The organism is Arthrobacter sp. Ha26, from assembly GCF_059091705.1.
This window is the reverse complement of the sequence record NZ_JBNHGX010000010.1, coordinates 1-42,689: the sequence shown is the minus strand read 5'-3', so window position 1 is coordinate 42,689 and position 42,689 is coordinate 1. Positions and strand designations below refer to the sequence as shown.

At 61.5% G+C, this 42,689-nt stretch carries 31 protein-coding genes and 1 pseudogene; 12 read left to right on the top strand and 20 right to left on the bottom strand.

The features are described 5' to 3' along the window. Positions 1-108 precede the first annotated feature (108 nt). Positions 109-1,407: a CitMHS family transporter gene (locus tag AC5RVY_RS18650; RefSeq protein WP_493956183.1), complete on the bottom strand. Its 1,299-nt coding sequence runs from the start codon at positions 1,405-1,407 to the stop codon at positions 109-111. A gap of 229 nt (positions 1,408-1,636) precedes the next feature. Here AC5RVY_RS18650 and AC5RVY_RS18645 point away from each other — a divergent pair, with 229 nt between their 5' ends. Beyond that, positions 1,637-2,062: a universal stress protein gene (locus tag AC5RVY_RS18645; RefSeq protein WP_493956182.1), complete on the top strand. Its 426-nt coding sequence runs from the start codon at positions 1,637-1,639 to the stop codon at positions 2,060-2,062. Positions 2,063-2,439: 377 nt separating this feature from the next. Here AC5RVY_RS18645 and AC5RVY_RS18640 read toward each other — a convergent pair whose 3' ends face one another. After that, positions 2,440-3,228 (bottom strand): FadR/GntR family transcriptional regulator, encoded by a 789-nt coding sequence (locus AC5RVY_RS18640; protein ID WP_493956181.1) that lies wholly within the window; start codon positions 3,226-3,228, stop codon positions 2,440-2,442. Continuing rightward, positions 3,218-3,694, bottom strand: coding sequence for a ribonuclease E activity regulator RraA (rraA, locus tag AC5RVY_RS18635; RefSeq protein WP_493956180.1), 477 nt, complete (start codon positions 3,692-3,694; stop codon positions 3,218-3,220). Before rraA ends, AC5RVY_RS18640 begins: the two co-directional genes overlap by 11 nt. Before the next feature lie 118 nt (positions 3,695-3,812). Here rraA and AC5RVY_RS18630 point away from each other — a divergent pair, with 118 nt between their 5' ends. Next, entirely contained in the window at positions 3,813-4,034 is a 222-nt protein-coding gene (locus tag AC5RVY_RS18630; RefSeq protein WP_493956179.1) for a hypothetical protein, read from the top strand. 835 nt (positions 4,035-4,869) lie between these two features. Here the strand turns inward: AC5RVY_RS18630 and AC5RVY_RS18625 are convergent. Next, complete coding sequence (locus tag AC5RVY_RS18625) at positions 4,870-5,616, bottom strand: FadR/GntR family transcriptional regulator (protein WP_493956178.1); 747 nt, start codon at positions 5,614-5,616, stop codon at positions 4,870-4,872. Between the two features lie 202 nt (positions 5,617-5,818). On the opposite strand from AC5RVY_RS18625, the gene AC5RVY_RS18620 reads away from it, so the two are divergent. Genes AC5RVY_RS18620 through AC5RVY_RS18600 form a run of 5 tightly spaced genes read left to right on the top strand, consistent with a single transcriptional unit; the run spans position 5,819 to position 10,545 of the window. Continuing rightward, the gene (locus tag AC5RVY_RS18620; RefSeq protein WP_493956177.1) at positions 5,819-7,576 is read left to right on the top strand and encodes a dihydroxyacetone kinase family protein; all 1,758 of its coding nucleotides are present in this window, start codon (positions 5,819-5,821) and stop codon (positions 7,574-7,576) included. Continuing rightward, positions 7,573-8,043: a ribose-5-phosphate isomerase gene (locus tag AC5RVY_RS18615; protein ID WP_493956176.1), complete on the top strand. Its 471-nt coding sequence runs from the start codon at positions 7,573-7,575 to the stop codon at positions 8,041-8,043. Before AC5RVY_RS18620 ends, AC5RVY_RS18615 begins: the two co-directional genes overlap by 4 nt. Further along, positions 8,027-8,848 carry a triose-phosphate isomerase family protein gene (locus AC5RVY_RS18610; protein ID WP_493956175.1) on the top strand — a complete coding sequence of 274 codons (822 nt, stop codon included), beginning with the start codon at positions 8,027-8,029 and terminating at the stop codon, positions 8,846-8,848. Before AC5RVY_RS18615 ends, AC5RVY_RS18610 begins: the two co-directional genes overlap by 17 nt. A gap of 4 nt (positions 8,849-8,852) precedes the next feature. Continuing rightward, complete coding sequence (locus tag AC5RVY_RS18605; RefSeq protein WP_493956174.1) at positions 8,853-9,683, top strand: sugar phosphate isomerase/epimerase family protein; 831 nt, start codon at positions 8,853-8,855, stop codon at positions 9,681-9,683. Between the two features lies 1 nt (position 9,684). Further along, entirely contained in the window at positions 9,685-10,545 is an 861-nt protein-coding gene (locus AC5RVY_RS18600) for a phosphogluconate dehydrogenase C-terminal domain-containing protein (RefSeq protein WP_493956173.1), read from the top strand. 149 nt (positions 10,546-10,694) lie between these two features. Here AC5RVY_RS18600 and AC5RVY_RS18595 read toward each other — a convergent pair whose 3' ends face one another. From AC5RVY_RS18595 to AC5RVY_RS18545, 11 genes are all read right to left on the bottom strand, one after another. After that, positions 10,695-11,450: an SDR family NAD(P)-dependent oxidoreductase gene (locus tag AC5RVY_RS18595; protein WP_493956172.1), complete on the bottom strand. Its 756-nt coding sequence runs from the start codon at positions 11,448-11,450 to the stop codon at positions 10,695-10,697. A gap of 27 nt (positions 11,451-11,477) precedes the next feature. Beyond that, positions 11,478-13,220 (bottom strand): D-apionate lactonase family protein, encoded by a 1,743-nt coding sequence (locus AC5RVY_RS18590; protein ID WP_493956171.1) that lies wholly within the window; start codon positions 13,218-13,220, stop codon positions 11,478-11,480. A 313-nt stretch (positions 13,221-13,533) separates the two neighbouring features. Continuing rightward, entirely contained in the window at positions 13,534-15,279 is a 1,746-nt protein-coding gene (locus AC5RVY_RS18585; protein ID WP_493956170.1) for a DUF5605 domain-containing protein, read from the bottom strand. A 124-nt stretch (positions 15,280-15,403) separates the two neighbouring features. Next, positions 15,404-16,837 carry an MFS transporter gene (locus AC5RVY_RS18580; protein ID WP_493956169.1) on the bottom strand — a complete coding sequence of 478 codons (1,434 nt, stop codon included), beginning with the start codon at positions 16,835-16,837 and terminating at the stop codon, positions 15,404-15,406. A gap of 108 nt (positions 16,838-16,945) precedes the next feature. Continuing rightward, positions 16,946-19,411, bottom strand: a complete 2,466-nt coding sequence (locus tag AC5RVY_RS18575; protein ID WP_493956168.1) for a glycoside hydrolase family 2 TIM barrel-domain containing protein — start codon at positions 19,409-19,411, stop codon at positions 16,946-16,948. Between the two features lie 90 nt (positions 19,412-19,501). After that, positions 19,502-21,028: a glycoside hydrolase family 43 protein gene (locus tag AC5RVY_RS18570; protein WP_493956167.1), complete on the bottom strand. Its 1,527-nt coding sequence runs from the start codon at positions 21,026-21,028 to the stop codon at positions 19,502-19,504. A gap of 115 nt (positions 21,029-21,143) precedes the next feature. Beyond that, a complete protein-coding gene (locus AC5RVY_RS18565; protein WP_493956166.1) occupies positions 21,144-23,993 on the bottom strand; it encodes a family 78 glycoside hydrolase catalytic domain in 2,850 nt (949 codons plus the stop codon). A gap of 91 nt (positions 23,994-24,084) precedes the next feature. After that, a complete protein-coding gene (locus tag AC5RVY_RS18560; protein WP_493948621.1) occupies positions 24,085-24,942 on the bottom strand; it encodes an ATP-binding cassette domain-containing protein in 858 nt (285 codons plus the stop codon). A gap of 2 nt (positions 24,943-24,944) precedes the next feature. Continuing rightward, positions 24,945-26,747, bottom strand: coding sequence for a dipeptide/oligopeptide/nickel ABC transporter permease/ATP-binding protein (locus AC5RVY_RS18555; protein WP_493956165.1), 1,803 nt, complete (start codon positions 26,745-26,747; stop codon positions 24,945-24,947). Beyond that, positions 26,744-27,685: an ABC transporter permease gene (locus AC5RVY_RS18550; RefSeq protein WP_493956164.1), complete on the bottom strand. Its 942-nt coding sequence runs from the start codon at positions 27,683-27,685 to the stop codon at positions 26,744-26,746. The genes AC5RVY_RS18555 and AC5RVY_RS18550 overlap by 4 nt, the downstream gene beginning before the upstream one ends. A 21-nt stretch (positions 27,686-27,706) precedes the next feature. After that, positions 27,707-29,035: an ABC transporter substrate-binding protein gene (locus AC5RVY_RS18545; protein WP_493956163.1), complete on the bottom strand. Its 1,329-nt coding sequence runs from the start codon at positions 29,033-29,035 to the stop codon at positions 27,707-27,709. Positions 29,036-29,490: 455 nt separating this feature from the next. On the opposite strand from AC5RVY_RS18545, the gene AC5RVY_RS18540 reads away from it, so the two are divergent. The 3 genes and pseudogenes from AC5RVY_RS18540 to AC5RVY_RS18530 all read left to right on the top strand — a co-directional run bounded on the left by AC5RVY_RS18540 (position 29,491) and on the right by AC5RVY_RS18530 (position 31,187). Continuing rightward, a complete protein-coding gene (locus AC5RVY_RS18540) occupies positions 29,491-30,582 on the top strand; it encodes a LacI family DNA-binding transcriptional regulator (protein ID WP_493956162.1) in 1,092 nt (363 codons plus the stop codon). A gap of 65 nt (positions 30,583-30,647) precedes the next feature. Continuing rightward, positions 30,648-30,848 (top strand): annotated as a pseudogene (locus tag AC5RVY_RS18535) (LacI family DNA-binding transcriptional regulator); the annotation flags it as partial. Positions 30,849-30,977: 129 nt separating this feature from the next. Beyond that, positions 30,978-31,187, top strand: a complete 210-nt coding sequence (locus AC5RVY_RS18530) for a hypothetical protein (RefSeq protein ID WP_493956184.1) — start codon at positions 30,978-30,980, stop codon at positions 31,185-31,187. A 147-nt stretch (positions 31,188-31,334) separates the two neighbouring features. On the opposite strand, the gene AC5RVY_RS18525 is transcribed toward AC5RVY_RS18530, so the two are convergent. Continuing rightward, the gene (locus AC5RVY_RS18525) at positions 31,335-32,366 is read right to left on the bottom strand and encodes a LacI family DNA-binding transcriptional regulator (protein ID WP_493956161.1); all 1,032 of its coding nucleotides are present in this window, start codon (positions 32,364-32,366) and stop codon (positions 31,335-31,337) included. Positions 32,367-32,495: 129 nt separating this feature from the next. After that, a complete protein-coding gene (locus AC5RVY_RS18520) occupies positions 32,496-34,349 on the bottom strand; it encodes a PKD domain-containing protein (protein WP_493956160.1) in 1,854 nt (617 codons plus the stop codon). 445 nt (positions 34,350-34,794) lie between these two features. On the opposite strand from AC5RVY_RS18520, the gene AC5RVY_RS18515 reads away from it, so the two are divergent. Then, the gene (locus tag AC5RVY_RS18515; RefSeq protein ID WP_493956159.1) at positions 34,795-37,206 is read left to right on the top strand and encodes a glycoside hydrolase family 3 N-terminal domain-containing protein; all 2,412 of its coding nucleotides are present in this window, start codon (positions 34,795-34,797) and stop codon (positions 37,204-37,206) included. A 116-nt stretch (positions 37,207-37,322) separates the two neighbouring features. Further along, positions 37,323-38,351, top strand: coding sequence for a family 43 glycosylhydrolase (locus tag AC5RVY_RS18510; RefSeq protein ID WP_493956158.1), 1,029 nt, complete (start codon positions 37,323-37,325; stop codon positions 38,349-38,351). A 553-nt stretch (positions 38,352-38,904) separates the two neighbouring features. Here the strand turns inward: AC5RVY_RS18510 and AC5RVY_RS18505 are convergent. The 3 genes from AC5RVY_RS18505 to AC5RVY_RS18495 all read right to left on the bottom strand — a co-directional run bounded on the left by AC5RVY_RS18505 (position 38,905) and on the right by AC5RVY_RS18495 (position 42,448). Further along, positions 38,905-39,585: a response regulator gene (locus tag AC5RVY_RS18505; protein WP_493956157.1), complete on the bottom strand. Its 681-nt coding sequence runs from the start codon at positions 39,583-39,585 to the stop codon at positions 38,905-38,907. Next, positions 39,578-40,987, bottom strand: a complete 1,410-nt coding sequence (locus AC5RVY_RS18500) for a sensor histidine kinase (protein WP_493956156.1) — start codon at positions 40,985-40,987, stop codon at positions 39,578-39,580. The genes AC5RVY_RS18505 and AC5RVY_RS18500 overlap by 8 nt, the downstream gene beginning before the upstream one ends. Before the next feature lie 313 nt (positions 40,988-41,300). Continuing rightward, a protein-coding gene (locus AC5RVY_RS18495; RefSeq protein ID WP_493956155.1) for an IS3 family transposase occupies positions 41,301-42,448 on the bottom strand; the annotation gives its coding sequence in 2 pieces (ribosomal slippage) (positions 41,301-42,169 and positions 42,169-42,448; 1,149 coding nt in all). Positions 42,449-42,689 lie beyond the last annotated feature (241 nt).

Here is a 42,689-nt window from a genome sequence, read left to right as displayed (position 1 = left end):
ATGCCGTCACCGTTCAGGACGGCCAGCTGGTACTGCTTGGATTCAGTCACGGGTTTTTCCTTTTCTTGATATCCAGGTCTCTTTGACGGACCAGGAGACTAGGGGCGGTCAGAGACCGAGGTTGATTGCTCCGGTGAGGAGCTGGAAGGCGATGAAGGCAAGAGAACCCAGGATGATCCAGAGGATGGAGAACCGCTGGAATTCACCCAGCTCCTTCTTGAGTAGGCCCAGGAGGACCCACAGTGGTGCCGAGGCCGGGCCGATCATGTGCGAAATCTGTCCCACTACGCCTGCTCGTGCGATCTCGTTGGCGTGGATGCCGTACTGGGCCGCGGATTCGGACAGGACGGGGAGGATGCCGAAGAAGAAGGCGTCGTTGGACATAAAGAAGCCGAGGGGAATCGCGATGATGGCGGTGAACAGCGGGAGCAGCCCGCCCATGGAAGTCGGAACGACACTCAACAGCGAATCGGCCATGGCCTGGACCATTCCGGAATCCGAGAGGATGCCCGTGAAGACACCTGCGGCGAGGACAAGCATCACGACGGGAACAGCACTGGCGGCGTGGCGCTTGATGAGCTCCCCCTGGGTGTGGAGCTTGGGGTAGTTGAGAACCAGGGCGACCACGAAGGCGCCAATGAAGAGAACCACCAGTGGTGCAACACCGGTGATCAGCAGGACCAGGAGCAGGACTGTAAGGCCGGCGTTCACCCAGGTACGCCACGTGGCGCGTTCCCCGCCGTGATGCTCACCGCTCTTGATTTCTGCGGCAAGTTCGGCCACGGCGGCCGCATCAGCGTGCTTGCGCTGGGTCAGCCCCAGGACGTAGGCGACAACGAGAACAAAAACTGAAGTCAACGCGAGGGAGGGGATGAGGCTGACAAAGTACTCGGTGGCGTCCAGTTCCAGCACGCTGATCGCCCGCGTAGCTGCTCCACCCCAGGGTGTGGAACCTGAAATGAGTCCAAGTGACATGGCCGCAACGGTGGCGATAACCAGCGGGTTGATCCCGAGGCGCTTGTAGATCGGGAGAAAGGCGGAGCAGATGATCATGTAGCTGGTGGTGCCGTCACCGTCCAGCGCCACCACGAGGGACAACACGGCTGTACCCACGCAGATACGCACCGGATCGCCCTTGGACAGACCAAGGATTAATTTCGAAATCGGGTCAAAGAGCTTCGCGTCCATCATGATGCCGAAATAGAGCACCGCGAACAGCAGCAGGACAGCTGTGGGAGCGACAGTTTCCAGACCGCTTAGGACCATGTCGCCGAGTTGCGGGCCGAAGCCCGCTATGACGGCGAAGAGAACAGGTGCGCTAATGATGGCCACAAAAGCTGTGGCCCACCTGCGCATGACCGCGACCATAAATGACGCGAGCGTAGCGAATCCGTAGACGGCGAGCATCGTTACTCCTAGGTAATGAGGGAAGGGTTCCCTGACGGCGACTCTGGCGTGCCGGGTCCTTGCGGCGAACCCGGTCCCTCAACCTCTGGGGTTCGGGCACGACAATGACGGTAGACTTAAAGTGGTCGACCAGTCAAGCCAAGTGGTCAAGTGGTCGACCACTATGGGAAACTTGAGCATTAGTTCCATCCGAAGCACTTCTACAAGACCAACCCGAGGGAGACAAAGCATGCCTGGAGTAATAGTTGTAGGCGTCGACGGGAGCGAGACCGCTTTCAGGGCAGCGGAACGTGCGCGTGACCTGGCAACTGCTCTCAGCAGCAGCCTGCACGTGGTGACGGCCTACGACGACGACCGTACCGTGGTCTTCGGAACTGGCAGCGACCAACGAGTCGTATCGAACGAAGATAACGCCGAGCAAGTCGCCAAGGACGCGGCGGTCAAACTAAGTTCAGGTGCGCTGCAGGTAGCCTACTGGGCCGTGAAAGGGACACCTTCACAGGCGCTGATTGGACATGCAGAAAAGTTCGACGCCGAAATCATCGTGGTAGGAAACAAGCGGCTCCAAGGCATCGGGCGGGTGCTGGGCAGTGTCGCAAGCAACGTCGCGCATAATGCGCCTTGCGACGTTCACATCGTCAAGACCACCGGTTAAGCAACCGGGAAATCCAAAGCTTCCGGCGCCGGCAGGCGAAATCGCAACACGCTCCCGAAGGACGGGGCCGGCGCCGGAAACCTGCTCGCTTTGAGATCTGGAGCCTTGATGCTGACGGCAGCGCAGCGACCAGAGCTTTCGATCACCTATCGAATCGCCCTAGGAACTCTTCGGCCAGTTGCGTCCAACCTTCGGCGGTCACGGAGTCGTGGATGACACTCACGGCGAAAGCGAGGTCGTCGGTATCATCAGGGTTCCAGTCAAACTGTCGGCACAAATCTTGAGGTCCGTACCCTCTTGGTCCCAGTAGAGTGCGAACGTCTTCATTTGTTCAAGGGCGGCGAAGCGGCCTGGCTTCCCCGCCCAGAGCAGCATCTCTACTGGCTGTCGTTTGATTTAAGTGTTGCCATTAGTCGGCCGCTGGCGGCGTCCATGTGCTCAGCCATGGAGCCAGAGGCGCCCGTTTCGTCACCGGCAAGAATCGCCTCATACACGGGAACGTGTTCTCCGTGGGAGCCGGTGAATGATGTTTCCGCATCCATAACGCGGTGGATCCACACGCGCAAGAGAGCCGCGATGTTCTTGAGCATGTTTGCAAGAACTATGTTCCCCGAAGCGTCCGCAACAGCCAGATGGAAGTCCACGTCTGCAGTGACGAAGTCTTCCGTGGTTTTGGCAGCCCCCATTGCGTCCAGGGCCTTCTTGATCCGCTTCAGGTCAGCTTCGGTTCTACGTGTGGCAGCGAGGCCGGCGGTTACGCGTTCGATGTGCTGACGCGCTTCCACAAGGTCGGAGGTCCTGCGCTCTCCCAGCATGAGCCCCCATTCGATCACCCTGGGCAACAATTCGGAATTGGCATCCCGGAGAAAGGTCCCCCCGCCATGGCGAAACTCCACCAGCCCCAGCAGCCCCAGGGATTTGATGCCCTCGCGGACCACCGAGCGGCCGACGCCAAAGGACTCACTCAGTTGACGTTCCGAAGGCAGCTTCTCACCAGGGGCGACCTGGCCCGAGAAGATGTAATCCAGCAATGCCTTCGCAACCTCGGACGACGCAGGTTCAGGGTGGACCACCGTAACTGGCTTGAGGCCTGTCACCGGAGGTGCGGCCCGCTTGCGGCGTGTTGCGCGTGCTGCTGGTTCAGTAGCGGCTGGGTCAGCGGTCAACGAGAACTCCGTCCGGGTCGCAGTAGACCATGGCGCCTGGCTTGACAGTGACACCATCAAGTGTCAGCTCAACATCGGCCTCGCCGGCGCCGGTCTTCGTACTTTTTCGAGGATTGCTGCCCAATGCTTTCACGCCCAAGGGAAGGCGCGAAATCGCCTCGCGGTCCCGGATCGCTCCGTTAATCACGACGCCCGCCCAACCGTTGGAGACGGCAATTTCAGCAATCGTGTCCCCCATCAGCGCCCTTGAAAGGGAACCGCCGCCATCGACGACCAGGACTGCGCCGTCACCCGGCGTGGAAACCACCGACTTAAGCAGCGCGTTGTCTTCAAAACACCTGACCGTTCGAGCCGGCCCCTGGAAGTGCGTCCTGCCCCCCAGCGACTGGAATTGGATGGCAATGGACTGGATGTCTTCGCCGCGCTCATCGTAGAGATCAGCGGTGTTGACGGTCTCGGATGTCATGAAAAATCCCCTTTGAGTCTTTTAGCCATGGTACCTTCAAAATGCCAAAGTGGTCGACCACCTAAGCATTTTTTGCTCTCTGCCCGTCAGGACGAACCACCTCGAAAGGACCCTAATTATGAAGGCCACCCGTGTCGTCGCCACTTTCCACGTCAAATGTCAAAGTGAAATGCACGCCAGGCTGGACGCCGCCGTCGCAGCTGCACACCTTGAAGCACTCGGCTCCGGGCGCCAAGGGGTGCTCGTGACCCGCCATGAGTTTGACCGGTTTTCGGTCTCGCTGTCCCGTGACGTGCCGTTCCGTCTTACTCGTGAACAAGACCAAGCAAGCCGACACTGAGCGACACGTCCCGGCTTTTCGAAACTCTGATACAAGGACCGACTATGAACAAACCTCCCGCAGAAGCAGCCTCGGATGATCTTCCAGGCACATCAGCGTTTCGTGAGCAGCGGGATTGGGCTATGCTCCGTCGAGGCCAGGCTGTAGAACTACGCCGCGGCAACACCCTCATCCGACGTGGGACTGTGGATGACCTAACGCCAGACGCGACAATGCTTTGGCTCTCGCACCACGGGGCTGAAAATCGGGAGATCATCCACCCTGGAGACGGATACCAGTTATGGGTAGCTTCCAGCACAGGGCCTCAGGATCGCCCTTCCGTGGACGACTGAAGCGGGCATCTCATTCCCTTGCCTATGGCTTCGAGCAAGCCCAGCCATGCCCCTTTCGGACGAGATACCCGTCAACCTTGGTTGTTCGCACGGCCACCGGCTCCAACAGAGGCGAAGCATTGGACTAAGTCTTTCTAGCTCGGTGACTTCGCTGCTAGCAAGCAAACACCGGCATGATCGATAACAATCCTGAAGGATGGGACACATCCTCGCAGAGGAGTTCACACTCATACTCTCCGCCAAAGCCTAAGTCCGGAGAACCCCACGCGGAGCGGGACTGTGTCAGGCTGGGGCACACCCCAACCTGACAATTTCGCGGTTGGTCTTGACTTCTTTCTGAGAGAAGCCTGGAACTCAACCTGACGGGTTCAAGGTTGGAGGCGATCAGTGGCCGGACAGCGGTTGGAGTATTGGTTTATAGGCTTTTTGCACTCTGCGGAGGACTCCCTAGCAAAAGAGGGGCTGATTTCCTGCCGTGGTTGTCCACGACAACTTGCGCGAGGCTACTGCGAAGCGTCTAATCCCAACAGCAGCCTGTGGGATGCAGTCTTCATGTGGGAGCGCATTGAAAGTGATACTGCTGCTGTATCCCGCGACTTCAGGGCGGCGTAAATCTCGTTATGCTCCTTGAGCGCGGCGGTGGCGTGGCCTTCGTCGGTGAGCGCTCTGTCTACCCAGATCCGCAGTAGCGATCGGATGCTCTGCAGCAGCTCCTGCAGCACCTGGTTGCCCGAGCCCTCAGCAATTTCCCGATGGAAGGCGGCATCCGCCTCAACGAAGGCGGCCAGGTCGTCGAGGTTGGCCGTCATGGCGTCAAGGTGGCCCTGCATCCTTTCGAGCGCTTCGTCGGTCATGCGCTCGGCCGCAAGCTGCGCCGCTTGGACCTCTAGGCCGCTGCGCAGTTCCACGAGCTCGCGGGTGCGTGGCGCACCGAGCATCATGCCCCAGCTCAGAGTTCGCGGCAGCAGTTCGGAAATCCCGTCGCGCAGATAGGTTCCAGAGCCAGGCCGGACCACTACGATGCCCAAGATCTCCAGCGCTGCCAGTGCTTCCCGGACGGCGGAACGGCCCACTCCCAGCGATGCCGAGAGTTGGCGCTCGGCGGGCAGTCGGGTTCCGGGGGCGATGTCCCCGCTGGTGAAGTATGCAAGCAGTCGCTCGGCCACTTCCGACACGACGGAGCCTTGGCTTACGGAGCCAAGTGCCTCGCTGATCTTGGCCGTTGACAGGGCAGAGGAGTTGAGGGACACCCTCTAAGCGTAACAACGCGCTCTCTTCTTTCGGGTCCATTTCCTCACCATTCATCAACCGGTTGACCAATTTGTTTTCCATTCGTATGGTGGAACCCATAGAACTAAGCCCATGGTCCCCGGTCGCGTTCCCTCCATACTCGGGCACGCCAAACCGGCCACCGGATCACTACTTCCCTTAGTTAGGCCCAGGAGCTTTCCCATGACCCGTCTCTTCAACGAACCCACAGCCTTCGCTGACGAAATGATCCAAGGCTTTGTCGCCTCCCACGGCCGCTGGGTCAAGCGCGTCTCCGGCGGCGTGGTCCGCAACACCAAAAGCACCCCGGACACCGTGGCGCTGGTAATCGGCGGCGGCTCCGGCCACTACCCCGCGTTCGCCGGGCTGGTGGGCCAAGGCCTGGCTCACGGCGCGGCGATGGGAAACCTTTTCGCGTCGCCGTCCGCGCAGCAGGTCTACAACGTGGCCAAGGCCGCGGACAACGGCGGCGGGGTCTTGCTGGGCTACGGCAACTATGCCGGAGACGTCCTGCACTTCACCCAAGCACAAGAGCGCCTGCGCCGGGAAGACATCGACTGCCGCAGCATTGCAGTGACCGACGACGTCTCCTCCGCCCCGCTGGCCGAGCGCACCAAGCGCCGCGGCATCGCCGGAGATCTGACCGTTTTCAAGGTGGCTGCGGCGGCCGCTGAGGCTGGCTACTCCATGGACGACGTCGTCGCTCTCGCCGAGCGTGCGAACGACCGTACGCGCTCCTTCGGCGTGGCCTTTACCGGCTGCACTTTGCCGGGCGCCGAGCACCCGTTGTTCTCCGTCCCCGAGGGCCGGATGGCGGTGGGAATGGGCATCCACGGCGAGCCGGGCATCGATGAAACAGACATCCCGACTGCGGATGAGCTCGCGGAACTGCTCGTGTCCAAGCTCCTCACCGAGGTCCCCGAGGGGGTCGCTTCCGAAGGTGCCCGTGTGGTTCCCATCCTCAACGGCCTGGGCAGCGTGAAATATGAAGAGCTCTTCGTGGTTTACCGCCGGGTTGCCCAACTCCTGGCCGAAGCAGGCCTGGAAGCGGTGGACCCCCAGGTGGGCGAGCTGGTCACCAGCTTCGACATGGCCGGCACTTCCATGACCCTGTTCTGGCTCGATGACGAACTCGAGACCCTCTGGAATGCACCCGCCGACGCACCCGCCTTCCGCCGCGGTGCAGTGACCGCCGCCGCGCTGGAGGCAAGCGACGCGGCCACCGCGTATGCAGAATCAGCCGACGTCGAATTGTCCATCCCCGATGCAACCGCTGATTCCCGCGCCACCGCCGCCCGGGTCGTGGCCGCACTGGAGGCGGCGAAGGCAGTGGTGGATGCGAACGCCGAGGAGCTGGGCCGGATCGATGCGATCGCCGGCGACGGCGACCACGGCATCGGCATGGAGCGCGGCGTCCGCGCAGCGGTCGAAGCCGCGACCGACGCCGTCGGACGCGGGGCAGGAGCGGCAACCACCCTCTACGTCGCCGGTGACGCCTGGGCCGATAAAGCCGGCGGGACCTCCGGGGCCCTCTGGGGCATGGCCCTGCGGGCGATCGGTGATGCTCTCGGTAACACCTACAAGCCGGACGCCGATGCTGTTGCCACCGGAGTCGCCCAGGCCGCCGCGGCGATCATGGAGTTCGGCAAAGCCAAGCCCGGCGACAAAACCCTCGTCGACGTCCTGGTCCCGTTCCGCGATGCCCTCACCTCAGAGGTAGTTGCCGGGAAGCCTCTCACGGAAGCCTGGGGGGCCGCGGCCTTAACCGCCCAGGAAGCCGCCGACGCCACGGCCCGCCTGCTCCCCCTGATAGGCCGGGCCCGACCGCATGCCGAAAAGAGCCTGGGAACCCCGGACGCGGGAGCCGTGTCCATGGCCCTGATCATCCGTGCCATCCACACCACCCTCATCGAGAACACCCTTATGAAGGAGAAAGCATGAGCGCCAAACTGCGCCTGGTCATTGGAGCCGATGACGCCGGATTTGAATACAAGGAAGCCCTGAAGGCGGACCTGGAGGCCTCCGACCTTGTGGAATCAGTCCAGGATGTCGGGGTTGACGCTTTCAGCCACACCCCGTACCCGTCCGTGGCCATCGCCGCCGCCGAACTGATCGCCGCCGGCAAGGCCGACCGAGCCTTGCTGGTCTGCGGCACCGGCCTTGGTGTCGCCATCGCGGCGAACAAGGTCCCCGGCGTACGTGCCGTCACCGCCCACGACAGCTTCTCCGTGGAACGCTCAGTCCTGAGCAACAACGCCCAGATCCTGACCTTCGGCCAGCGCGTCGTCGGCCTGGAGCTTGCCCGCAGGCTTGCCAGGGAATGGCTCACCTACACCTTCGACGAAACCTCCGCCTCTGCGGAAAAAGTCACCCTGATTAAGGACTATGAAGGTGTCACTTCCTGCTAAGAACCCTGTGGCCAGCGCCGGACGCACTCCGCCGAAGGCCATCATCGGGGTCAGCCTGAAGATGTACTTCGGCTACCAGCGTTCGGTGGATTACTGCCGCGACGTCGCGGCCATCGCCCTCGCACACCCGGCGGTCCAGAGCGGTGAGATCGAGCTCTTCGTCCTGCCCACCATCCCGGCGCTGCCCGAGGGCGCCCGGATCCTGCGCCCTGCCCGTGCTGGCACAGGCGCCCAGGACATTTTCTGGGAAGACGAAGGCGCGTTCACCGGCGAAGTCGGCGGCAAAACGGTGGCTGAACTCGGTGGCCGCTACGCCGAGATCGGCCACGCGGAACGCCGGCGGATCTTCGGAGAGGACGACACCGTCATCGGGCTGAAGACCGCCGCAGCCTATCGTAACGGTCTCACCCCCGTGCTCTGCGTCGGGGAACTGCAGCAGGGATCCGTGGAGGAAGCCGTCACCCGCTGCTCCGCGGAAATCGACGCGGCCCTGAACCGTGCCCAGTCGCTGGCACCGGCCGGCCGGACCATCGTCGCCTACGAACCGCAGTGGGCCATCGGCGCCCCCGAGCCCGCTACACCGGAGTACATCAGCGCCGTCATCACCGGGTTGGACGCACACTTGCGCGCCCTGCCCGGCCAGGAGGACAGCCGGGTGATCTACGGCGGTAGTGCCGGGCCCGGCCTGATCACCCAACTGGACGCCGCCGTCGTCGGCCTATTCCTGGGCCGGTTCGCGCATGACCCCCAGGCGCTGAAGACCATCCTGGACGAGACCGCCGCACGCCTCGCCGCGCGGAGGTGACGGTATGACCAGCACCGGGCAAAGCAGGATCGAAGCGGGTTCAAGAATTGGATTAAGCAGCTATGCCTTCTTCTGGCAGCTCTCGGACAAGGTCTCCGCCCCGCTCAGCATCCACGATGTGCTGGAGCGGACCGCGGAACTGGGCGTGGACCTTTTCCAGGTCTGCGACTACGCTCCGCTGGAAGCTATGGCGGACTCCGAACTGGAAGACGTCCGGGGCACCGCGGACCGGCTGGGAATCTCGCTGGAGCTCGGCACCAAGGGCATTCGCCCCCGGCACCTGCGGAAGTTCCTGCATATCGCCGGGATCCTGGGCTCACCCCTGCTGCGGACCATGTTCAACACCCCCGGGCATACGCCCACGAATGAGGAGGCGGTGGGGATCTTCACAGAAGTCCTGCCCGAGTTCGAAGCCGCGGGAGTGAAGATCGCGGTGGAGACCTACGAGCAGGTGCCCACCTCCCGGATCGTGGATGTGATCCGCGGCGTAGACAGCCCGTACCTGGGCATCTGCAGTGACCCCGCCAACACTGTCGCGGCCCTGGAGATGCCCCGAGAGGTGATCGACGCCGTCGCGCCTTATGTCCTGAACATGCACGTCAAAGACTTCGCATTCAGCCGCAAGGACGGGTGGGTCGGCTTCACGTACGCCGGCGCCCCGCTCGGCGAAGGCCTGCTCGACTACGACTACATGATCAGCACCATCAAGCCCCACCAGAGAAACATCAACCAAATCGTCGAACACTGGCTGCCCTGGCAGGACTCCGAGCCCAGCACCATCCGCCTCGAAAACCAGTGGACTCGGCACAACATCGAATTCCTAAGGAGCAAATGAAATGTCAGCAGAAAAATTGAGCGTCGCCGTCATCGGAGCCGGAGGCAAAATGGGAATGCGCGTTTCCCGGAACCTCCAGAAGAGCGCCCACACCGTCTTCTACAGCGAGAACTCCCCCGCCGGTCAGGAGCGTATCCAGGCTGAAGGGCGTGAGATCACCGCCACCGATGACGCCGTCAAAGGCGCTGACGTGGTTATCCTCGCGGTCCCGGACACCGTCCTCGGCGTTGTGTCCGAAGGCGTTGTTCCCCAGATGAAGGCAGGTGCCATCCTGCTTACCCTGGACCCGGCCGCCGCGTACGCCGGCCTGCTGGCAAAGCGCGAAGACGTTGTCCAGGCCGTTGCGCACCCCTGCCACCCCTCGGTGTTCCTCGAGCGGACCACCAAGGAAGAATGGGCTGACACGTTCGGCGGTGAAGGCGCCCCCCAGAACGTGGTCGCCGCCATCGACGACGACGCCTCCGCGGAAACCAAGGCAGCCGCTGAGGCCGTCATGCGCACCATCTACTCCCCCGTCATCGACGTGCACTGGGTCACCGTCTATCAGCTCGCTGTCCTTGAGCCCACCCTGGTGGAGACCGTGGCCTGCATGATCGGCACCCTCTTGAACGAGGCGCTGCACGAAACCGTCCACACCGTCGGTGTTCCCGAGGAAGCTGCCAAGGCCATGCTGTTCGGCCACGTCCAGATCGCCCTCACCAACGCCCTGCGGGGCTCCAACCCGTTCTCCGAGGCCTGCGAAATCGCCATCCAGTACGGCAAGGACACCATCATCAAGGACGACTGGAAGAAGATCTTCTACGACTCTGAACTGGACAACGTCATTGCCAAGATGCTCAAGCTCGAGGTAGTCAAGCGGTAGTGAGCGTTTAGGGCAGGGCTTTTGCCACTGCAACACTGTTTAGGGATGCACCCTGCTTAGCTGCAAGGAAAGCTCCCAACCCCACGGGTTGGGAGCTTTCCTTGTTCGGATTCGCTACTTAAACGAGCTAAGCGAGCGCTCTGGGGCTGTCATAGCGCCGTGAGACCGCCGTCGACGGTGAAGAGACCCCCTGTGGCGTACGCTGATTCGTCGCTGGCGAGGTAGACCATGATGCCTTCGACATCGGCGGCGGTGCCGGCCCGTCCGAGCATGGTCGAGTTGACCAGGCCAGCGCGGCTGGCAGGGTCGTCGGCGATAGTTTGCACGAGGGGTGTCTCGGTGTATCCGGGGACTACGGTGTTCACCCGGATGCCTTCTTCGGCGTAGTCCGCGGCTACAACCCGGGCCAGCCCGTGAACACCGGCTTTCGAACTGGAATAAGCGGTGAAGGTTTGACCGCAAGCTACGACTGCGGTCGGGCTGCCAGTGCAGATTATGGACCCTCCCCTGCCCTGCAGGGCCCGCACTGCGTGCTTCAGGGTCAGGAAGGCACCGCGATGGTTGACCGCAACCGTTTTTTCCCAGACTTCCAAGGGCAGGTCTCCCACTTTGGCGTCCTGCCCGAAAAGTTGGACGCCGGCGTTGGCCACAACTATGTCCAGGGCTCCGTCGGCTGCGACTCTGGCATAGGCGGCTTCCACACTCTTCTCGTCGGATATATCAATTGGCAGTGGGGTCGCCAGGTCGCTGCCTGTCGCTCGGGCTGCTTTCGCGGCGGCTTCCAAGTTAATATCGGCGAAGTAGACGCGGGCACTTTCTGCCGTGAACCGCTGCGCTACAGCCAGGCCGATGCCGGATCCTGCGCCGGTGACCAGAGCGGTTTTGCCTGCAAGCCTATTGGACATCGTGTTGCTCTCTTTCTTGTTTTTGAGTCAGCTGAGGGGCCGGGTGATTGCCGACCACGGTGAAATATCAACAGTCTTCGGGTAGCCGTTTTCAATTTTGACCGCGGTGGTCAGCGGCTGTGCAGTGAGGTTGGCGGCGAACAGCACCACATCGGTTCCCGATGCCACCGGGTAGAGCACGAGGCCGGGAACGTCACCGTCGACGTGCAGGACGTCAGCACCGCGCAGGATGGCCAGTTTGGCCACGATATCGAACGCAGGTGTAGTGGTTCCTTCTGCGGTGATCAGACCTCGGGGGCCGCTGGCTTCGAAGTAGGTGATGGATTCGACGTTTGGCACGGTGAGGGCGTTAATGCTGCCAAGCAGCCAAGCAGCGGTGAACTCATCCGCCTGCAGCGGGTCAGTCGTCATGACTTCTAAGGTGGCGGGGTCGTATGCGCCTCGGGTTGAGACGGCGTTGAAGCGTGCCTTGAGCGTCACGGGGCCTACGTGCAGAGGTTTTCCGGATCCGAGCCGGAGGGCGTTCAACGCTGTCAGCCGTTGAATGGGCAGGCTTTCAACGATATGCGGCACTTCGATGGCGTGCATTTGCGGCGTGATGCTGTACGTGATCTCGTCGGCGTCGGGCTGGATGGAGTCCGGTCGACGGTTGAGCTCTGTGAAGTGGGAACGTGCGCCGGCGAGTAGAGTGCCGGTGAATCCACGGCTTTTTGCCGTAGCTTGCAACTGCTGCCATAACTCTGGCTCGGTAACGTGCACTTTGGAGCTGAAGGCTCCTATCCGGACCACCCTGTCCAGAGGCAGGAGGTCCACGATCGAGCGGATCTCTTCGCTTGCTTCCGCGACGATCCGCACATCAAGCGCAGTGTCCAGCTCCTGGGCCTGTCGTCCCGCCTGGGCCATCAGTTCTGCGGCCCAGGCGAGATCCTTGCCCGGAACTTCAACAGTCAGGGGGGCAAGGCCTGGCACTGAGGGAAGTCTGATCGCTGATGTGGATGCGGCAGTGCCCAGGGCGGGCACGCATCCGCGGGCTTGCTTCCGTACGGTCAGCATCTCGGGTATGGACGGCCGTGGTGAGGTGGTTGTGTTTGCCGTCGAGGGTTGGGCGCTGAGCCGTATGCTCTGCTGAGTTCGGTCGCCGGCCTGCACCTTGACGGGGAACGGCCGGGAAAGCGGCGTGCTGTAGGTCTTGAAAGAAGCGTCGGTCCAGTTTCGCTGGTCTTCGGTTTCGAAGACGTCTCCGGCGAAGTCCAGCCGGAAGGCGGTGCCGTCCCGTTTCCAGTTCATGGCGGCGATATCCGTGAAGGCTTGGTGCGGGCCGATGTCCGTGGGGAAGGCACCTTGGAACGCAGTGCAATCCGGCGACGTGACGGTGATGTCCTGACCGGCGTCATCGGGCCTATGAAGAACTACGAGGCCTATGCGGTTGCCGCTGAAATCCTCGGTCGCAGTGCCATCGAAGGACACACAAAGATCGTTCTCGGATGCCTGGAGACTCAGCTTTGCCGTGTATTCGTAGCCGAAACCGCTAAATCGGATAGCGAGGGTTTTAGTGAACGTTGTCCCGTCCTGGGAGTCGGTAACAGATTCGACTTCGGGGGTGAGGGTTCTCCAGTCATGGTCTCGGACAACTGCCCGGATGGCCCTGAGGACGGGGCGGTCGCGGTATTCAATTTCTGCGAACTCGTCCCCGCGCAGCTGCAGTCGCCAGGGTCCGTGGGCGATTGTCTGGGCTGGCGCAAGGAGCCTCGAGATATTCTCGTCAAGCATTTGTCAGGCTTTCTGATTTGGACGGTAGGGCCGTCGGGCGGGGCAGATCGGCCGCCTCGGACTTTCATGCTCCTTTACTGCAGGCCGCCGCGGTGGGTTTGGCAGTTGGAGCTTAGTCACGAATTTCATGGCAACTTCTGGTCGGCCGGGCAGCGGTAGTAGGGAACGGAGCGTGCCAAATTTTCGGATGTTAGAGGATATCCGGGAGCATAAGGAGCCTTATGATGTCCGCAAGCTCTTCATTGCGCCGTTCCGCTGGCAATTCCCGGCCTCCGCGAGGGTGGAGGCCGGGAAGAGCTGCATTCAAAGTTGGTTATTGGTCCGCGTCCAATAACCTCAGCCGGACCGCCATCCATGGGCGCACCGGGAGTTCGATCCGTTCCCTTCCGGTGAAGGTGCCCGGGAGCGTCTCGACGGTCATCGCCCAGGTGTCGATCAGATCGATGATGCCCGTTCGGCCCGCCGGTACTTCGATGGTCTTGTACCTGTTTTGACTAAAGCCCTGGTAGGAGATCTCATACTCCCCCTCAACCCCGCCGACGGGGGTCGGGTCCATCCTGCTGGAGATCGGTTCCAGGCGCTTTGTGGGTGATTCGCTAACGAGTTGGTCGAGGAAAGCCAACCGTTCGGAGCTCTGACCCACCATTCGTCCGCCTTTTGCCCACCAAATCACGTCGTGATCGTCGTAATACGTTTCGCCGTGGGTGTAGTGGCCGCCGCGCAGAGTGGTCTCCCACGCTCTGCGGACTACCTCCTGGGGTGAGAGGCTTCCCCACTCGTATTCCAGGTCTCCCTCATATCCGATCTCGTCAAGCACAACAGGCTTGCCCCATTTTTCGCGGAAGTCGGGGACCAACTCGGCCGTTTTGTAGTAGTCCACTTTCTGGATGCTGCAGTGGGTAGCCCAATCGGCTGTGTAGTCGTAGATGCGGGTTCCGTTGTGGATGGAGAGCAGATGAGCGGCATGGTCTTCCTCAACAACAATACGGGCGAAACGTTCCCAGTCCTCCGGCCGTTTAGTGGTCACGAAGTCGTATTCGTTGGCTAGTGACCACCATACGTTGGGGATGCCTGCCAGCCTTCTTACGACGTAGCGCAGGTACCTGTCGTCTGCTGCTTTGCCGAGATCTTGAAATCCCCACCGGTCGTAGGGGTGAAACAGAATTACGTCTGCTTGAATCCCAAGTTCGGCGAGGTCCCTAATCCGGTTTTCGAAGTGCTGAAAGAACTCCGGATTGAACCGGCTGGTGTCCCAGCCCTCGCCGTCCCGCTGGAAAGGGTAGAATTCTGGCTCATTGTCATTGAAGACGAAAGCCTTCGGGAAAACACACATCCTGACTTTGGTGAACGGGCCCGCTTTAAGGGTTTCCAGGGTCTGCTGCTGGAGTTGCTGGCTTTGATGGGTCCACGCGTAGAGGGTGGTACCGATTGGCCTAAATACGTCGCCGTTGGCGTACTCGAAATGGAAGGTCTCAGCAACCCCGACTTTTCCGGATTCCTGAGAGGGTTCAACAGCGATTTCTCCCGCGTGTCCATCGAGCGACCGGCTCGTAGAAACGGTACGAAAACGCCAGATGCCGGGCCGTTCTGGCAAAAAGCGAATGACATAACGCCCGCGGCCATCATAAAAACCCCCAACGCGGATTTCGTGGCCGTTGAGGTCGAAGAGCGCGTGAAGTTCGACGTCGGTGAACGGATTGGCATGCGAGGGTCCGTGAAGGAGGATTTCCAGCGATGCGTTGACCTGTCCCGTAGCGGGAGCGATGATACGCGCCGAAGCGATGGGAACATCTGGGCCTTCGTAGTCCGGGTCCGGAACGAGGGGCGGTTGTTCAATTCTCTCCGATAGGGGGATGCCCGAGATTTGCTGCCATAACTGCTTTTGCTGGTCCTCCCGCAACCGAAACACAGTGGCTAGGGCGCCAATTGGAAGATCGATCGCTCCCCCGAACTTATCGGGATTCTGTACGACTTCGGGAAGTGCCTGACCGAGCGCACTGCGCCCTGATTCATGCTCCAGAATGGTGCGTGTCCTTGTGTACTCGTCCATGAACGCCATGGGATCGTCCTCTCGGTAGGGAAGTAGGGGTGAGATGCTGTGGGGTGCGGCTGCGAAAATATGCGTAGTGGTGAGCTGTTGGGTTTTGGAGGGAAGTTCTGTTATCTGGATCTGGTAGGACACCTCAGTCTTTTCTACGCCGTGACCAGATGAGGTGGAGAGGAGGCCGGTCACCCTCGTCTTCGCGGTCGGTCCTGTCGTAAATTTGAGGTCCGCGACCATGCTCGTGCCTGCGCCCAGAGAGTTCAGAGCCGCATTCGCTCTCGTCACCGTCGGTTCCTTCCGGGGAAATGAGCGAGCCCAGTGGTCTGGCCAACCTGCGCCGGGCGCGGCGAATGCACACTTCCCATGAGACTGACGCGAGCAGGGCCAGACACATGGCGGTCGCGGCCCAGTAGGGTAAGGACTCAAGGGAGGTCTCTTCCAGCACCAGCCCTCCCAGGAAAGCTCCACCGCCTATCCCGACATTGAATGCTGTGGTTTGGAGCGCAGCTGCCAAGTTGCGGACACGGTGAGAGGCTGTCCACATCATGCGGGTCTGGAGCATAACGGGGATGCCGCCAAAGACAGCCCCCATCAGGATTATGAGAATCCATACCACCAGTTCTGTTCCCGACTCTGCACCAAAGGGCATCGCGAACAGAATGATGATCAGCGCCGCCAACGCGCCGATGAACAATCGGACCGGGAATCGACTGTAGAGTGCCCCGACTACGGCGACGCCCGCCGCGCTGGCGATTCCGGAGGCCAGGAGGATGGGGGGTATACCGGCTGGCGCAATGTAAGCGACGTCGAGTAACCAGACCACGCTGTAGGTACCAAATCCGTTTTGGGCGACGACGACAAGGAGGATGAGTAGGCAAACCATCAGGACGGAGGTCAGCGTTCTGTCCCTGAGTACAGGATTAGCATCTTTGGTTTCTGCCTTCGACGCAACCGGCGCGGAAACGGGTGGGAGGAACCTGAACATCAGTAAGAGGACCAGCAACAGAAGGCCGGTAAGCGCCGCAAAGGAGGTTCGCCACCCAAAAGCTTGGCCCAAGGCGTTCCCCAGCGGTATTCCCAGCACTCCGGAAAGAGAACCACCGGATGCCGTTATGGCCATCGCCCGTCCAAGCTGTGAGGGGAGAACGAGGTGCGCCGGGTAGGCGGCCACAACCGACCAGAACGCGCCGTGGCCAAGGGCACCAACCATGCGCGCTGCCAGAAGCATCTCGAATGTTGGCGATAGCACGACCATCACGTTCGCCGCCCCGATCAAGGCGAAGGAACCTAACGCCATCGTCTTGCCCGGAATCCGACGGGTGAGGATGGCTAGGGGCGCCGCCGTCAAGACGACAGTCAGCGCGAAAACTGTGATCAGGTTGCCCACTTCGGATGCAGAGCGTTCAAAATCCGTTGCGATCTGGGGGATAAGCCCTCCCGGCAGAAATTCCGTGGCCATGGAAATAAAGATGGCTATGGAGAGTAGGAGCAAACCTCCTAAAGGAAAGCGTTCCTGCTTCATGGCAGTTTCAAAGCCGCTGCTCTCTCGACTATTTTTCGCGGTTGATGACATTTTGGGTTCCTCGCCACAGTCAGATGCATATTTCTGCCGCGAAGATGTGCGGATCAGTGGCTCCGGAGGCGGAACCTGGCCATGAATTAGGGGTGCTGGCGATTGCGGTCAATTTAGGCCCGGGCTGAGGGCACTGTCTTGTGGTGGCTTCACTGTGATTTGCCGGTGCACGTCGTGGAGATCCGGAGAGGATACGGTTACCTCGATGACGCCGGCGGCGGTCGGTCGGATGATTGCCAGCGCCCTGCCGTCGAATGTTGTGCACCTGCTGGTGTTGAAACTTTCGGTGCCGACGGGACGTGCGCTTCCAAGTCCTTGCAGGATTCCGGGTCCCGTGATCTGCACGGAAACTTCCCAGTCGGCGTTGGTAGCGAGATTGCCGGAAGGGTCACGGAGTTCCAGCGCGACGAAGGCCAGATCCGTCTCATTGGCGGTTAGCTGGTCCCGGTCGGTTGTCACTGTCAATGCGGGTTCGGTTGCAGTCGTCAGCGCTGTGCGGCTTCGTTCCGCTCCGTTGTCATACGCAACGGCGGTGAGTGTTCCCGGCTGATAAGGGACAGTGAACAGGGCGCGGTAGTGGTTTGCCGGCCCGGTTTGCGTTCGTCCGACGGATACCCCGTCGAGAAGGAGTTCGACCTCGTCGGCGTCGCTGTAGATTTCCACTTCCATTGGCGTTCCTGGCGGCACTGCCCAGGTCCAGCTCGAGATGGTGTCAGTCCATGCCCACTGCATCTCCAGACGGCGCTTGCTGCGGTGTTCGGGACGGAAGACGGCGAGGTACGGTTCTTTGCGGAGCCCGTACACGATCTCCCGGTAGTAGGAGGCGGGGCGACGGTATCCTGTGATGTCGATGTCGCCGCACCAGGCGAGCAGCCATGGGTAGTCGGGGTCGCCGCCGCCGGCTGCCCCCTCCTTGTCTGTGTAGTCCGTCCTTCCCAGACCGACCTCGCCGAGGTAGTCCCAGCCAGTCCAGGTGAAATCTCCGATGACATAGGGGAGCTCCTCAACCAGGCCCCAGATGATGTCGGTCTGGCGCGGGTTGGTTTCTGTGCCCAGCACGACCCGGTTGGGGAACAGGGCGCCGTCGGTTTTGTAGCGCTGCTCGGCGTAATTGAGCCCCGCTACGTCGACGGCAGCATGTGATTCGGCCGTCCGTTGTGTGACGAGGTCCGAGGTCGTGATGCGATCGAAGATGTCGGTCATCGCGTTCATCACGTCGTTGACGCCCCGGGCTTCCAAGGATGACACTTCCGCGACGAATTCTTCGAGAATCTCTCCGCTGACGGCCCAGAAGCTGCTGACAGCATTTGTTGTGTAGCGGGTGTCATCCAGGGAGCGGATTTTATCGGTGATCCGGCGCCCCCAGAGGGCACCGTTGCCGGACCCGGCTTCGGGCACCTCGTTCGCGATGGAGTACATGATGACGCTGGGGTGGTTGAAGGCCTTTGTCACCATCGCTTCAATGTCCCGCTCCCACCATTCGGGGAAATCGAGCGAGTAATCAAAGGCTTTCATGCCCTCGAACCACATGTCGAAAGCTTCGTCCACGACCAGCATCCCGAGCCGGTCGCAGGCATCGAGCATGGCGGAACTGGCCGTGTTGTGTGAGCTGCGGATCGCGTTGAAGCCTGCAGACTTCAGGATCTCTATCCGCCGCTCTTCAGCCCGTCCGATAGCAGCTGCGCCGAGCAGCCCGTTGTCGTGGTGGATGCAGGCACCACGGAGCTTTAACGTTTTCCCGTTGATACGCAGACCGTGATGCGGATCGAGCTGAAGCTTCCGGATGCCGAACGCGACGGTGGTTTGATCCTGCTCCTGATTGATCCCGAATAACGTTATCCGCGCCCGGTACAGGTGAGGCTGGTCCGTATTCCAGAGCTGCGGTTGCGCGACGTAGAGACGCTGCCGGACCGTTGTTGATGCCTGCGGCGCGATGGAGACGACGCTCTGCTCGTGGTTCACGATCTGCCCGTGCTCGTCGCAGACTTCCGTCCGTAGCGTCACTTCACGGGTGCGGCGGTCATCGCTGCGAATGGAGGTGGAGATGCTGATGAGAGCCCCGTCGTCGTCGATATCCGGTGTCGTGACGCGTACTCCGTTGACAGGGATATGCACCAAGGGGCTGACGATGAGAGTGACGTCCCGGTGAATGCCGAGGCCGGAGTACCACCTCGAGTCCTGGTGGGCGCGGGCTTCAACCCGGATGGTATTCGCTTCCCCGTGGCGCAGATGAGCGTCGAGGGCAAGTATGAAGGGTGTGTACCCGTTGCGGTGTTGACCGGCGAAGGAGCCGTTGACGAACACCATGGCGTCCCGGTAAACGGCCTGGAATTCAATCGAGACGCATCTGTTTCGCCAGTCTTCGGGTACATCGAAGGTCTTGGTGTATTCGACGACGCCCCCGGGGAAGTACGCCGTTGATGCTCCCTCGCTGTCCGTTGCTGATCGTGGAAACTCGATCATCGCATCGTGGGGAAGCGTGACCGGTTTGCCGGAGTTTCGGCTGCCCACGACGTCCGTGAAGCTGCTGACCTTCGGTTTCACTGACCAGTCGGTGTTGAAGGGGATCTTCACCAGGAATTCCTTGTCTTTTGAGTTTGTCGTGGTTGGTGAGGAACTGGGTGGGTGCGTTCTGGCAAAGCAGGAATCCGGGACGGCTGGAGTCTAGTCCGGATGCCCTTGGTAGGACACTGAGTGGATGACTGCCGGGTCTGCGTTTGCGGCGACGGCGAGCACCCTGCCAGTGAATCCCGAAGCTACTTCCGTGGACAGGTACCGTCCGTCAAGGCGGGCAAGTTCACGGGCCATGCCGCCGTCGATGAGCGAGAGGATCACTTCGTCGGGGCCGGCGTCGCCGACGGGTACGGGAGCGGAGGACGGTGGGACCACGTCGATGCGGAAGGTGACGGTGTTCGTTGCGGCGGGAATCTCGGCGAGGTCCTGCTGCACTCCCCCGATCCTGGCCTGGGCTCTTACCCGTCCCGCCTCCAGGGAGAGCCCGTACCAGTGCCGGTCATCGAGGCGCAGGAGGAATCGCCCTGATCCGGTAAGGACAGCTTCGGCAGTCCATTGCAGGTCCCGCACCCGTGTACACAGCAGCCCTGCCCCACCTGATGCAGGGGGAAGGATCGTTATCCCCCCGCTTTCCGCCAGCTGAGCGGTCGTGGCCGGTTCGCCTCCAGGGACGATCCACCGCATATCCAGTTCGGAGGATGTGAAATCGTCAAAGAAGTCGGTGGACATGACCGGAACGTCGAAGCGGTCCTCGACGAAGACGGGCCACCCATCATCCCATTCAATTCCGGCGAGGAATGTCTCACGCCCCAGAACGTGGAACCCTGGAGTGGATCCGCGGGGACGGACACCGAGATATACAGCGGCCCATTTCCCTTGCGGGGTGAGGACCAGGTCAGCGTGCCCCACGTTCTGCACAGGGTGGACCGTGCTGCGGCGGCTGAAGACCGGGTTGGACGGGCACGATTCGAAGGGACCCTGGGGGGAAGTGCTTCTAGCCATGGTGATGCAGTGGCCGCGTTCAGTGCCCCCTTCAGCCAGGCTGAGATACCAGTAGTCACCTATCTGGTAGAGGTGCGGACCTTCCGCTGCAGGGAGCCCGCTGCCTTGCCACAACGGGTAATCTGGGGCGGTGAAACGCCCCGTGGCGAGGTCAAGCGGTGCTTGCCGGATGCTTTGTTCACCCGTGGTGAAGTCCAGGGCATGCCAGGTGAGGTAGCACTGGCCCGTATCGTCCCAGCAAAGGTCAGGGTCAATTCCGATTGCTTCCGGGATGTGGATCGGTTCGCTCCACTCGCCGGCAGGGTCGGCGGTATGAACAATAAGCTGTCCCGCGTCGTAGTCACTGACATTCGTCGTGATGAACCAGAACCGGCCCTCCCGGTGCCGCAGAGTAGACCCGTAGATGCCGGCAGAAGGCTTTCCGTCGCCGCGGCGGAACTGACTGCGCCGCGTCAGGATGTTTCCGATTGGCGTCCACTCCACGAGGTCCTTGCTGTGGAAGATCGGCGCGCCCGGGAAATACTCGAAACTTGAGTGCGCCAGATAATAATCGCCGCCCACACGGCAGATCGTGGGATCCGGGTAGAACCCGGAAACGATGGGGTGCTCCGATCCGCTTCGAGAAAACAACGCATTGGAGGATCGCTGTGCTGGGTTGGTTGCTGGCTGTGTCATGGTCTTTGGGCGTGCGTGAGCGCGGTGTCGGCGGCGTGGGAGAGTAACGTGCGGTCAAGGCGGAAGGCATAAGTCAGTCGGGTACGGCAATCATCGTTGCGCAGGCTCATGATCCTTAGTCTCTTCCTGTCATGCGGTCGCCGGAGCCCGGAGATTGTGCGGCGCTCCAATCGAGGAGATCCTTGAGCCCTTTGCGGAACAGTTCGATGCCGTTTTGACGCTCATCAGGAGTGAGGGCTTGGCCGGTGAAGCTGGCAGGTGCATCGAGGTAGGGAGTGAGTTGTTGTGCCAGTTGCACATCATCAGTGGCGATCCCGGTCTCGACGGCAAGATCACCCAGGAGCTTCCACACTGTCGAATCATCAAGAACATCGCGGATCGTCTGGAGGCGTGACGGCTCCTTGGGCCACGTTCCAAGGTCAGGTGTTGACCACCGGTGATCGCCATGGCCGACGGTGATTACCTCGGACGTGAAGGGCAGGTACACCCGGGCAGTTGTTCCCACAGGTACCTGTAGGTCAACGTCGATTTGGCCGTCATGCCGCTCCCACCGGATGGTTGCCGGACCGTATGGTGTCACATGGCTGGCGGAGGCCCAGTCAAGGTTTGCCGGGGGCAGCGGGCGCACCTCGATGTCCCGGTACCCCGGAGACAGTGGAGCCAGGCCTGCAACTGAACGGTGCAGGAAGTCAGCGATGGCACCCAAGGCGTAGTGGTTGAATGAGGTCATCTCGCCGGGATTGATGGTTCCGTCGGGCCGCATGCTGTCCCATCGTTCCCAGATGGTTGTAGCTCCCATGGTCACCGGGTAAAGCCATGACGGGCATTCAGTTTGCAGCAGGAGGCGATGGGCGACGTCGTGATGGCCGGTTGAGGCGAGTGCGTCGCAAATGAGCGGGGTGCCGACAAAGCCGGTACTGATGCGGAAACCTGAGCCTCGGACAAGGTCGGCAAGCCGTTCACCGGCAGTCTTCCGTTGACGCTCTGTCGTCAGGAGGCCCCATTCCAGAGCCAGTGCGTATGCGGTGGCCGAATCCGAAATCACCAAACCGGCAGCTGTGACAAACCGGGACGCGAAGGCGGCCCGGACGCTGTCCGCAAGAAGGGTGTATTTTTCGGCATCGTCATCTCGGTCGAGGAGCCGAGCAGTCGTTGCGATGATTGTCGCCGAGCGGGCGAAGTGGGCTGTCGCCACGAGGTCAGGGTCTGTTTGTCCGCGCCCTGGTGCTTCAGGTGGTGCTGTGGGATCCAGCCAATCGCCGTATTGGAAACCACCCGACCACACGAAATCGTTTCCGGCAGCGTCAGCGACCTTGTTAACCCACGCTTTCATGCTGTCATACTGGCGCTCCAAAGCGCCGACATCGCCGGTGCGCTGGTAGAGCGTCCACGGTACGAAAGTGGCGGCGTCGCCCCAGGCCGCGGCCGGCAGCCAGGACAACGCTGTTTCCACCACCGGCACTACGTGCGGGACAGCCCCGTCAGCCCGTTGCTCGCAGGCCAGGTCGGCAAGCCATGATGACAACAACCCTGCGGTGTCAAAGAGGAAGGACGCTGTCGGAGCGAAAATTTGGATATCTCCAGTCCACCCCAGCCGCTCGTCCCGCTGCGGGCAGTCGATAGGAACGTCAATGAAGTTCCCGCGCATGCTCCAAACGACGTTCTGGTGCAGCCGGTCCACGAGTTCATGGGAGGTGCTAAATGTTCCCGTCGGGGCAAGATCGGATCCAATAACGACAAGTTGGACATCCTCAGCCTGCACGTCTTGTACTCCCTGTATTTCCGCGTAGCGGAAACCGTGGAAAGTGAACTCCGGCTCGAGGAGTTCCTCCGGTGCGCCAGCGACCTGGTAGGTGTCCGTGGCGGCGGCCGTGCGAAGCGGCCGAAGCGCCAATTCGTCACCCTCCAGCACCTCAGCGTGGCGGATCACTACGTCCGCACCTGCTTCCAGATTCCGTACCTTTAGCCGGACCCAGCCGACGGCGTTCTGGCCGAAGTCCACCATCGCATGTCCGCTGGGCGCTGACCATACGCGCACCGCCGGCAGTACTTCTGACTGGCGGACAGGTGGTCCGTCCGGGGCCACGAGGCGGGCGAGGTCTTCTTCGAGGACTTCCACCGGGTAACTGGTTGAAGTTGTGCCGATACGACGCAGATCGGTGTGTTGCCCGTCGTAAAGGTCATCTGCCAGGATTTCGCTCTCACGTGCTGTCCATGAGCCGTCGGTCCCAAGAACCTGAGTTGTACCGTCAGCTGTCGTCACCTCGAGCTGGGCCAATAGCGCGAGCCGGTCGCCGTAGATCGCACGTTCGCCTTCGTAGCCGAGCCGCCCACGGTACCACCCGTTGCCGAGTTTCACGTCAAGGGTGTTCACGCCGGGATTGATGTGGCCGGAGACATCGTAGACCTGGTACCGAAGGCGGTGGCTGTAGGACGTCCACCCCGGTGTAAGGAGCTCGTCGCCCACGCGCTTTCCATTGAGCGTCGCCGTGTAGAGCCCGTGAGCCGTGATGTACAGGCGCGCGGAGATGACCGGCCCGGGCACGTCGAGTGAGCCGGTAAGGATGGGCGCGGGCGTGCCTTTCCCGCCAATGGTTGTCGGGCTGATGAAACTCCCCTGCCAGTCGGAGGGATTAAACAGCCCGGCTTCCACGGTCCGGGTTTCGCTCCAGTCGCTCCAGTAATCACCGTTGGCCACTCTGACGCGGACAGTTGCCGATTCCCTGGATAGCAGGGGGTGGCCCGGCCACTGAACAAGGGTCTGGTCTGCTCCGGGAAGGGTGTAGGTGGAGGCGAGTCCCCCGTGGTCCGTTATTTCCACCTGGGCTGCAGTTTGCTCATAGCCTGGCGCGGCGCGTGGGACGTACCAGGAAATTCGTGGGGTTGCCGTCCCGATGCCCAGCACGGTTCCTGCATCAGTGCGGTGTTCGAAGCGAGGCGCGGTTGGCGTTTCAGCCCATGTCATAGGTACTCCAGAGGTGTTGACCCGGGCAGGTAGGTGTCACCGGGGGTGGGGCGCAGCTACGGCGCCCTTGGTTGTTACTGGCCAGGAACAGTCAGACGGTGGATGCCGCGGGTGTCCCGAGCTCAAGGGTGGGGTGTTCAGCCAGGTACTTCACGCGCGCTTGCCTGCGTTCACGTTGCTTGATGGGGTCTGCTACGGGAGCTGCCATCTGCAGCCGCCGGGTGTAGTCGTGCCGCGGTTCCATGGTGACCTGTTCGGCCTCCCCGAGTTCGACGATGCGGCCTTGGTAGAGGACAGCGATCCGGTCGCTGACGTGGCGGACCACGCCGAGGTCGTGACTGATGAACAGGTACGCCACACCCGTTTCCTGCTGGATATCTTCCAGGAGCGTCAGCACTCGTGCCTGGGTTGTTACGTCCAGGGCGCTGGTGGGCTCATCGCAGACAATGACGGAGGGTTCCAACGCCAGAGCTCTTGCGATGGCGATCCTCTGTCGTTGGCCACCCGAAAATTCTCTGGGGTATCGTTGGCCGGCGTCAGCGGGCAGGCCGACGCTGTCCAGGAGTCCTTTGACCTTGTCCTTTCCGCCGGAGACGCCGGCAGCGGCCATCGGTTCAACAATGATGTCCTCAACCGTCATGGACGGATTGAGTGAGGAGTAGGGGTCTTGAAAGATCACCTGAACGTTGCGGGCGAGCTTGCGTCGGCGGCTTCGTGAGACGTTGCTGATGGTCTCGCCGCGGAACGTGATTTCCCCGCTGCTGACCGGAGCCAGACCGAGGATGGCCCGTCCAATGGTGGTCTTGCCCGAACCCGACTCACCGACGAGGCTGAGGGTCTCCCCGGCGTGCAGGTCGAAGGAAACACCGTCAATGACGGTGGTTTGCAGTCCGCGGCGGCCCGAGAAGCGCACGACGAGGTTTTGCACCTGCAGGAGTGCTTCCGACATGGTTAGGCCTCCATCAATTCGACGCGACGTGATGACGCGAGCAGTTCTTGGGTGTAGGGCTCCCGCGGTGAAGCGAACAAGCCCTCGGCGTCGTTGCGTTCCACGATCCTTCCGGATTTCATGACGCTGACGGTGTCGCAGAGGTCGGCGACGACTCCGAGATTGTGGGTGACCAGAATCATGGCCAGTCCGCGCTCGGAGCTGAGCTCGCGCAGAAGCTCCAGCACGTCGGCCTGAACCGTGACATCGAGCGCTGTTGTGGGTTCGTCTGCGACGATGATGTCGGGATCAGAGGCGATGGCACCACAGATAAGGACCCGCTGGGCCATCCCGCCGGATATCTCGTGGGGGTACAGGCGCATTACACGTTCGGGGTCCTTGATTCCCACCCTCTTGAGCAGGGACAGCAACTTCTCCTGCGCTTCCTTTGCCGGCATTGGGCGGGCTGCCCGCAGCCCGTACGTCAGTTGGGCCCCGATCGTGAATGATGGGTCCAGGTTGGACATCGGTTCCTGTGGCACGTAGGCGATACGGCGTCCGCGGACTCCGCGCATTTGCTTTTTGTCAGTGAGGAGGTCCTCGCCGTCCAGGAGGATGCTGCCGCCTAGAATTAGTGCTTCACGGGGCAGGATGCCGAGGGTGGCGAAAGCCATCTGTGATTTTCCTGAGCCCGACTCCCCCACCAGGCCGTGGATCTCGCCCCGGCGGACATCCAGGTCCACTCCGTGCACCACTTCAACGACGGTGTTGCCGTCGTTACTGGGGTAACCGACGCGCAGCCCTCTGATCGACAGCACTACATCGTCTGAACTGCCGATAGCCATTGATTCGACGGGAGGGCCCGCCTGTGTATCTGCCGCAGCGGCGGCGATCAGCGCGCGGCGTTTCTTGGGTGAGGGGGCTTTGCTGCGCGAGGTTTCCTGCAGGACATCGCGCAGAGCGTTTCCGAGCAGGATGAGCGCCAAGATCGTCAGGGTAAGGATGGCTGCTGGAAAGAGGACAGCTGCAGGTGAACTGTAAATGTTGTCAAAGGTCTGTTGCAGGATGCGGCCCCAGGACGGTTGGGCAGGGTCGCCGAGACCCAAAAAGTCCACGCCGCCTTGAATACCGATGCCGGCAGCAAGCACAAAGGAGCTCTGAATGACCACAGGTGCCCGCACGGCCCACAGGACGTGCCGGCCAACAATTCGGGCATCCGAGAGTCCGACAACCTTGGCCGCGTCGACGTAAAGCTCCGAGCGGACAGCGACGACGACCGAGCGCACAAGGCGGAAGTAGCTGGGCGCGATCAAAACACCGGTTACTGCCATCGCGAGGTTGATGTTGGGACCTGTCAGGGCGTAGAGGGCTATCAGCAATACGATGCCCGGCAGGGACATGAGGACATCGGACACGAAGTTGAGAACGGCTTCGATCCGCCCCCGGTAGAAGCCGCCGACCAGGCCGGCGGGCAGACCAAGGAGGAGTGAAACAGCCAGCACGATGAGAGCCGCGACCAGTGTTCCCTGGGTACCCCACATCAGCCGGGAGAAAATATCCCTACCCGCCTGGTCGGCACCTAGGAGGTGGCCGGGGGTCCCTGGGCTACTGTTGGCCGCCAGGAGGTCCGTTTCAGTGGGACCCCACGGTGCCAGCCACGGAGCGCTCAGGCCGAAAAGAACCACCAGGAGCAAGAATCCTAGGCTGAACGCTCCGATGGGATTTGACAGGAGTCTCCGCCAGGCTGGCTGACGGCCCGATGCGCTGCGTGGATCGACAGGGATAGGGGCAGCCGCGCTGAGCTCCTTTTCGACGACGTCGCTCATCGGATCCTAGCTTTCGGGTTGAGGGCAGCGCCGACCAGGTCGGCGATGAAATTTACGATGAGGATCAGGACGATGGTGACAAGAATGGCCCCCATCACCATCGGCACGTCCCCCTGTTGTGCGGAGTTCGTAGCAAGCTGGCCAAGCCCTGGCAGGGCGAAGATCTGCTCAACGAAGATCGCTCCTCCGAAGAGGCCGATCACGCCAAGGCTGAGCGCGATCAGCCCCGGGCCGCTGGCGCTGCGCAGGACATGCCGGAACACGATGTGGTGTTCAGGTATGCCGCGGGCGCGCAGTGTACGAACGAAATCCTGGTGCAACGTGTCGTTCACCGCGCTGCGGAACTGGGATGCTGCGTTTGCGACCGAACCAATCAGCAGAGCGATGACCGGAAGGGTGATCGAACCGATCCACGGACCGATTCCCTTTGCGGGGCTGACGTAGCCGGTTGCAGGAAATATTCTCCATATGACGGCGAAAGCGAAGACAAGGACGATGCCCACGACGTAAGGCTGAAGTGCCGCGCCGCCGACGGCGACCAACTGCACCGTCCGGTCCAGCCATCCGCCGTAGAGGGCGGAGGCTACCCCGAGAAGGACGCTGAGCAGGATCATCAGCACCAGGGTGAAGGAAACCAGGGACAGCGTCACCGGTACCCGCGTGGAGAGTGCATTGGCAACGGGTTCGCTCGTGAAGAATGAATTACCGAGATCACCTGTCACCGCTCCCTGCAGCCATGACCAGTACTGAACGAGGAGGGGCTGGTCGAGGCCCAGTCTGATGACTTCCTGCCGAACCTGCTCCTCGCTTGCATTGATTCCCAGGACGCCGCGGGCAATGCCGGGGCCGTTTCCGTACATCAGGGCAAACGTTGCGAACGTGACGGCAAGCAGGACGCCGACCGATCGCAGGAGATTTTTGAGTAAAGACAGTGTCATTTCCGGGCCTCGACCTTCTGGTTACTTCTGGAAGTCGCGCAGGAGCGGGTGCAGCTGCGAGAAGTCCGATACCTGCGCGATGCGCACATTGCCGGTGTGCGCGTAGTAGCCGTCCGGGTAGGCCAGGGGAACAAACCACGCCTGGTCGATGACGTACTGGTTGATGTCCTTCTGAGCCTGCTTGGACTCTTCCTCAGATCCGCTCAGCACTTTCTCCCACAGCCCGGCAATTGTTGCGTCTTCCTGATGGGACACGTTCCAGATGCCGGTGGGAAGGATGTAATCAACGATGTCCTGCTTGGAATCACCGTAGTTTCCAAGCTGCCAGAGCGGCACAGGGTAGGTGCCACTGAGGATGTTGGAGATGGCGTCCGGGCCGGTCTGGGGTACTTCTTTCACCTTGATGTTGATCTTTCCGAGGGCTTCGGAGATGTACGCGATCAGGGTTTCGTGGTTCTGTCCCTTCATTGTCGGGATCTGGAGTTCAAATCCGTCTGCGTAGCCAGCATCCTGCATGAGCTGCTTCGCCTTTTCGACATCAAACGGGTAGGGATCCTTCAGGCCGTCGAGGTATGCATCCGTTCCTTCGCGGAAGATCTGGGAGGCGGGGTCGGCCTTCCCGCGGTAGAGCTGCTTCGCGATGGCATCCCGGTCGAAGACCATGTTCATTGCCTGACGGACTTTGATGTCACCAAGGGCGGGGATCGTTTCGCCCTTGTGGTCAGTGATGAGCAGCCGAGTGGTCGTACCGCGCATCTTCTGGGCCTGGAGGTTTGAAGCCGTCACCTCGTCCACGGTGGCAGCGGAGGCCAGTACACCGTCAATTTGGCCCGTCTTGAGAGCATTGATGCCTGCAGTTTCACTCTCAAGGACCTTGAACACCACGTTCTCGTACGGGTACGTGCCTGCATCCCAGTAGTCGGCGCGCTTGGTCACGGCGTAGGTCGAACCACGCGTCGTCTCCCCGGCATTCAATACATAGGGCCCTGAACCAATGGGCTCCTTGTCAAGAGTTCCGGCCTTCACCGCCTCGGAAGGGACCACCTGCAACTCACAAAGGCGCGAAATCATCACTGCCTGCGCCGTCGGCCAAGTCAACGTGATGTTCTGGGGGTCCGCAATCTCGTACTTGATGCCCTCGAACCGGGCATTCGTCTTGGCAAAGTTTTCCCCGGATGCCTGAATGTCAGCGGCATCGACGGCGCTGCCATCAGAGAATGTGATGCCCTCACGGATGTGCAGGGTCGCTGATTTCCGGTCCTCGCTGAATTCCCACTTATCGGCAACCTGGCCGGAAGGGGTGTTGGTCGCATCGCAATTCAAGACCGAGTCGAAAATAGCGTCCGCCATCCACCCCTGATAGGGCGGTTGAAGGGCAGGGTTATAGCCTTCAATATCGGCGGTTTGACCTAGGGTCAGCGTTGTCTTCTCGCCGCTCGCCTCGCCACCCTGGGTTGATCCAGTGCAGGCAGTAAGGGCAAGGGCGAGAACCGTAACGGGGGCTGCAAGAGCCAGGGAGGTACGTCGTATGCGTCGCAAGGGTTACTCCTTCGTAAGATGACGCCGGCTCCGAAAGCTTGGGCTTTAGAGCGAAAGAACATGTTCAATGCGGTATGACTCAGCTCACTACCGTGTGCAACGTTCTACACCGAGGATAGAGATGTGACGGGGAGTACGTCAAGCCTTATCGGCGGGAACTAGGGGCATGTACATGCAATATGCCTTGTTTTGGACAATGGCTCGTGCAACGTTCTTCAAACCGCTATGGTTCTTACGTGACGACAAGGAAGCCGAGACCGACAGGCATGGAAGCTGAAACCACTCCTGCGCCCCCGCCGGGAAGCCAGCTGCGGCGTGCCACAATGCGCGACGTTGCACAGGAGGCGGGGGTTTCTGTCTCTGCCGTTTCCAAGATCCTTCGTGGCGCCTATGGCAGCAGCCCGGAAATGCGGACCAAGGTGCTCGGCGCGATCGAGAAGTTAGGCTACCGCCCCAACGCCGGTGCGCGGGCCATGAGGGGACGCTCCTACACAATTGGTGTGATGCTCGTGGAGCTGTCATCACCCTTCCAGCCCGAAGTTGTCCAGGGTATCAGTGAAGAGTTTGAAGGCACTCCGTATCAGGAAATCTTTATCGCCGCCGGCCTGTCGCCCGAACGCCAAAAGCGGTCCATCGAGGCTTTGTTGGACCGCCAGGTCGACGGTGTCATCCTCATTGCGCCATGGATGGAAGCAAATTGGATTGAAGAGTTGGGATCCAGGATCCCTACCGTCACTGTGGCTTTGCACGGTGTTGCCACAAACTTCGATACGGTCGTGGATGACGATTATGAGGGCTCACGCCTGGTCGTCGAACACCTGGTCAGCCGCGGGCACCGCCGCATAGTTCATACCAGCATGCCCCCCAGTGCCGCGACTGCACCGTTTGCGCTCTCACATACCGCCCGCCGTGACGGCTACGTTCGTGCGATGCACCAGCACGGCCTCGAACCCGACGTCATCTCAACGCATTACTCAGAAGAGGGTGGCTATCGCGCCGCGATGGAAGCCTTCGCCAGGCAAGAGCGGCCTACAGCGATATTCGCCGGAGCGGACATCGCCGCACTTGGCGTTCTCCGGGCTGCCGAGCACCACAACCTCCGTGTGCCAGAGGATGTATCAGTCGTTGGTTATGACAATATTTACATCTCCACGGTCAACCGGATCGCGCTCACAACAGTGGACCAGTCGGGCCGCATGACCGGGTCTAAAGCTGCCCGCCTGCTGCTCGATCGCCTTGACGGTCGAACCAGCGCCGCTCAGTACGTGATCGCACCGCGCCTTGTACCCCGGTCAACCAGCGGTCTGGCGCCGACGGTAGCCAGTGAACAAAAATCAGTTCAAAGCCTGCAGGCATAGCCTTAGCAGCCGCCCAGTCATCCGTTGTCCCCTGACAACCAGGAGTATTAGGGAGAAGTTCAGCCATGAGCACCGGAATCAAGTCTCGCGCCATGTCAGCTGGCAGTCTGCCAACAGGCATGGACGTCGCCAGCCCGGGGGCAACGAGGCGGGATGTGGCAGCGGCGGCAGGCGTCTCTGTTGCCACCGTCTGGAATGTACTTAACAGTCCCCAGTTGGTGGCGCCCGGGACCAGAGCCCGCGTCGAACAGGCCATCAACGAACTCGGCTTCCAGCCCATTCTGCGTGCCTGGAAGCAACGCGACCCGCGCGGGCCAGGCACGCGGAGCCACCGAAGCAATCTGGACCAAAACTGTGCATCCTTCCAGCCCGGAGGCGCAGCAAAGGATAGGACAATGCGCAGTTCCGAGCAGACAGCGCAATTAGGAGGCGTTGACGTTAGGCCCGGCGAACGTGTGACCGTGCAAGTGGAATCCGAAATACTTTCCGGCGTGGTCGATTCCGTCATGCCGGATTACTCATACTTCTGGATCTGGTCAGACAACGGAATGGGCCGGCGACTAGTAGAGGCTGCGGCCATATCGACCAATAACGAACTGACCTGAAATAAACGGACAGCGCAGCATTGCCTGATACAGGCTGGAAATCCCGACAGGCAGTCCGGATCACCGGGTCAGCTGCAAGCGCGGAACCTTACGGGATGTGCGCTCGAAGCTCCAGTGGATGTCCTGTTCGGTGTAGCGAGTGTCTTCTCAGGGAAGACGAGCAGTCGTGCCGCGGATCACTAAATGTGGCTCGAGCAGCTCGTGGCGCGCCCCTGTCCTGCCCTCAATGCGCTCCACAACCAGGTGACCGACCCGCTTGCCCATCTCCATACCGGCCTGATCGATTGTCGTAAGCCTGATGGGCCCGAGAGACGAGGTGCGCGAGTTATCGTATCCGACCAGTGAGTATGCCTGGGGCACTGACTGGCCACCCTCCCACAACTCGCTCATCATGCCCAGCGCGACGATGTCCGCTCCGGCGTGCACCGCCGTCGGCGGGGCGTTCAGGGCTGCGATCTGCCGGGCGGCTTCCTTTCCGCCGTCAAGATTCCAACGGGAGTCGATGACGATTGCCTCACGATCGAGCCCATGTCTGCTCATCGAAAGCTCGAAACCCCTGAGACGGTGGCACTCCGGCCGGCTGGCGTCGCCGCGACCGTCCGCGTGCATGACGAACGCAATCCGCCGGTGCCCCAGCTCGACGAAGTGGTCGACGACGAGTTGTGTGCCCAGTTCATCGTCGGCAGCGACAGAGTCGAAAGCGTGGCTCTGGCTGTGGTGGCCCACGACCACGAGCGGAATGTTCATCGCTATCTGCTCAAGTTCCGCGGCGGTCATCAGCGGGGCCACCAGGACGAGACCGTCCATCTGGTGGTCAATCATCGCCTCAACGACGGCCTTCTGCGGCAGCGCTTCGAAACCGCTCGGCGACACGAACAGCTCATAGGACAGGGGGCGGATAATGCTGGAAATGCCGTCGGTGATGAGACTGAGAAACGGGTTCTCGATGTCGGAGGCGACAACGCCGATGGTGAACGTCCGGCCCCGCATGCCCCGCGCCGGCCCGTAGGGGCGGTAGCCGAGCTCCTCCATGGCCTCTTGGACGCGGGCACGCATGGACTCGCTCGCACCGTAGGCGTTGCGCAGAACTTTTGAGGCGGAGGCCGTGGACACTCCTGCGTGCTTGGCCACGTCCACGATGGTGACGCGGCGTCGTCGCTGGCCGCTGGTCTCGCTCATCGGATCCCCTCTGCTTCGACCCCAAGAGTACTAGCAGACGTGCTGTGGCTGCCCGAAAAAGGGTGGACGGACCTGAGCCCCCCGCGGTTGCCGCGGGGGGCTCAGGTAGCGGCCGGTGTCCGAAGGGCCTTAGCCGGCGGACGTGACGACGATTTTGACCCGGTCGAGGTTTTGCGCCAGCGCGAACCTGGCTGTCGCGTCGCCGTTGCGCTCTGAGGAGACGCGAAGCGCGACCAGGTATGTCCCCGGTTTGTCGAACGTGGCGGTGGTCTGAAGCGTGATGACGTTCCCGCTCCGGGCGAACGGTGCGTCCGTGTAGACCCCGTCGCCGTCGAGGTCCCATTCCGCCTTGACGATTTCACCGGCGCCAGGTGGCACCTGCGCCTTGGCTTTGAGGGTGACTGCCTGGCCCGCCTTTGTTGTCGCGGTTTCCTTGCCTTGGGTGGTGAGGTCGACAGTGGGTTGAATCCCGCGGCGGGCGGCAGCGTTGTCAGGCACGACGATCTGCGCATCGGCGACCTGATATTTGGTGGAGGCGGGCGGTTCTACGCCCCTCTCTGCCCACGCGCTGACATCCCGGAGTGCCTGCTCGGCCATGCCGTACCAGTTGACCAGGTGCTTCGCCCGCTCCCCCGTAACAGGTGCGTCCTGATGGTCGGCATGGTCATTAAAGTAGACCCGATAGTTGTCGGCTGCGGCGTTGCCCAGGCTGGCCTCGACGCGATGGCGATACCAGTCGGTATGCCACGGCAGGGCATCGGTGTCGTAGAGATTGGACACCGCGATGACCTTCCCATTGATGGAGCCGTCGAAAGCGGCGTTGCCGGATACGGCACCTCCGAAGCCCGGTTCTTTCACAGGCCGTTGCGGATAGAGCGGAGTGCCATCGGGGCCACGGAACTGGTCAAGCCCGATCCAGCCTTCGCTTGCGGCGGGGATTTGGTAGCGGTAGTAGAAGCGTTTGGCGATGTTCCAACGGTTCGCAAGGGTATCGCCCGCCTTGTCCAGTTCTGCCCGCACACGCTCACCCAGCGGCGAATTCTCGGTGCCCAAGTAACCAGCCGCGCTCCAGAAGTCGTTGACGTAGGTCGGATCATAGGAAAGCGGGGTGCTGTTGACTAGACCGTTGGCGTACTGCTCCGAGCGGCCCAACAGGTAGTCGGGGTACTCCCACCCCTTCCAGGGAATGCCGAGAGCGTGACCTTCTCTCAGCATGGCCTGCTCCGCCTCGTCGAGGCCGGCAAACGGGTCACCGCTGCCTCCCGGCAGCAACGCGGTTCGGATCTGGTCAGCCTTGTCACCGAGGATGAGTTCAGCGGCTGACCGGCCAAGGAAATTGTAGGACGAGGGGGCGGGCACTGCCTGAACCAGCGGGACGAACCCCTGCCATACTCCGGTGGTGTTTTCGGCGGCGCCGACCGTCTGGAAGGAACCTCCACTGGGCCCGTAGAGGTACCCGGAAATTTGGCGGTCGCTCCCGTAGTACTTCGCGGCCACCGTCTCGGCGAACTTGGCGGCGGCGGCCGCATGCCGATATCCCAATGACACAGACGTGTTCCCGGCCTGCACCGCGTAACCGCCACTGGAGAGCGCAAATCCGATGGCGCGGTCGTCCGCCTGCGAGGTGTCCGGTGCGGCGGGAAACACGACGGGATAGGTGAACTGGAAGAATCGGCCCTCCCACTGCGCCTTGTTCTCCCTCGCATGGAGGTAAACGGTGAACTGGATGTTCGTGTCCTTGAAATGGCCCCTGATGCGGTGGTGCGGCATGGGCGCTGTTTCATCGGTCTCACTGTCGATGACGGGAGTGCCATATGTCGGGTCGATGCAGCCCTCAGTTACTTGCATGGCTGCGCCGACGGTCGCGCATTCAGGTGGTGCGGCAAGCCCCGGGCTCGCAGTGCCGAGTCCAGCACCGACGAGCAATGTGGCAGCAAGGGCGCTGATTCCTCCGCGGCGGGCAAGCGTGGGGTGGATCTTCATTGGTCCTCCTTCATTGAGTGTCTCCGGGGCCGCGCCAGCCGGATGAGAGATAACCACGGCAGTGGAGAACGTTCTCCATGGAACGTTTCAACGGAGAGTACACGTGCTGGTGGGCGGGGTCAACCACCTGCGACGCTGCCTCCAAGGGGCTTCAGCCTAGGGTTTAGTTTTCTTAGCCTCGTCCGCGAAGTTACGACGTGAAGGGGTTGGGCCCACAGTGGTTAGCCAAGATTCCGTGCGCAAAGTGACCAAAAACTCCTTCCCTATTGCCACGTCAATGTGGCGACCATTACGCTTGCGTAGAACGTTGCACGCCAAGAGGTAACGCTCATGAAGTCCGGCGCCTATCGACCGGCGCGGCAGGGATACCCGCCGACCCGCTCGGGCCAGCTGAGACTGTCTCGACCGGTGCAACCACTGGTAAACGAAAGACCCAGGCATGAACATGAGCACGTACGTGACGAAACCATGGATGGACGAGGGGCTGGCTGCAGGCGAACGGGCCGACCTGCTGTTGGACAAGCTGAGCCTTGACGAGAAGTTGGCTCAGGTTTCCTGCTACTTTCCGGCCGACATAACGCAGACCGGCGATTTCGGTGAGCGTTTCCCGTTCGGCATTGGTGAGGTCTCGTGCCTCGAGGCGCGTTCTGCGCTAACGCTCGATGAGGTCACGGCCTTTCAGCATCGGGTGCAGGCGGAGGCAATGGCAGGTTCCGGGCACGGGATCCCGGCGATCTTCCACATGGAAGGGCTCTGTGGCGCGTATCTGCCGGGGGCGACGAGCTTCCCGTCCGGGCTCGGTCGGGCCGCTGGCTGGGATGTGGAGCTGGAACGGGAGATCGGAAACATCGTGGGGAGGCAGGAACGGGCAGTTGGTATCACTCATACCTTGGCTCCTGTTCTGGATGTTTCCCGCGACCCTCGGATGGGACGGCAGGGTGAGACCTATGGGGAAGACCCAACCCTTGCAGCCGCACTCGGCGTCGCTTTCACCCTTGGGTTGCAGGGCGAGGACGCAGCGGGCCGGCGCACAGAAGCGGTGGCAAAGCACTTCCTAGGCTCACACCACACCGAAGGCGGCATTCACGGGGCCCACTGCAACGTCCCCGATCGTCTGCTCGTGGAGGTGTACGGCAAGCCCTTCCAAGCAGCGATTACCCTCGGGGGGCTGCGGGGCGTGATGCCTTCCTACAACTCTGTCGGCGGCGAGCCGATTTCTGCCTCCGTCCGGTTGCTGAAGACACTGCTGCGGGAACAGATGGGTTTCGCTGGCTTGATTGTCTCTGACTACGGCGCCGTGGGAAACCTTCACACCGTCCAGCACGTTGCAGAGTCCCCGGCACATGCCGGTCTGGCGGCCCTGCGCGCGGGTATGGATGTCGAGCTTCACGTGCCACAGGGCTTCGGGCGCGAACTGCGGGAGTGGTTCGCGGACGGACGCGCCGATGTGGCCCTCCTTGACCGGGCGGTCCGCGAGGTGCTGGCCGCAAAGTTTCGTATGGGACTCTTCGAGCACCCCTTTGCCCCCGACTCGGCTGAGCGGGAGGCTGCGTTCGAGCCGGCCGCTGACAGGGAAGTCGCTGTGCAGTCTGCACGAGAATCGCTGGTCCTTCTGCAGAATGACGGCGCACTGCCATTGCGGCCGGACATCCGGACACTCGCAGTTATCGGCTGCCACGCGGCGACTGCCCGGTACTTTTTCGGCGGCTACACTCACTACTCCATGGCAGAGGGAAAACTCGCCGTCAACACCTCGATGGCCGGCCTCACCACCAGCAGCGAAAACCATCAGAGGGTGACCAACACCGTTCCAGGCACCACCATCGAGGCGTCCGACGGTTCGGCGTTCGAGGAACTGCTGCTGCAGCAACAGCCCGGCATCCGCAGCCTCCTCGACGAGCTTCGCATCCGGCTCCCCGGAACGGAGGTGAGCTGGGCGTACGGGTACCCAATTGCCGGCGGCGACGACTCCGGACACGACGAAGCCATCGCTCTCGCCAAGAAGGCCGACGTTGTGCTCCTAACGCTCGGAGGCAAACACGGCACGGCCTCCATCGCGTCAATGGGCGAGGGCATTGATGCAACCAACATCAACCTGCCGTCCTGCCAGGACGACCTGATCGTCAAGCTCGCCAAACTGGGCAAGCCAATAATCGGCATCCACCTCGACGGCCGGCCGGTATCCAGCCACGCCGCCGACACACACCTGGCGGCACTCCTGGAAGCATGGAGCCCCGCCGAAGGCGGAGCCGAAGCTATCGTCGACGTCCTCACCGGTGCCCACAACCCGAGCGGGCGGCTACCGGTCAGCGTCGCACGCAACGCCGGCCAGGTCCCGGTCTACTACAACCACCCGCATGGGTCGGCTTGGAACCAAGGCGAGAGCATCGGGTTCCCCGATTACGTCGATGCGCCCCACACACCGCGATACTTCTTCGGGCACGGGCTCTCCTACACAACGTTCGACTATTCGGATCTTGAACTCTCGCAGCACGAAGTAGCCGCTGACGACACGGTCACCATCTCGCTCACCGTGACCAATAGCGGAGCGCGGCCCGGAACCGAGATTATCCAGCTCTACGTCAGTGACAAATTCGCATCGGTCTCGAGGCCGGTGCTGGAGCTCGCCGGTTTCCGCCGGCTCGACCTTCAACCGGGGCAGGCAGCCCGGGTCCACTTCCAACTCGATATCAGCCAACTGGCCTTCCTCGACGCCGACATGCGCTGGCGGGTCGAATCAGGGGAAGTCGACATCATGATTGGCGCCTCCTCGAACGACCTGCGGCTGAGGGAATCGGTATCCATCGTTTCAGGCGCCGTTATTGACGGCAAAAACCGAAGCTTCTATACCGGCTAGCACAACGTCGAAGGCTTACCCGCAAAAGGATGACATGCGGCAGCCGGTCTATTGGCCGCCCTACTCCCCCAATGCAATAAAAATGCGGCAATGCTGCGAAGAAGAGAGAGTTTCCAATGAATAAGCTGATCCGCCCCGGTGAGATCATGACCGACACTGAAGGCAAGCGCATCCACATCCACGGCGGCTCCGTACTTGCCGTGGACGGCGAGTACTACTGGTATGGCGAAGACAAGTCCCAGTCAACACCAGCCAGCGGTAGATGGCACAGTGGGGTTCGCGCCTATCGCTCCCCCGACCTCTTGTCCTGGACTGACCTCGGGTCGATCCTGCCACCCGAACCCAACGACCCTGACTCACCCCTGCACCCTGCCAAGATGATGGACAGGCCGCATATTGTGCGTCACCCCTCTACTGGAAAATTCGTTTGTTGGATGAAGGTGATGCACGAGGACGGCAAGCAGCGCTCCTGGGTATACCAGGCGGATCGATTCGAAGGACCCTACCTTCTGGTCCGCGCCGGTTTTGAACCCCTTGGCATGAGTGCCGGTGACTTCGACCTGGTGGTTGACCCTGAAACACGCCGTGGCTACTACTACTTTGAACGCGTTCATTCCGAACTCATCTGCGCCGACCTGACCGAGGACCTTACGGATGTCACAGGAACATACTCCACGCATTTTCCCCACCCGCATCCACCACTCGTCCGAGAAGCACCAGCCTATTTTCGTCATGATGGCCGTCACTACCTCATCACCTCAGGAACGAGCTGGTATTTTCCCAACCGTTCCGAGGTCGCCGTCGCTGACGACTACCACGGTCCTTGGACAGTGGTCGGAGACCCCCACCGCAATGATCCGAGCGGCACATCATTCCGCTCCCAAATTTCCTCCGTGCTCACCCTGGAGGACGGCCGGCATGTTGCACTTGCAGACCGATGGCTCCCTGACGTGTCAGACGACATGATTCGCCGAGGCTGGCTAGCAACCGAAGCGCAGTTCACAGGGGGCGAACGGGATCCCGAAATTGACGCGTTCGTTCATGCCGGCGCTCCCGACACATCTCGCGCCTGTCACGTATGGCTGGAGATCCGCTTCGATAACGGCCTGCCAGTCATCGATTGGCAGGACGCCTGGCGGCCATAATGCGGCAAGGGCGGCCCCGCCGCCCACGCATTGACTCGGCACAGGATTCATTAGGGCACACCCAACCTGATAAAGGGGACTTGTTGGGTCCCAAAAATGGGGCTTAAATCCGCGTCCACTGAGAGGCCGGGTCCCGGCGCCGCCCACAGCCAGGGACAATTTTCATGGGTCATCCACCGCTGCTGCTGCTCGGGGAGCGAATCCAGGGGCTCCCAATATCCAGCCGTGGATATCCTGAATTGACCCCAACTGTGGACGGAACAGAGTCGCCCAGCGCCGCCCGGTCCGGGCCTCGCGAGGCTGACGGAATATCCACTATCGGCTCTTTGAGGGGCGGTCCAGAAGGGGGTGTATGGCGCCCAGTCTCATGGAGAATCTGGACGCAGCTGAAGGATCTAGCTAGTCGGTCCAAAACGAATGAAAGTTAAGCGGCCTACGCCTACAAGCACCAGGGCGCTTGCGGCCAAGATCAGGTGACAGCAAAAGAGTGCAAAGCCTATTCCGAGGGTGGCGAGAAACACCAGGTTCATGGCAACTGTCGTGGTGACATCCATCAGCTGCCTAGGAGCCTGCGCTCATGGGCGAAGGCGACCAATTGCAGGCGGGTGCGTATCGTCAGCTTGTCCAGGACGCTGCGCAGGTGGCTCTTGATGGTGGCCTCGGAAACGAAGAGAGCTTCGGCCATTACCGCGTTACTGAGCCCTTTGGCGGCGAGCAGGAAGACGTCTCGCTCCCGCGGTGAGAGGACGTTGAGGACTGACAGGTCCGGGTCGGCAGGTTGGCTTTGGCCGGCTTGCGCGAACAGGGAATGCACGGAGCCGGGCGCTATCACTGAATAGCCTGAGTGCACGGTTCTTATAGCTGCCAGCAGGAACTCCGGTTCCGCGCTCTTGAGCAGGTACCCGCTGGCGCCTGCCTGGACGGCGTCTACGACGGCCTTGTCCCGGTTGAAGGTAGTAAGCGCGATGATCCTTGGCCGGTCGGTGTTGTTTGTATCCGCCCACTCAACGATTTGCCGGATGGCGGTGACACCGTCCATGACAGGCATGCGCAGGTCCATCAGCATCACGTCCGGGCGCCTGTCGGTAGCCAGTGCGACAGCTTCCTTGCCATCGCTGGCTTCCCCGCAGAACTCCATGTCGTTCTGGCTTTCGATCAACATCTGGATCCCGGCCCTGAATAGCGGCTGGTCATCGACCAATGAGACTTTGATGCCGGCCGACGCGTCAGACACGATCCTTATCTCCAACCGCTGCAGGATGATCCTTGCCACCGAGTATCGATTCACCGGTGCTGCTGCCTTCGTCGGCAGGCCGCTCATCACCGGTCAGGTAGGGAATGAAGACCGCGACCCGGAATTCTTCCCCGTCTGACCCTGCTGACAGCCAGCCCCCTGCCAGGTGGGCGCGTTCCCGCATGCCAGGGAGACCTCTTCCCAGCCGTGCCGGTTCCAAGGCGCCTTGCTTTCCTTGCGAAGTGTTTTTCGTTGCTGATGCCACGTGCAGCGTCAGGCCAGGTCCACTCCAGTCGAAGTGCGCTCTTACCACGGTTCCTTGCCCTCCGTGCTTGAGGGCATTAGTCAGGCATTCCTGAACAATCCGAAATACAGCAACCTGCTGCCCCTCCGAAAGGGCCGCCGGGGTCCCTGCCTCGGTAGCGGTAATCTTCAGGCTGCCTTGCATCCCCTCAACCAGGGGTCCGATATCACTGAGTCGCGGCTGCGGGGTCGCCTGGCCGTCGTCCCGGACTCCCTCGATGACGCGCTGGGCGTCGATCAGAGCTGTACGCGCAGAGCCGGCGATATTTTCCAAAGCATTGCGGACAGGCTTTGGCTGATCAGCGCTCAGATAACGGGTTCCGTCGGCCTGAGCTGCGATAACCGCCAAGGAATGAGCCAGAACATCGTGTAGGTCCCGGGCTATCCGAGTCCTCTCCTGTTCAACGATCAGGTCGACCTCGGTTTCCTTGAGACTGTTCTCGGCCAACTCCCTCGACCGGAACAGATGGCCACGTTCCTGGTACAGGGAAAGAAGGAGACCAATGACGTAAAAGGCTGCCGCAACCAAAGCCAGGACCGAGAAGACCTGCCAACCGTACCTGCCCAAAAGGTAGCTGTCCCCGCCCTCCATGGGGTAGAGCCAGCCGACCCCCGCGCCGTACCTCCACGAAATCAGCAGGAACGTCATAACCCCGGCGAACACAAGGTTGGCCACGCCGGCGACGGTGCGCATCCGGCGCCCGGCAGTCCACACGATAAACCCCAACGCAATGAAGGACCCGAAGTAGATGGGCCAGTGATTCGCGTACATCGCCGGGATATCAGACGTCAGCTGCCCTGCGAGAAGTGCCGCCACCAACGCTAAGGAAACCAAAGGCTGCCACACGGCAACGCCGATGGCTAGGGTGGTCAGCACAAGCGGCAATGTGCCGGACCAGCTGAACAAGCCCGCGTCGCTCACTACTCCGTCCGGTCCAACCCCACTCATGCGCCCGGCCTCACCGACACACCACAAGGAGAAGAACACGGCAGCCGCAACAGGAGCGCCCCAACGCCGTCCAAAGTTCAAAACTGGTTCCATGCCTGTCACACTATCCACCGCTGTGAGCCCCCCCTGCCCTGACTTCTGAATATCCACCTAGAAGCCAAAACATTTCATCCCCAGGGCTAACCAGTGGATGCTCGGACGCGCCGAATACCTCCTAATCCGACGTCCGTCCCCGTTCCTTGGGAAACTGGGACACTCCGGCCGGAACCCATCTGACTAGATGCAGTCCGACAACATTTACCTATCCCGGCCACTCAACCAGGAAACAGCTCATTGGCCCATGAAGCTGCTGACGATGAAACTAACCCCGACCACCACGAACATGAAGCCGAAAAGCCGGGCGAAGGCCGGTTTAGCCATGAAGGAAGCTGGGGACTGCCCCGGCTTTGGTTGACTCGGGGTCTTAGGCCGCTGTGAGCGCGGTCCGGTTGATTGTTTCATATTCGATGGGCGTGAGTTTTCCGAGCCGCCTTTGCCGTCGTCGGCGGTGGTAGGTTCTCTCGATCCAGGTTGTGATGGCCAGCCGGAGGTCCTGCCGGTTGAGCCAGCGCTGACGGTCCAGAACGTTCTTTTGCAGCAGCGAGAAGAACGATTCCATCGCGGCGTTGTCCGCGCAGGCACCGACCCTGCCCATCGAGCCTGTGAGCCCGTGGTGGCGGAGTGCTTCGACGAAGCGGCGTGAACGGAACTGCGACCCGCGGTCTGAGTGCACCACGGTTCCGGCCGGGTTGCGCGCCCGCACCGCGTTCTCCAACGCAGCGACGGCCAGCGAGGACTTCATCCGGGAGTCCATCGAGTACCCGACGATCCTGCCGGAATACACGTCCTTCACCGCGCAGAGGTAGAGCTTCCCCTCGGCAGTGGGATGCTCGGTGATGTCCGTCAGCCACAGCTCGTTCGGTGCGGCGGCGGTGAAGTCCCGCTCGACCAAGTCGTCGTGGACCGGCGGACCGGGTTTCCGGTTCAGGCCACGCTTCTTGGAGAACACCGACCAAATGCCGTGGTCCCTGCACAGGCGCTGGACCCTGTTCTCACCCGCCGTGATGCCCTTTTCCGGGAGCTCGTCAGCGATGAACCGGTACCCGAATGCCGGGTCCTCGGCGTGGATGTCCAGTGCGGCGTTGACCAGGTGCGCATCGACCCAGTCCCGTTCGGTCACCGGACTGGCCCGCCACCGGTAATAGCCTTGCTTGCTGAAGCCCAACACCCTGCAGGTCACCGCCACGGGAACTCCGTCGGCGGCAAGATCCGTGACCAGCGGGTAGATCATTTTGGGTTGATGTCCCTGGCCAGATAGGCAGCCGCCCGGCGCAGGATCTCATTCTCCTGCTCCAACAACCGGTTCCGCTTCTTCAACTCCCGCATCTCAGCCGACTCCGTTCCCACGGTCGCCGCCGTCCCGGATTCCTTCCGTTCGGCGATGGCAATCCAGCGCTTCAACGTCGTGACCGAGAGTCCGAAATCCTTCGCGATCTGCGTCAACGGTGCCTCGCCCTTACGGGCCACATCAATAACATCCTGGCGGAACTCCGCCCCATACGGCGTGGGCATGGTCAACATCCTTCCACGAGCACGAGCTCGCTAGGTCAAGGAGTCAACAAAACCGGGGGCAGTCCCGATCTGATTGACAGCAAGGTAGCTCAGATTAGAGCAACCATTGACGACGTCGATGGGCGCCCCGGAACCCCCGCGGAGGTTTGTCAGCGTTGGTCGAAAAGTGAGCCATTTCGCGGGCTGAAAAGTGAGCCACTTTGACGCTGGTTATTCTGCCGTATTTTCCGGTCTTGTCGAG

Coding starts and splice junctions, on each gene's coding strand:
- AC5RVY_RS18570 (WP_493956167.1), bottom strand. CDS start 21,028: ATGACACAGCCAGCAACCAACCCAGCACAGCGATCCTCCAATGCGTTG.
- AC5RVY_RS18550 (WP_493956164.1), bottom strand. CDS start 27,685: ATGACACTGTCTTTACTCAAAAATCTCCTGCGATCGGTCGGCGTCCTG.
- AC5RVY_RS18615 (WP_493956176.1), top strand. CDS start 7,573: ATGAGCGCCAAACTGCGCCTGGTCATTGGAGCCGATGACGCCGGATTT.
- AC5RVY_RS18605 (WP_493956174.1), top strand. CDS start 8,853: ATGACCAGCACCGGGCAAAGCAGGATCGAAGCGGGTTCAAGAATTGGA.
- AC5RVY_RS18620 (WP_493956177.1), top strand. CDS start 5,819: ATGACCCGTCTCTTCAACGAACCCACAGCCTTCGCTGACGAAATGATC.
- AC5RVY_RS18595 (WP_493956172.1), bottom strand. CDS start 11,450: ATGTCCAATAGGCTTGCAGGCAAAACCGCTCTGGTCACCGGCGCAGGA.
- AC5RVY_RS18565 (WP_493956166.1), bottom strand. CDS start 23,993: ATGACATGGGCTGAAACGCCAACCGCGCCTCGCTTCGAACACCGCACT.
- AC5RVY_RS18530 (WP_493956184.1), top strand. CDS start 30,978: ATGCGCAGTTCCGAGCAGACAGCGCAATTAGGAGGCGTTGACGTTAGG.
- AC5RVY_RS18560 (WP_493948621.1), bottom strand. CDS start 24,942: ATGTCGGAAGCACTCCTGCAGGTGCAAAACCTCGTCGTGCGCTTCTCG.
- AC5RVY_RS18650 (WP_493956183.1), bottom strand. CDS start 1,407: ATGCTCGCCGTCTACGGATTCGCTACGCTCGCGTCATTTATGGTCGCG.
- AC5RVY_RS18510 (WP_493956158.1), top strand. CDS start 37,323: ATGAATAAGCTGATCCGCCCCGGTGAGATCATGACCGACACTGAAGGC.
- rraA (WP_493956180.1), bottom strand. CDS start 3,694: ATGACATCCGAGACCGTCAACACCGCTGATCTCTACGATGAGCGCGGC.
- AC5RVY_RS18525 (WP_493956161.1), bottom strand. CDS start 32,366: ATGAGCGAGACCAGCGGCCAGCGACGACGCCGCGTCACCATCGTGGAC.
- AC5RVY_RS18555 (WP_493956165.1), bottom strand. CDS start 26,747: ATGAGCGACGTCGTCGAAAAGGAGCTCAGCGCGGCTGCCCCTATCCCT.
- AC5RVY_RS18630 (WP_493956179.1), top strand. CDS start 3,813: ATGAAGGCCACCCGTGTCGTCGCCACTTTCCACGTCAAATGTCAAAGT.
- AC5RVY_RS18600 (WP_493956173.1), top strand. CDS start 9,685: ATGTCAGCAGAAAAATTGAGCGTCGCCGTCATCGGAGCCGGAGGCAAA.
- AC5RVY_RS18645 (WP_493956182.1), top strand. CDS start 1,637: ATGCCTGGAGTAATAGTTGTAGGCGTCGACGGGAGCGAGACCGCTTTC.
- AC5RVY_RS18590 (WP_493956171.1), bottom strand. CDS start 13,220: ATGCTTGACGAGAATATCTCGAGGCTCCTTGCGCCAGCCCAGACAATC.
- AC5RVY_RS18580 (WP_493956169.1), bottom strand. CDS start 16,837: ATGTCATCAACCGCGAAAAATAGTCGAGAGAGCAGCGGCTTTGAAACT.
- AC5RVY_RS18515 (WP_493956159.1), top strand. CDS start 34,795: ATGAGCACGTACGTGACGAAACCATGGATGGACGAGGGGCTGGCTGCA.
- AC5RVY_RS18545 (WP_493956163.1), bottom strand. CDS start 29,035: ATGGCGGACGCTATTTTCGACTCGGTCTTGAATTGCGATGCGACCAAC.
- AC5RVY_RS18585 (WP_493956170.1), bottom strand. CDS start 15,279: ATGGCGTTCATGGACGAGTACACAAGGACACGCACCATTCTGGAGCAT.
- AC5RVY_RS18520 (WP_493956160.1), bottom strand. CDS start 34,349: ATGAAGATCCACCCCACGCTTGCCCGCCGCGGAGGAATCAGCGCCCTT.
- AC5RVY_RS18540 (WP_493956162.1), top strand. CDS start 29,491: ATGGAAGCTGAAACCACTCCTGCGCCCCCGCCGGGAAGCCAGCTGCGG.